53 protein-coding genes and 1 tRNA gene (1 of these 54 running past the window's edge) are annotated in these 56,135 nt (G+C 71.1%); 18 read left to right on the top strand and 36 right to left on the bottom strand.

What is annotated here, in order from left to right; translation table 11 throughout:
- The 6 genes from E9934_RS00865 to E9934_RS00840 form a co-directional block, all read left to right on the top strand.
- Nucleotides 1-946: the 3' portion of an MCE family protein gene (locus E9934_RS00865; protein ID WP_238694672.1), read on the top strand. Its footprint begins 50 nt before the window's first position; only the last 946 of its 996 coding nucleotides appear in the window; its start codon lies off the left edge, out of view; its stop codon occupies nt 944-946.
- Entirely contained in the window at nt 943-2,079 is a 1,137-nt protein-coding gene (locus E9934_RS00860) for an MCE family protein (protein WP_136560946.1), read from the top strand. The genes E9934_RS00865 and E9934_RS00860 overlap by 4 nt, the downstream gene beginning before the upstream one ends.
- Complete coding sequence (locus tag E9934_RS00855; protein ID WP_136560945.1) at nt 2,076-3,107, top strand: MCE family protein; 1,032 nt, start codon at nt 2,076-2,078, stop codon at nt 3,105-3,107. Before E9934_RS00860 ends, E9934_RS00855 begins: the two co-directional genes overlap by 4 nt.
- Nucleotides 3,104-4,288 carry an MlaD family protein gene (locus tag E9934_RS00850; RefSeq protein WP_136560944.1) on the top strand — a complete coding sequence of 395 codons (1,185 nt, stop codon included), beginning with the start codon at nt 3,104-3,106 and terminating at the stop codon, nt 4,286-4,288. The genes E9934_RS00855 and E9934_RS00850 overlap by 4 nt, the downstream gene beginning before the upstream one ends.
- A gap of 96 nt (nt 4,289-4,384) precedes the next feature.
- A complete protein-coding gene (locus E9934_RS00845; RefSeq protein WP_136560943.1) occupies nt 4,385-6,001 on the top strand; it encodes a succinic semialdehyde dehydrogenase in 1,617 nt (538 codons plus the stop codon).
- Nucleotides 6,002-6,148: 147 nt separating this feature from the next.
- A complete protein-coding gene (locus tag E9934_RS00840; RefSeq protein ID WP_136560942.1) occupies nt 6,149-7,135 on the top strand; it encodes a type IV toxin-antitoxin system AbiEi family antitoxin domain-containing protein in 987 nt (328 codons plus the stop codon).
- On the opposite strand, the gene E9934_RS00835 is transcribed toward E9934_RS00840, so the two are convergent.
- The 7 genes from E9934_RS00835 to mtrA form a co-directional block, all read right to left on the bottom strand.
- A complete protein-coding gene (locus tag E9934_RS00835) occupies nt 7,123-8,349 on the bottom strand; it encodes a winged helix-turn-helix domain-containing protein (RefSeq protein WP_136560941.1) in 1,227 nt (408 codons plus the stop codon). The two genes, E9934_RS00840 and E9934_RS00835, sit on opposite strands and share 13 nt — an antisense overlap.
- A 275-nt stretch (nt 8,350-8,624) precedes the next feature.
- Complete coding sequence (locus E9934_RS00830) at nt 8,625-9,326, bottom strand: response regulator (RefSeq protein WP_136560940.1); 702 nt, start codon at nt 9,324-9,326, stop codon at nt 8,625-8,627.
- Nucleotides 9,327-9,438: 112 nt separating this feature from the next.
- Nucleotides 9,439-10,068 (bottom strand): ribosome hibernation-promoting factor, HPF/YfiA family, encoded by a 630-nt coding sequence (hpf, locus tag E9934_RS00825; protein WP_136560939.1) that lies wholly within the window; start codon nt 10,066-10,068, stop codon nt 9,439-9,441.
- 615 nt (nt 10,069-10,683) lie between these two features.
- Nucleotides 10,684-11,463 (bottom strand): ComF family protein, encoded by a 780-nt coding sequence (locus E9934_RS00820; RefSeq protein WP_238694671.1) that lies wholly within the window; start codon nt 11,461-11,463, stop codon nt 10,684-10,686.
- Between the two features lie 44 nt (nt 11,464-11,507).
- On the bottom strand, nt 11,508-13,244 hold the full coding sequence (locus E9934_RS00815; RefSeq protein ID WP_136560938.1) for an LpqB family beta-propeller domain-containing protein: 1,737 nt from the start codon (nt 13,242-13,244) through the stop codon (nt 11,508-11,510).
- Nucleotides 13,241-14,890, bottom strand: a complete 1,650-nt coding sequence (mtrB, locus tag E9934_RS00810) for an MtrAB system histidine kinase MtrB (RefSeq protein ID WP_238694670.1) — start codon at nt 14,888-14,890, stop codon at nt 13,241-13,243. Before mtrB ends, E9934_RS00815 begins: the two co-directional genes overlap by 4 nt.
- 82 nt (nt 14,891-14,972) lie before the next feature.
- Nucleotides 14,973-15,671 (bottom strand): MtrAB system response regulator MtrA, encoded by a 699-nt coding sequence (gene mtrA / locus E9934_RS00805; protein ID WP_379190766.1) that lies wholly within the window; start codon nt 15,669-15,671, stop codon nt 14,973-14,975.
- Nucleotides 15,672-15,788: 117 nt separating this feature from the next.
- On the opposite strand from mtrA, the gene E9934_RS00800 reads away from it, so the two are divergent.
- Entirely contained in the window at nt 15,789-16,778 is a 990-nt protein-coding gene (locus E9934_RS00800) for an AurF N-oxygenase family protein (RefSeq protein ID WP_238694669.1), read from the top strand.
- Nucleotides 16,779-16,800: 22 nt separating this feature from the next.
- Nucleotides 16,801-17,469, top strand: a complete 669-nt coding sequence (locus E9934_RS00795; protein WP_158294878.1) for a TetR/AcrR family transcriptional regulator — start codon at nt 16,801-16,803, stop codon at nt 17,467-17,469.
- A gap of 390 nt (nt 17,470-17,859) precedes the next feature.
- On the opposite strand, the gene ahcY is transcribed toward E9934_RS00795, so the two are convergent.
- Nucleotides 17,860-19,326 (bottom strand): adenosylhomocysteinase, encoded by a 1,467-nt coding sequence (gene ahcY / locus E9934_RS00790; protein ID WP_136560934.1) that lies wholly within the window; start codon nt 19,324-19,326, stop codon nt 17,860-17,862.
- A gap of 143 nt (nt 19,327-19,469) precedes the next feature.
- Nucleotides 19,470-20,858, bottom strand: a complete 1,389-nt coding sequence (locus tag E9934_RS00785) for a cystathionine beta-synthase (RefSeq protein ID WP_136560933.1) — start codon at nt 20,856-20,858, stop codon at nt 19,470-19,472.
- A gap of 70 nt (nt 20,859-20,928) precedes the next feature.
- Between E9934_RS00785 and E9934_RS00780 the strand changes: the two genes are divergently transcribed.
- Complete coding sequence (locus E9934_RS00780) at nt 20,929-21,990, top strand: SGNH/GDSL hydrolase family protein (protein WP_136560932.1); 1,062 nt, start codon at nt 20,929-20,931, stop codon at nt 21,988-21,990.
- A 258-nt stretch (nt 21,991-22,248) separates the two neighbouring features.
- Here E9934_RS00780 and E9934_RS00775 read toward each other — a convergent pair whose 3' ends face one another.
- From E9934_RS00775 to E9934_RS00765, 3 genes are all read right to left on the bottom strand, one after another.
- Nucleotides 22,249-23,124, bottom strand: a complete 876-nt coding sequence (locus E9934_RS00775; protein WP_136560931.1) for a Bax inhibitor-1/YccA family protein — start codon at nt 23,122-23,124, stop codon at nt 22,249-22,251.
- A gap of 112 nt (nt 23,125-23,236) precedes the next feature.
- Nucleotides 23,237-24,742: a cellulase family glycosylhydrolase gene (locus E9934_RS00770; RefSeq protein ID WP_158294877.1), complete on the bottom strand. Its 1,506-nt coding sequence runs from the start codon at nt 24,740-24,742 to the stop codon at nt 23,237-23,239.
- Nucleotides 24,743-24,789: 47 nt separating this feature from the next.
- Nucleotides 24,790-25,503, bottom strand: coding sequence for a class I SAM-dependent methyltransferase (locus tag E9934_RS00765; protein ID WP_136560929.1), 714 nt, complete (start codon nt 25,501-25,503; stop codon nt 24,790-24,792).
- Between the two features lie 112 nt (nt 25,504-25,615).
- Between E9934_RS00765 and E9934_RS00760 the strand changes: the two genes are divergently transcribed.
- Nucleotides 25,616-26,245 carry a ClpP family protease gene (locus E9934_RS00760; RefSeq protein WP_136560928.1) on the top strand — a complete coding sequence of 210 codons (630 nt, stop codon included), beginning with the start codon at nt 25,616-25,618 and terminating at the stop codon, nt 26,243-26,245.
- Nucleotides 26,242-26,856, top strand: a complete 615-nt coding sequence (locus E9934_RS00755; RefSeq protein ID WP_136560927.1) for a ClpP family protease — start codon at nt 26,242-26,244, stop codon at nt 26,854-26,856. Before E9934_RS00760 ends, E9934_RS00755 begins: the two co-directional genes overlap by 4 nt.
- Here E9934_RS00755 and E9934_RS00750 read toward each other — a convergent pair.
- The 8 genes from E9934_RS00750 to eno all read right to left on the bottom strand — a co-directional run bounded on the left by E9934_RS00750 (nt 26,838) and on the right by eno (nt 31,821).
- Nucleotides 26,838-27,158, bottom strand: coding sequence for a helix-turn-helix domain-containing protein (locus E9934_RS00750; RefSeq protein WP_136560926.1), 321 nt, complete (start codon nt 27,156-27,158; stop codon nt 26,838-26,840). The genes E9934_RS00755 and E9934_RS00750 overlap by 19 nt on opposite strands.
- Nucleotides 27,159-27,225: 67 nt before the next feature.
- Nucleotides 27,226-27,300: transfer RNA gene (locus tag E9934_RS00745), tRNA-Leu, on the bottom strand.
- Nucleotides 27,301-27,314: 14 nt separating this feature from the next.
- Nucleotides 27,315-27,869 (bottom strand): peptide deformylase, encoded by a 555-nt coding sequence (locus E9934_RS00740; protein ID WP_136560925.1) that lies wholly within the window; start codon nt 27,867-27,869, stop codon nt 27,315-27,317.
- Nucleotides 27,866-28,399 (bottom strand): glycine cleavage system transcriptional repressor, encoded by a 534-nt coding sequence (locus tag E9934_RS00735; protein ID WP_136560924.1) that lies wholly within the window; start codon nt 28,397-28,399, stop codon nt 27,866-27,868. The genes E9934_RS00740 and E9934_RS00735 overlap by 4 nt, the downstream gene beginning before the upstream one ends.
- Nucleotides 28,400-28,432: 33 nt before the next feature.
- Nucleotides 28,433-29,365 (bottom strand): Ppx/GppA phosphatase family protein, encoded by a 933-nt coding sequence (locus E9934_RS00730; protein WP_202977141.1) that lies wholly within the window; start codon nt 29,363-29,365, stop codon nt 28,433-28,435.
- 11 nt (nt 29,366-29,376) lie between these two features.
- Nucleotides 29,377-29,922, bottom strand: a complete 546-nt coding sequence (locus E9934_RS00725) for a DUF501 domain-containing protein (protein WP_136560923.1) — start codon at nt 29,920-29,922, stop codon at nt 29,377-29,379.
- Nucleotides 29,919-30,518 (bottom strand): FtsB family cell division protein, encoded by a 600-nt coding sequence (locus E9934_RS00720; RefSeq protein ID WP_136560922.1) that lies wholly within the window; start codon nt 30,516-30,518, stop codon nt 29,919-29,921. The genes E9934_RS00725 and E9934_RS00720 overlap by 4 nt, the downstream gene beginning before the upstream one ends.
- Before the next feature lie 25 nt (nt 30,519-30,543).
- Nucleotides 30,544-31,821: a phosphopyruvate hydratase gene (gene eno / locus E9934_RS00715; RefSeq protein ID WP_136560921.1), complete on the bottom strand. Its 1,278-nt coding sequence runs from the start codon at nt 31,819-31,821 to the stop codon at nt 30,544-30,546.
- Nucleotides 31,822-32,004: 183 nt separating this feature from the next.
- On the opposite strand from eno, the gene E9934_RS00710 reads away from it, so the two are divergent.
- Entirely contained in the window at nt 32,005-32,937 is a 933-nt protein-coding gene (locus tag E9934_RS00710; RefSeq protein WP_238694668.1) for a sterol desaturase family protein, read from the top strand.
- Here the strand turns inward: E9934_RS00710 and E9934_RS00705 are convergent.
- Together E9934_RS00705 and E9934_RS00700 are read right to left on the bottom strand one after the other, a co-directional pair.
- The gene (locus E9934_RS00705) at nt 32,918-33,355 is read right to left on the bottom strand and encodes a nuclear transport factor 2 family protein (RefSeq protein ID WP_136560920.1); all 438 of its coding nucleotides are present in this window, start codon (nt 33,353-33,355) and stop codon (nt 32,918-32,920) included. The genes E9934_RS00710 and E9934_RS00705 overlap by 20 nt on opposite strands.
- 16 nt (nt 33,356-33,371) lie before the next feature.
- Entirely contained in the window at nt 33,372-34,073 is a 702-nt protein-coding gene (locus tag E9934_RS00700) for a ferritin-like fold-containing protein (RefSeq protein WP_136560919.1), read from the bottom strand.
- 290 nt (nt 34,074-34,363) lie between these two features.
- Here E9934_RS00700 and E9934_RS00695 point away from each other — a divergent pair, with 290 nt between their 5' ends.
- Nucleotides 34,364-35,872 carry a DEAD/DEAH box helicase gene (locus tag E9934_RS00695; protein ID WP_136560918.1) on the top strand — a complete coding sequence of 503 codons (1,509 nt, stop codon included), beginning with the start codon at nt 34,364-34,366 and terminating at the stop codon, nt 35,870-35,872.
- 39 nt (nt 35,873-35,911) lie between these two features.
- Here the strand turns inward: E9934_RS00695 and E9934_RS00690 are convergent, their stop codons facing one another.
- Together E9934_RS00690 and E9934_RS00685 are read right to left on the bottom strand one after the other, a co-directional pair.
- Nucleotides 35,912-36,685, bottom strand: coding sequence for a L,D-transpeptidase (locus tag E9934_RS00690; RefSeq protein ID WP_136560917.1), 774 nt, complete (start codon nt 36,683-36,685; stop codon nt 35,912-35,914).
- Nucleotides 36,686-36,688: 3 nt separating this feature from the next.
- Entirely contained in the window at nt 36,689-37,480 is a 792-nt protein-coding gene (locus tag E9934_RS00685; protein ID WP_136560916.1) for a ParA family protein, read from the bottom strand.
- Nucleotides 37,481-37,567: 87 nt separating this feature from the next.
- Here E9934_RS00685 and E9934_RS00680 point away from each other — a divergent pair, with 87 nt between their 5' ends.
- Nucleotides 37,568-38,329 carry an SDR family NAD(P)-dependent oxidoreductase gene (locus E9934_RS00680; RefSeq protein WP_136560915.1) on the top strand — a complete coding sequence of 254 codons (762 nt, stop codon included), beginning with the start codon at nt 37,568-37,570 and terminating at the stop codon, nt 38,327-38,329.
- 77 nt (nt 38,330-38,406) lie between these two features.
- On the opposite strand, the gene E9934_RS00675 is transcribed toward E9934_RS00680, so the two are convergent.
- From E9934_RS00675 to E9934_RS00665, 3 genes are all read right to left on the bottom strand, one after another.
- Complete coding sequence (locus E9934_RS00675; protein ID WP_238694667.1) at nt 38,407-39,015, bottom strand: MarC family protein; 609 nt, start codon at nt 39,013-39,015, stop codon at nt 38,407-38,409.
- A 1-nt stretch (nt 39,016) separates the two neighbouring features.
- Nucleotides 39,017-39,880, bottom strand: a complete 864-nt coding sequence (locus E9934_RS00670) for a PHP domain-containing protein (protein WP_136560914.1) — start codon at nt 39,878-39,880, stop codon at nt 39,017-39,019.
- Nucleotides 39,881-39,963: 83 nt separating this feature from the next.
- Nucleotides 39,964-40,644, bottom strand: coding sequence for a DUF6758 family protein (locus E9934_RS00665; RefSeq protein WP_136560913.1), 681 nt, complete (start codon nt 40,642-40,644; stop codon nt 39,964-39,966).
- Between the two features lie 78 nt (nt 40,645-40,722).
- On the opposite strand from E9934_RS00665, the gene E9934_RS00660 reads away from it, so the two are divergent.
- Nucleotides 40,723-41,889 (top strand): MFS transporter, encoded by a 1,167-nt coding sequence (locus E9934_RS00660; RefSeq protein ID WP_136560912.1) that lies wholly within the window; start codon nt 40,723-40,725, stop codon nt 41,887-41,889.
- On the opposite strand, the gene E9934_RS00655 is transcribed toward E9934_RS00660, so the two are convergent.
- The 7 genes from E9934_RS00655 to E9934_RS00625 all read right to left on the bottom strand — a co-directional run bounded on the left by E9934_RS00655 (nt 41,874) and on the right by E9934_RS00625 (nt 49,827).
- Complete coding sequence (locus E9934_RS00655; protein ID WP_136560911.1) at nt 41,874-42,515, bottom strand: TetR/AcrR family transcriptional regulator; 642 nt, start codon at nt 42,513-42,515, stop codon at nt 41,874-41,876. The genes E9934_RS00660 and E9934_RS00655 overlap by 16 nt on opposite strands.
- A 14-nt stretch (nt 42,516-42,529) precedes the next feature.
- Nucleotides 42,530-43,111, bottom strand: coding sequence for a hypothetical protein (locus E9934_RS00650; RefSeq protein WP_136560910.1), 582 nt, complete (start codon nt 43,109-43,111; stop codon nt 42,530-42,532).
- Nucleotides 43,112-43,126: 15 nt separating this feature from the next.
- Entirely contained in the window at nt 43,127-44,788 is a 1,662-nt protein-coding gene (locus tag E9934_RS00645; RefSeq protein WP_136560909.1) for a hypothetical protein, read from the bottom strand.
- The gene (locus E9934_RS00640) at nt 44,785-45,492 is read right to left on the bottom strand and encodes an ABC transporter ATP-binding protein (protein WP_136560908.1); all 708 of its coding nucleotides are present in this window, start codon (nt 45,490-45,492) and stop codon (nt 44,785-44,787) included. Before E9934_RS00640 ends, E9934_RS00645 begins: the two co-directional genes overlap by 4 nt.
- Nucleotides 45,493-45,559: 67 nt before the next feature.
- A complete protein-coding gene (locus E9934_RS00635) occupies nt 45,560-46,342 on the bottom strand; it encodes an ABC transporter ATP-binding protein (RefSeq protein ID WP_136560907.1) in 783 nt (260 codons plus the stop codon).
- Nucleotide 46,343: 1 nt separating this feature from the next.
- The gene (locus E9934_RS00630; protein WP_136560906.1) at nt 46,344-48,356 is read right to left on the bottom strand and encodes a branched-chain amino acid ABC transporter permease; all 2,013 of its coding nucleotides are present in this window, start codon (nt 48,354-48,356) and stop codon (nt 46,344-46,346) included.
- Nucleotide 48,357: 1 nt separating this feature from the next.
- Entirely contained in the window at nt 48,358-49,827 is a 1,470-nt protein-coding gene (locus tag E9934_RS00625; RefSeq protein ID WP_136560905.1) for an ABC transporter substrate-binding protein, read from the bottom strand.
- A 182-nt stretch (nt 49,828-50,009) separates the two neighbouring features.
- Between E9934_RS00625 and E9934_RS00620 the strand changes: the two genes are divergently transcribed.
- Entirely contained in the window at nt 50,010-50,492 is a 483-nt protein-coding gene (locus tag E9934_RS00620; protein ID WP_136560904.1) for a DUF6174 domain-containing protein, read from the top strand.
- Between the two features lie 13 nt (nt 50,493-50,505).
- On the opposite strand, the gene E9934_RS00615 is transcribed toward E9934_RS00620, so the two are convergent.
- Entirely contained in the window at nt 50,506-51,543 is a 1,038-nt protein-coding gene (locus E9934_RS00615; protein WP_136560903.1) for a MaoC family dehydratase, read from the bottom strand.
- Between the two features lie 81 nt (nt 51,544-51,624).
- On the opposite strand from E9934_RS00615, the gene E9934_RS00610 reads away from it, so the two are divergent.
- A complete protein-coding gene (locus tag E9934_RS00610) occupies nt 51,625-52,665 on the top strand; it encodes a glycosyltransferase family 2 protein (RefSeq protein WP_238694666.1) in 1,041 nt (346 codons plus the stop codon).
- Nucleotides 52,662-54,824, top strand: coding sequence for a hypothetical protein (locus E9934_RS00605; protein WP_136560902.1), 2,163 nt, complete (start codon nt 52,662-52,664; stop codon nt 54,822-54,824). Before E9934_RS00610 ends, E9934_RS00605 begins: the two co-directional genes overlap by 4 nt.
- 68 nt (nt 54,825-54,892) lie before the next feature.
- Here the strand turns inward: E9934_RS00605 and E9934_RS00600 are convergent, their stop codons facing one another.
- Complete coding sequence (locus tag E9934_RS00600; RefSeq protein WP_136560901.1) at nt 54,893-56,089, bottom strand: acyl-CoA dehydrogenase family protein; 1,197 nt, start codon at nt 56,087-56,089, stop codon at nt 54,893-54,895.
- Nucleotides 56,090-56,135 lie beyond the last annotated feature (46 nt).

The raw sequence follows: 56,135 nt of genomic DNA, 5'->3' as shown, positions 1-56,135 counted from the left end.
CATCGTCGGCCTGCTCGTCGTCGGCCTGCTCGTCATCGGCCTGCGTTCGCTCGGCGGGGACGCGGAGTACCACGCACGGCTGCGCCACGCTGCGGGCATCGAGCCCGGAGACGACGTACGGGTCGCCGGGCTCAAGGTCGGCAAGGTCACGGCTGTCGAGGCCACCAAGGACCAGGTCGACGTCGCCTTCACCCTCGACCAGTCGCCCGAGGAGCTGGGGCTCACCGGGGGCAGCTCCGTCGAGGTCAAGCTGCTCTCGATCCTCGGCCAGCGCTTCCTCGCTCTGGCCCCCGGCGCCGGAGATCCGCTCGCCGACGGCGACACGATCGCGGTGGAGCAGGCCCGCGACAGCTACACCATCGAGCGGTTCTGGCTGGAGACCACGCCCCAGGTCGAGGCCATCGACCTGGCGAAGGTCCAGCAGGCAGTCGACGTCCTGGCGACCGACCTCGCCGTGGCGCCGACCGAGCTGCGGGACGCGCTGGACGGCATCGCCGGAGTGTCGGCCATCGCCGTCGAGCGCGAGCAGCAGATCGACGACCTCCTCGCCTCCACCCGGGCGGTGACCGACCTCGTCATCGACCAGACCGACCAGCTCGACAAGGTCATGGCCAACGGTGCCACCGTGATGGCGATGGTCCGCGAGCGGCGCGACACCCTGCGCGCACTGCTCGTCGATGCCGAACGCTTCGTCACGGGCATGACGAGCCTCGTCCGCACGACCGCTCCGCCGCTGCAGCCCGCCCTGCGGGACCTGAGGAAGGTCGTGAAGGTCCTGCAGGACAACAAGGCAGACCTCGAGGAGACCATGCGCCTGGCCGGCCCGACGATGCGTGTCTTCACCAACGCGACCGGCGACGGACCGTGGCTCGGCGTCAACGCACCGTGGGCGATCTTCCCCGACGACCTCGTCTGCACCATCGTCGTCACGGAGGACTGCCGATGACGACGCGCAACAGAATCCTGGCCGGCGCCATCGGCCTGGTCGTCCTCGCCATGGCGGTCTCGGGCGTCCGCCTGCTCGGATGGCTCGGCGGCGACGACGAGGACGCCATGGTGGTCACCGCGGAGTTCGTCGACACCACCGGTGTCTACGTCGGCAACGACGTGACCTACCTCGGCGTGACCATCGGCGAGATCGTGGAGGTCGAGCCCCACGGCACCTCGATGCGGGTCGTCATGCATCTCGACGAGAGCACCCAGATCCCCGAGGAGGCCGCAGCGGAGATCCTCCAGGGCTCCCTCGTCACCGACCGCTTCATCGAGCTGGGCCCGGCCTACACCGACGGCCCCACCCTGGCCGACGGTGACCACATCGACGCCGACCACACCCGCTCCCCCGCGACCGTCGACGAGATCGCCAAGGCGATCGACGACCTCGTCGTGGCCCTCGACACGGGCGCCGAGGGCAGCGGGCGCAAGGGCATCGGCGATGCGCTCCAGAGCACTGCCCGGGCGCTCGAGGGCAACGGTCCGCATCTGCGGCGAGCCCTCGCCGAGAGCCAGGACGCACTGGCGATGATCAACACCAAGGACGCCGACCTCACCGCGGTCACCGACAACCTCCTCGAGCTCACCCAGGCACTGGCGCAACGGGACCGGACGATCCGCTCCTTCACCCGCGACGCCGCGGCGACGACCGCCGTGCTCGGCGACCAGCGCGACGAGCTCGTCGCGGCGCTCGAGGGCCTCGACGACCTGACCGCGCTGGCCGACGACTTCCTGCGCGACAACGCCGACGTCCTCACCGCCGACCTCAAGGGCCTCAACGACGTGGTGGGCGTCGTGCGTGCCCACCAGGACTCACTCGCCGAGGCGTTCGACGTGATGCCGACGATGGCCGAGAACTTCGCGCGGGCCTACGACTGGGACCTGGGCCGTCTGCGGGTCCAGTTCTCCTTCGCCGTCGGTCCCTTCGCCGCGGCCTTCCGCGACCACACCTGCCAGGTCTTCGCCCAGGCGCTGGCCGGCGAGGCCGGCAGCGCACTGTGCGGCCTGCTGTTCAACTCCTCCGGCACGGGCGCCCTCGACGGGATCCTCGACGGGCTCTACGACGCGATCCCGGGAGGCCTTCCGTGACCGGCATCCTCTCCGGGACCCTACGCCGGGCGACCGCCGCCATCGCCGGCGCGATCGGCGTCGCCGCGATGTCCACCGGCTGCGGGCTCAGCCTCGAGGACGTCCCGCTGCCGTCGCTCGTCGACGGTCCGACGTACTCCGTGACGATCGAGTTCGAGGACGCGCTGAACCTGCCGGTGGACGCTCCGGTGAAGCTGGACGGCGCCACGGTCGGGCAGGTCACGAGCGTGGACCCGGGCGACTACGTGGCCGAGGTCGAGCTGGCGCTGTCGACCTCCGTCGAGCTCCGCGACACCTCCCGGGCCGAGATCCGGCTGACCTCGCCGATGGGCACCGCGTTCGTGCAGCTCTTCCCCGGGGACAAGGGAGAAGTGCTCGCCGAGGGCGACATCCTGCCGGCGGCCGCGACCGGGTCGGCGCCCGACGTCACCGATCTCCTCAGCGCGCTGTCGACGGTCGTGACGGGCGGCAGCTTCGGCGACATCTCGACCATCATCAAGCAGCTCAACCTCGCCCTGACGGGCAACGCCGACGACGTCCGCCTGCTCCTGACCCGCCTCGACACCGCGGTGACCGACCTCAACGGGCAGTTCCCGCGGGTCGACCGACTGACGGCCGCGCTCGACCGCCTCACGACCCGGCTCGCCGGCGACCTGCCCGACATCACCCGCTCCTTGACGGACCTGACCGACCTCGTCACGAGCTTCGACGCCCAACGCGCCGACCTGGTGACGGCCATGGAGTCCCTGAGCCGGTTCGACGCCGTCGCGACCCCACTCACGAAGGCGGTCCGCGAGGATCTGATCGGACAGCTGAAGGACATGCGCCCGGTGCTGAAGACACTGCTCGACGAGCGCGCCAACATCGACGGCGTCATGCAGGGCCTGATCGCCTTCGCCGGCGGCAGTGACGAGGCCGCTCCGGGTGACTACGCCAACTTCGACCTGACCTTCCTCCTCGACCCCGAGGCCCTCGCGCACTTCGTCAACGACGAGACCGCCGCCATCCCGGACGGAGGCGGGCGATGAGCACGACACCGCACAGTGCAGAGGAGATCAGCCAGGTCCAGGCGGACGCTCGCGCGGCCGCCGGACAGGCACACGCCGGAGCCCGTGCAGTGCGACGGCGCATCCACACCGCCCAGGTGCTGATCCTGCTGATCCTGATCGGCGGCGTCCTCTACGTCACCGACACCGTGGTCGGCGGCTCCCTCTTCCGCGACCCCTACCGCCTCCAGGTGGAGCTGCCGCAGGCGGCGGGCCTGCACGAGGGCTCGGTCGTCACCTACCGGGGCCAGCGGATCGGCGAGGTCCTCGAGGTCCGGTTGAGCGACGAGCCCGGGGTCGGCGCGATCGCCGAGATCGAGATCGAGTCCGACATCGAGATCCCCGTCGACAGCGCGATGGAGGTGCGCAACCTCTCCGCCGTCGGCGAGCAGTACCTCGACGTCCGGCCACGCACCGACGAGGGCCCCTTCCTGACCGCTGGATCCACGGTGCCCGTCTCGGAGCTCAGCGTCCCGGTCAACGTGCCCGACGTGCTCGCACACGCCCAGTCCCTGATGGGCAGCCTCGACGTCGACGACATCCGCACGATCTCCGACGAGACGGCCGTGATCTTCGGCAACAACGACGAGGACGTCGACCTGCGGGCGCTGGCCATCGAGATGGAGACCGCCTTCGCGATGCTCCGCCGCCTCGAGCCGACGCTCACCGAGCTCGTCGAGACTGCAGCCGTCCCCCTGAGGACCGTCAGCGACCTCGGTCCGGAGATCCGCAACGCGGCCGCCGACCTCGAGGCGATCGCTGCCGCGCTGGCCGAGGCCACCCCGGACATCCGACGGACCGTCACCACCTCACTCGACCTGCTCCCCCGCCTCGACCGCTGGTGGCGGTCGCTGTCGCCGCAGGTTCGGCGCCTGCTGCGCGACGGCGTGCCGCTGACGGAGATGGCCGCCGGCCACCTCCGCGGCCTCCAGCACTGGCTCGACTGGGTGCCGATGCAGGCGGACGTCATGGCCGGCTCGACCCGAGACGGCAGCGGACGCGTCCTGCTGGTCCCGCGCGTCCTCAAGAACTGCGTCTACGACCGCTCGGTCCAGCGCGACATCCAGGACACCTCCTACCGCGAGCCGGTGACCGACGTCCACTGTGTCGACCCGCCCGCCGGCACGCAGGGGCGTGGCTCCGGCAACGTTCCTCGCCAGTGACCCCCTGACCACCGTCGGCGGTCCGCCTTCTGGGGGATCGCGCGCCGCCGGCGGTGCCTGCCCTTCCGCCCGATCACCCACCGCACGGAGACTTCGATGACGACCACTGCAGACAGCCCCGCCACGACCGCCACGGCCCGCCCGTCCTGGGTGAGCGAGGAGCGTCTCGCCTCATGGTGCCGCTGGGTGGCTCGCGAGGCAGGCGGGGCGGGCACGACGATCACCGCGACCGCGCCGTACGACGGCCAGCCGATCGCCGACGTACCGGTCTCCAGCGCCGACGACGTGGCCGCGGCGATCACCACGGCCCGTGGCGCGCAGGCGGCCTGGGCCCTGGTCCCCCACGGCGCCAAGGCCGACGTCATGCTCCGCTTCCACGACCTGCTGGTGGAGCGGCAGGACGAGGTCATCGACCTCATCCAGTGGGAGATGGGCAAGGCCCGCTTCAGCGCGTGGCAGGAGATCCTCCAGGTCGCGACGATCGCCCGGCACTACTCGCGCCACGGCCACCGCTACCTCGTCGACAACAAGGTCCGCGGCGCGATGCCCGGACTGACGAAGGTGCGCGAGGTGCGGGTCCCCAAGGGCGTCATCGGAATGATCTCGCCCTGGAACTACCCGCTCTACCTCGCGGTGGGCGACGTGATCCCCGCCCTGCTCGCCGGCAACGGCGTGGTCAGCAAGGCGGACTCACAGACCCCGCTCACGCTGCTGTGGGCCCGCGAGCTCATGGACGAGGCCGGGCTCCCGAAGGATCTGTGGCACATCGTCGTCGGCCCCGGGTCCGTGATCGGTGACGCGTTGATCGGATCGCCCGAGGGTGGTGTCGGCGTCGACCACATCTGCTTCACCGGCTCGACCGGCACGGGACGCACGGTGGGCCGGAAGGCCGGCGAGCGCCTCATCGCCGCGTCCCTGGAGCTCGGCGGCAAGAACCCGCTCATCGTCCGCGAGGACGCCGACGTCGCGAAGGCAGCGGCCGGCTGCGTGGCAGCAGCGTTCGCCAACACCGGTCAGATGTGCATCCACATCGAGCGCGTGATCGTCCACGAGGGTGTCTACGACGCCTTCAAGGAGGCGCTCGTCGCCGCGACCACGGCGCTCGGGCTGGGCCAGACCTACGACTACTCGGTCGAGGTCGGCTCGCTCGCCTCTCCCGCCCAGCTGGAGACGGTCTCGCAGCACGTCGCGAGCGCGGTCGCGGCGGGCGCCACGGTCCTCGCCGGCGGCAAGGCCCGGCCGGACCTCGGCCCCCTGATGTACGAGCCGACGATCCTGGAGGGCGTCACCGCCGACATGCCCGTGTGCCTGGAGGAGACCTTCGGTCCGGTCATCTCGCTCTACAAGGTGACCTCGGACAACGAGGCCGTCGCCAAGGCCAACGAGGGCAGCTACGGCCTCTCATCGAGCATCTGGTCGCGCAACACCGGCGAGGCCGAGCGGATGGCAGGCCAGGTCCGCGCCGGCTCGGTCAACATCAACGACGGGGCGGCCGCCGCGGCCGGCTCGATCGAGGCGGGCATGGGCGGCATGGGCGACAGCGGCCTGGGCCGTCGCCACGGAGCCGAGGGCATGCGGAAGTACACCGAGTCGCAGACGGTCGCCACGCAGCGACTGGTCCCGCTCGGTCCCCCGGCGTCGATGGCGCTCGACAAGTTCGTCGGCATCGGCAACGCCCAGCTCAAGCTGCTCCGCAAGCTCCGCGTCCGCTGATCCTCCCCGCGTCACATCGACCGGGATCCGTTCAAGCAGGTTGATCGGATCCCGGTCGATGTCGCGTCATGCACGCGCTCGACGCTCTCCTCCACAGGTCGAGAGGCGCGGGGTGTGGGGTTCGAGCACGCCGGAGACACCCGGCCCATGGATCCCCTCGTCGAGCTCCTCGAGCGGCAGAACGGCGTCATCGCTCGCCGACAGGTGCTGGACTGTGGACACTCGCCCACCTTCGTCGCCCGCAAGCTGCGGCGACGCGAGTGGGTCGCGGTGCATCCGGGCGTCTACATCAACCACACCGGTCCCCTCACCTGGCGCCAGCGGGCGTGGGCGGCCGTGCTGGTCTGCTGGCCGGCAGCCCTCGCCGGGTGGTCGGCTGTCAGGGCTCACGAAGGTCCCGGGCGCCACCGCCACGACGACGCACGGCCGATCGAGGTCGTCGTACGAAGGGGCCACGGTCCGGATCGTCGCGAGGGCGTCGAGTTCCGCGAGTCGCGCCGCTTCGACGAGACGGTGCAGGTCCACCTGAGCCCGCCGCGCCAGCGCTATGACAGTGCGATCGTCGAGCTCGCGGAGCGGGCCTCGCGCGAGCTCGACGCCATCGCGATCCTCGCAGACGCGTGCGGTAGCCGGCGGACGACAGCCGCTCGCCTGCTGCGCGCCCTGGAGTCGATGTCTCGGGTCCGCCGGCGAGCGCTGCTGGTCGGTGTGCTCACGGACGTCGCCGAGGGCACGTGCTCCGTCCTCGAGCACGGCTATCTCACCCGGGTCGAGCGGCCGCACGGTCTCCCCTCGGGGCTTCGTCAGGTGGCCGGCCGTGCCGGCGGACGTCGTCTCTTTCGGGATGTCGTCTACCGAGGCGCCGGGACGTCCTGGGAGCAGATCGTCGAGCTCGACGGACGACTCGGGCACGACACGACCCGCGATCGCGACCGGGACCTGGAGCGGGACCTCGACGCGGCCCTCGGCGGGGCAGACACCGTACGGCTCGGGTTCGGCCAGGTGTTCGACCGGAGCTGCTCGACCGCGGCGAAACTCGGGCGCCTGCTCCAGCAGCGTGGCTGGCAGGGCTCGCCGGTACTCTGCCCAAGCTGTCCACGGACGGATCGACCGGGATCCGTTCAAGCAGGTTGATCGGATCCCGGTCGTTGCGTCACCTCGACGGTGAGCGCCGACGCCAGGTCACCCTTGCCGCCCACCACGATCTGATCGAGACCGAGCCACCCCGCCAAGCGCCACAGCTCGGCGGCCAGCTGCTCCGCCGTGTCGGCGGGCGCGTGGGGCTCGGCGAAGGCACCGGGCACCAGCAGCGTCCCGGACCGCCGGTCGGCCTTGAGGTCGACCCGGGCGACGATCCGGTCGCCCAACAGGAAGGGCAGCACGTAGTAGCCGTGGATCCGCTGCGCGGCCGGCACGTAGATCTCGATCCGGTAGAAGAAGTCGAACAGCGCCTCGGCGCGATCGCGCTCCCACACCACCGGGTCGAAGGGGCTGAGCAGGGTGCGGGCGCCGACCCGCCGCGGCACGCGCGCGTCGCGGTGGAGGTACGCCGGGCGGCGCCAGCCCTCGACGCTGACCGGCTCGAGCTCGCCGGACTGCACCAGCTCCTCGATCGCCACCCGCGCCTCCCCGACCCGCAGACGGTAGTAGTCGGCGAGACACTGCGCGCTGGCCACGCCGTGCGAGCGGGCCGCCCGCCGGACCAGCTCGCGGTGCGCGTCGGGCACGGACAGGGCCGGCGCGTCGACGTACGCCCGCGGGAGGACGCGCTCAGGCAGGTCGTAGCAGATCTCGAACTGGCTGTTGCGCCCCGCGATGGCGAGGTCGCCGGCGGTGAAGAGGTAGTCGAGCATCCGGCGGGTGCGTGACCAGTTCCAGCCCCAGTGGTCCTTGGTGCGGGGCAGGCCGTCATCGAGCTCCCGCGCCGTGCTCGGTCCCCGCTCGGCGATCTCGGACAGCAACGCCTTCTCGAGCTCGTCGTCCTCGGCGACGAACGACCACTTGCCGCGCTGGGAGCGGTAGAGGTCCATCCGGTGCCTCATCGCCGGCCACAGGTCCACGGGCATGAAGGCCTGGACGTGCGCCCAGTACTCGACCACCCGCCGCTGCCGCCCGCTGGCTGCGCGGCGGAGCAGGTCGACGTCGTAGGGACCCATCCGGGAGTAGAGCGGCATGTAGTGCGCCCGCTGCAGCACGTTGACGCTGTCGACCTGCAGCACGCCCGTGCGCGCCAGCGTGCGGTCGAAGGTCCGCAGCGTCGGCGTGCTGTGCGGCGCGTCGAGGAAGCCCTGGGCCGCCAGCGCGATCCGGCGGGCCTGGGCGCGGGACAGGGACTGGGTGCTGCTCACGAGGTCAGGCTAGGCGCCGCGACCGACAGGGGGACGCGCTCGGCCCGAGCGCAGCGAGTGGCCGTGCGGCCGCGACCGACAGGGGGACGCGCTCGGCCCGTCTCCCCGAGCGCTGTCGTCTTGCCGCCAGACCAGGGCAGGACCTACGAGAAACGACCGCGAGGCCGGCAGCGTGGCGCCCCGCGACGAAGTCGCGTCGGGCGCGGCCCGCGGCCCGAGCGCAGCGAGTGGCCGTGCGGCCGCGACCGACAGGGCGACACGCTCGGCCAGACCAACTAGTCCAACTCGACGAGCTTGGCGCGCACGGCGTACATGACCGCTTCCATCCGCGAGTGCAGCTGGAGCTTCTCGAGGATGTTGCGGACGTGGTTCTTGACGGTGTTCTCGCTGATGGCGAGCTGCCCGGCGACGTCGCGGTTGGAGAGGCCCTTGGCCACGAGTCGGAGCACCTCGAGCTCGCGGTCGGTCAGCTTGAGGGCCGGGCCGGTGGCGCGCTCGGGGCGGGACATGGTCTTGAACTCGTCGATCAGCTTGGCGGCCATGGACGGGCTGATCAGGGACTGTCCGTCGGCGACGACGCGGATGCCCTGGGCGACCTCCTCGATGGAGGAGTCCTTGAGGAGGTAGCCGGAGGCGCCGCTCTTGACGGCCTCGTAGAGGTCGGCCTCGTCGTCGGACATGGTCAGCATGATGATCTTCGTCATGGGGACCTGCTCCTTGATGGCGACGCAGGCCTCGATGCCGGACTGCTTCGGCATCCGGACGTCGAGCAGCACGACGTCGGGGACGGTGGCGACGGCGACCGCGGCGCCCTCGGCGCCGTCACCGGCCTCGCCGACGACGTCGATGCCGTCCTCGCTGCCGAGAAGCATCGTCAGTCCACGCCGGAACAATTCCTGGTCGTCGACGACGACGACGCGCACCGGTTCGTTGGCGGAGCGTCCTGCTCCGCCGATGCCGGGATTCCCACTGGCCACGCCCGCATCATGTCACGACGGCACGGTCGGGTCGTGGCGACTTCCCGCGACGCGAGCACGGGCCGGCCGCTTCCGGCGGCCGGCCCGTGCTCGTGTCTGCACTGGGGTCGGGTCAGTCCTGCGCTCCCAGGTCCAGCGAGATCACGCCGTAGTCGTAGCCGCGGCGGCGGTAGACGACCGCCGGGCGCTCGCTCTCCTTGTCCACGTAGAGGTAGAAGTCGTGGCCGACGAGCTCCATCTCGTAGAGCGCCTGGTCGAGCGTCATCGGGCTGGCCGGGTGCGTCTTCTCGCGGACCACCAGCGGCCCGTCGCCGGTCACCGTGATCGGTCCGACCTGCCGCTCGATCGTTTCCTCCTCGTCGTCCTCGACGACGGCCGTGAGGTCGGTCGGGACGTCCGACAGTGCGCGACCCACCGAGACAGGAGTACGGCGGCCACGGTGCACGCGGCGGCGGTCGGCGGCGCGGCGCATCTGCGCGGCCATCTTGTCGAGCGCGAGGTCGAGCGCGGCCATCTTGTCCTCGGCGGCTGACTCGGCCCGGATCACGGGTCCCTTGGAGAAGGCCGTCAGCTCGACGTGGACGGCTTGGTCGTGCTGGCGCGGATTGGGCTCACAGTCGACCTCCACGTGCACCCGCATGATGCGGTGATCGTGCTTCTCGAGCTTGGTGAGCTTCTCGGCGGCGTGTTCACGGAAACGGTCCGTGATCTCGCAGTGCCGACCGGTGACCACAACATCCATCAGTTACCTCCAAGGGATTTCGGTGTGATGGGTTCTCCCGCCACGGGGCGGGACGTGTGAGGGGGTGCAGCGGTCTCGAGACGGCCGTGGCCGGCCTCCTCGACCACCTGCGGGGCCGGCAGCATGGCCACACGCTCGGCCCGCAACCATGCATGGTCGTGTTGCCGCCAGACCGGGGCAGGACCTACGAGAGCCAACCGCGAGGCCGGCAGCGTGGCGCCCCGCGGCGAAGCCGCGTCGACGGCAAGGGCGGGCCCGAAGGGTCCGTTCGCAGCCGTCGACAGGGCGACACGCTCGGCCCGAAAGAACAGAGGAGTCCGCCCGGCCGACCTGGTCTTCGACCCCACACCCGCCTGCTGAGGCTCTCGCAGCTTGCTGCCACTACTGACCTTCTCCCGGAGCCGGTCGTGTCTGACGACCGGTTCGAGGCAGGACTTACGACTAAGCCGCACCGTGATCGTCATCCCGGGGGACGACTTACGTGGACCGTTTCGCCTGCGACTGGCATCGGCTAGCCGCGTCAGGCCGGGTGTCGACCCGACAGCGGCGCAACCACGGACCCGGGCGGACTCCATGACAAGACGTTAGTCCGTCGCGGTGGCCCGCAAAAGGGGGTCATGGGAAGTCGGGACCGGCGCCCGTGGGGTGGGGTCGCCGACGACGTCGGGTGGCGGCGACGGTGGCGGCGGCGAGGACCCGGATGCCGACGTCCTCGAGGGCCCGTTGGGCCTCTCGGAGGCTGGCGCCGGTGGTGATGACGTCGTCGCAGAGCACGACGTGGGTGGGCCCGCGCCGGGCGTGTCGGCGCAGCTCACGGTCCCGGACGGCCAGGGCGTGGTCCAGGTTGGCGGAGCGCTGGCCGGCGTCGAGGCCGGCCTGGTCGGCGATGCCGGGGCGGACGCGCAGGAGCGGAGCGACGTACGCCGGCCGCCCGGTGGCGTCCAGCCGGCGGGCGGCGTGCCGGGCGATGTCGGCGGTGGCGTCGTGGCCGCGCTGGCGCACCACCGAGGGCCGGGAGGGGACGGGGACGAGGAGGAGCGGAGTGCGAGTGTCAGCGCCGACCGCATCGACAGCAGCCGTGATGGAGCAGGCCAACAGGCTGCCGAGCGGCGCACCGAGGGCGAGGATGCCGCGCTCCTTGTGGGCGATGACGAGGGCGCGGAGGACGTCGTCGTAGGCGCCGGTCGCGAACGGCGGGACGAGGCCGGGCGGGGTGGGGGTGGGCCAGGACTGCGTGGCCGTGTCGGGTAGGTCGGCGCGGCAGGCGGCGCACAGCGGACGTCCGGGTTGGCCGCAGCCGACGCAGGCACTGCCGAGGACGAGGTCGAGGAATCCGTCGAGGATCTCGCCGCCGGCCATGGCGCCACCCCACCACCGGGCGCGACCGGCGTCCACCGGCGTCGCCGGCCCTGTGGAGGACCGGGCCGCCCCGCCTCGGGTCAACCGACGTAGTCGAGCTGGGTGAGCGGCGTCGACTCGGCGTCGGTCTCGTCCTGCTGGACGAGGTCGACGTAGCGGTCGCGGTAGACGAGGAAGGTCCGGCCGCCATCGACGGGGGTGCCGGTGATGCCGAGGACGTGGCCCGACACGATGGTGGACAGCAGCTCGACCCCGACGGTGGCGCCGTCGGCGGCGACGATGTCGACCTCATAGAGACGTCCGGGATCGGTGGGCGCGAGGAGCGCGAGCCGCATGGGCCCCGCCCAGGCGAGGTCGGTGATCCGGCTGCGGTCGGTGAGCAGGATCCGGCTGCGGTCGAGGGCGCGGGCGACGCGACCACGGTCGTCGATCTGGACCCGCGCGCCGACGACCTCGTCGCCGCTGCCGATCGCCACGACGCCGACCAGCCGGGTTCCGTCGCGGGACACGATGAGCTGTCGGGCGGGGCGACCGGTGATGCCGGGGACGCGGACCTCGCGGACGACGTCGTCCTCGCGGAGCCACACCACGGCGCCGCCGGAGCGGCGCTCGAGGACCCAGAGCCGGCCGGCCACGTCCCAGGTGGGTCGTGCGTAGCTGCCACCACTGAGAATGGTCTCCGGCGCCTGGTCGCCGCTCGGCGGGCCGACCTGGACCCGGGTGCCCTCCTGGTCGACGACCGCGACGACGTCACCGTCAGGTCGGGCAGCGACCGCGTCGATCACGACGCCGTCGGCGTAGAAGGCTCCGGCGACCGGCTGGGGCCCTCCGGAGAGGGTGCGGACCAGCCGGCCGCGACTGATGCCGAAGAGCGAGGAGGCGACGTCGGCACCGTTGGGGTCGAAGTCGTCGGGGCCCTCGACGGGGTACTGCGACGCGCCGCCCGGGATGGGCAGCGGCTCGCCGTCGGCGGTGACGCGCAGGGCCGTGACGGCGGGGTCCTGGCGCAGCGTCCACGCGAGCTGGGACAGGATCAGCTCGGCCTCCTCGGCGGTGATGCGCGGCGCGTCGCCGACCAGGTTGATGTCGGCGACACCGTCGCCGTCCACCGGCACCGACAGGCCGACGGTGAGGCCGGGCGGCAGGAACGACCTGACGATCCCGCGCGCCGAGCTCGGCGGGCCCGCCAGCAGTGCGGACACGAGGTGGGTGGCCGACTGCTCCCCCGCCGGCACGAAGACCGGCTCGGGGACGAGGATCTGCGCCACGGGGTCGAAGTAGTAGAGCGAGACCTGCCGGAATCGCTGCTGGAACCACGTCGCCGGCACGACGAGCGCGTCGGCGGGGTTGGCGATGCGGAACTCGCCGTCCTCGACCGTGACCCGGAAGTCGTAGGTCAGGTCGTCCTTCGCCACTGCGCCCTCCCACGCGCCGACCTGGTCGAGTCGGTCGGCCGTGGTCAACTGGACCTCGACCGAGCCGCCGACCTCCCGCACCGGCAGGGCATCGCTGTAGACGACGGTGGCCTGCTCGGGGATCCACCGCTCGGCGGCCGCGTCGGTGAGGTACTCCTTGGCAACGCTGGTCTGGATGGGCCACGCCGCCATCGCATCGAGGAAGCCGGCGACAACCTCGGCTCGGGAGGCGCCGTCGGCCGGCGGCCGCGCGTCGATGTCGCTGGCGCTGGGAGCCTCCTTCTCACCGCGTGCCCCGCCCTCGACGACGGGCCCGTCGGTGGGCAGGGACACGCAGCCGGCGAGGAGGGAGGCGACCAGGACGGCGAGCGGGGCGAGCGCCCTCGTGCGACGCCGGCTCATGAGGGCAGCTCCTGGGTCGCGGACACCGCGGCCGTCGTGGCGCCGAGCGCCGCATCACTCGACACGGCGTCCTCCGGGATCAGGGGCAGCGGACTGTTGCGCAGCGTGGCGCCGGCGCGCCGCGGCACGGTGAGCCGGAACTGCGCGCCCTGCCCGGGGCGGCCCCAGGCCTGGAGCCAGCCGCCGTGGAGGTGGGCGTCCTCCTGGGCGATGGCGAGACCGAGTCCGGTGCCACCGCTGGTCCTCGTGCGCGCGGGGTCCGAGCGCCAGAAGCGGTTGAAGACCATCGCGGCCTCCCCCGGCGCCAGGCCGATGCCGTGGTCGCGCACGGTGATCGCCACGGCGTCCGTGTCGGAGGCGAGCCGGACGATGACGGTCTCCGTCGGGTCGTCGGCCAGCGCGTGGTCGATGGCGTTGGTGACGAGATTGCGGGCGATCCGCTCGATGCGTCGTACGTCGACCTCGGCGCGGGCCTCGGCGTCGACGTGCTCGACGAGGACGCGGACCCCGCGCTGGTCGGCCAGCGGCCGGGCGGCCGCGACGACACGGTTGACGAGCGCGACCAGGTCGACGTCCTCGGTGGCCAGCGCGGCGGCGCCGGCGTCGAAGCGGCTGATCTCCAGCAGGTCGACGAGCAGGGCCTCGAACCTGTCCAGCTCCTCCTGGAGCAGCTCGGCCGACCGGGCCGCGGCGGGGTCGAAGCGGTCCCGGGCATCGTGCAGGACCTCGGAGGCCATGCGCACGGTGGTGAGGGGCGTCCGCAGCTCGTGGGAGACGTCGGAGACGAAGCGCCGCTGGACCCAGCTCAGCTCCTCCAGCTGGCGGATCTGGCGTTGCAGGTTGGTCGCCATCTGGTTGAAGGAGTAGGCGAGGCGGGCGATGTCGTCCTCCCCCGCCACCTCGAGGCGTTCCTGGAGCCGTCCTGCGGCGAGGCGTTCGGCGACCCGTCGCGCCATCCGGATCGGGGTGACGACCTGTCGGGTGACCAGCCAGGTCACCCCGGCGACGAGCACGAGGAGAAGGGCCCCGGCAGTCGCGAGCGCGCGAGTGACCAGGCCGAGGGTCTCGTCCTCCTCCGTCAGGGGGAACAGGAAGTAGAGGGTGTAGGTCTTGCCGTCGGACGGCAGCACCACCTGAGAGCCGACGACGACGCCGGCCGTCGCACGGGTCGATGCAGAGTCGCGAAATCGGATCTCGGTGTAGGTCCACGCGGTCGGCCGGTTGGGCGCGTCGAAGTGGTCCTCCAGGGTCGACGGGATGCTGGCGAGGTCGAGGCCGCTGGTGTATTCGCCACCACCGGCGGCGAGCGGCACGTCCTCGCCCTCGGGCCCGGCGAGGACGACGCTGTAGCCGCGGCTGGCACCGCGCTCGATGATCGGGTCGACGAGGTCGCGCTGCTGGCGTCCCGAGTTGACCTCGGTGCCCGACGCGGCGGCGAGCCGGTCCGCGGCTTCGCCGACCTCGGCGTCCACCTCGCCGAGCACGACGTCGACGCGATGGTCGAGCAGACCCTGCTGGATCTGCTGGAGGGAGAGCCATCCGACGCCGGAGACGACGACCGCGGACAGGACGACGGTGCTGGCGACGACGCGTGCCTGGATGGAGCGCCGCCAGAACGTCAGGGCCCGGCGCCAGAAGGTGAGCACGCGTCGGACGGCCGGCAGCGCACGCGCGCGAGCCGTCCGTGTCGCGTCGAGAAGCCCTCCGCCCACGATCGGTCCCGGGCCGTCAGACGCCGGCCTTGTAGCCGACTCCCCGGACGGTGACCACGATCTCGGGGTGCTCGGGGTCGTGCTCGATCTTGGAGCGCAGCCGCTGCACGTGCACGTTGACCAGCCGGGTGTCCGCAGCGTGGTGGTAGCCCCAGACCTCCTCGAGCAGGACCTGCCGGGTGAAGACCTGGCCGGGCTTGCGGGCCAGGCAGTGCAGGAGGTCGAACTCCAGCGGCGTCAGGGAGATCTCCTGATCGCCGCGGGTCACGACGTGGCCCGAGACGTCGATCTCGACGTCGCGGATGCTGAGCGTCTCGGTCGCCGTGGCGTCGGTGCGCCGGACGCGGGCCCGGATGCGGGCGACCAGCTCCTTGGGCTTGAACGGCTTGACGACGTAGTCGTCGGCGCCTGACTCCAACCCGACGACGACGTCGACCGTGTCGCCCTTGGCCGTCAGCATCACGATCGGGACGCCGGACTCGGCGCGGATCTCCTTGCAGACGTCGATGCCGTCCTTGCCCGGCAGCATGAGGTCGAGCAGGACCAGGTCGGGTCGGTAGTCGCGGAACGCGGCCAGCGCGGCATCGCCGCGGGAGACGACCCGGCTCTCGAACCCCTCCTGGCCGAGCACGATGCCCAGCATCTCGGCCAGCGGGGCGTCGTCGTCGACGACGAGCACCCGGCCCTTGGTGGGGTACGACGCCTGCTGACTCACGCCGCCCATCGTAGGCCGGTCCGGGCCCTCGGCCCTTCACCCCGGCCCTTCGGCACGGGTACAGTAAGTATCGCGGACATGGTGTCCTTGATAGATCCCACTCCTCGGAGGCTGCACATGACGACTTCGATCGACAGGCCCATCGACGGGTCCCTCGACAGGCTCGACTACGCCGAGGCTCTGCAGCACCTCTCCGAGGCCTCCACGGACCACCACTTCGAGGCCTTCAAGGACATCGACTGGGATGCGCCGGAGATGCAGTTCCCGCCCGACGACGAGCGGTGGATCCTGCCCGCCTCCGACCCGCTCTCGCGCCACCCCTGGTACGTCTCCCTGCCTCGCGAGCGGCAGATCGCGGTCGGCCGACACCGCCTGACCGCGCTCACCAAGACCGGATCGCAGTTCGAGCAGCTTCTCCTCCTCGGCGGCACCCAGTTCCTCATGGGCCTGGACAACCGCAACCCCGAGTTCCGCTACTTCATGCACGAGCTCACCGAGGAGACCCACCACATCCAGATGTTCCAGGAGTTCACCAACCGGGCCTGCCCGGAGGTGAGCGGCTGCCCCCGGTGGCTGTTGCGGCTGTTCCCCGTGGTCGGCCACCTCGGCGGGCTCACCCCCGCCCTCTTCTTCGCGATCATCCTCGCCGGTGAGGAGCCGATCGACCACGTGCAGAAGAACCAGCTGCGCGGCGGCGGGGTTCACCCCCTCCTCGACCGGATCTGCGCGATCCACATGGCCGAGGAGGCGCGTCACATCGGATTCGCCCACGCCTGGCTCCGGGAGCACGCACCACAGCTGGGACCGGTCAGCCGTTCGATGATCGGCGTGCTGACCCCGGTCGTGATGCGGATCGGGGCCGACGCCATCCTGGTCCCCTCCCGCGCAGACCGGAAGATGATGGGCATGCCGCGGAAGGTCGTTCGCGAGACCTTCCACCGCGGACCGGAGGCGGCCAAGTTTCGCCGCGACCTGTTCGCCGACGTGCGCGCCTGCTTCGACGACATCGGACTCCGCACCCGCGGCACCCGGTGGGCCTGGCGGGCGATGGGGGTCGACGGTCGGTCCTCCCGCTTCCGCGCCGAGCCCGCCGCGGCGTCGCACTGACGTCCGGCGTAGCCTGCGCGACGTGACGGCGGACGGACGGCACGCACGCTGGGAGCAGCACCGCGAGGCGCAGCACCGGCGCATCGTCGACGCCGCCATCGAGATCATCGAGGACGGTGACACCTCCCCGAGCCTCGCGGAGGTCGGCCGGCGTGCGGGGCTCGCGCGCTCGGTGGTCTATCGCCACTTCAGCGACAAGGCATCCCTCGACAAGGCCGTCGCCGACCACATCATCGGCGAGGTGCGGCAGGAGATCTCGGCCGCGCTGCAGCTGCGCAGCTCGCTGCGCGAGACGATCCGCGACGCCTTCGCGGCGTACGTCGCCTGGGCCACGCTCCACCCGGCCCTGCACGCCCTGCAGGACGACGCCGCCGCTGCCGACCTCGTGCGTGGCGCGCTCGACGGGCTGGCGGCCCAGGTCGCCGACCTCTACGTGGCCGGCTTCACCGCCGCCGGCGCGGACGTCACCGAGGCCGATCGGCTGACGACCACTCCCCTGGCCCACGGCCTGGTCAGCGGCGTCTTCGCCATGGTCGGCAAGTGGGTGCGCCAAGGCGCCAAGGTGCCGTCGCCGGACAACCTCGTCGCCATCACCGTCGAGCTGGTCGTCGCCATGACGACGACCCGCCTCGCGGCCTACGGCGTAACCCTCGACCCGGACGCCCCGCTGTTCGACCTGTCGGCAGACTGAAGCGGGCGCGGTCGCCGACCGTCGCCGCGAGGGGCAGCGAGAGCAGGGTGGTCCTCAGGAGGAGGGCACGGGGCATGGGGGTCTCCAGGTGGTGGTCCGGCCCGTCTGGGCCGGGGTCCCGGAGACCGTAGGTCGCGCTCCCCCGCCCGGTCCGTCGAACAGCCCCAACAAAACGAAGTCCCGCCCGGTCGAACCGGACGGGACTTCGATGGTCGGAGGACCTGCAGAGTCGGCTTGCCGCCAGACCAAGGCAGGACCTACGCGAGACAACCGCGGCGTGGCAGCGTGTCGCCCCGCGGGCGAAGCCCGCGTCGAGGCGCATCCGCGGGCCGAGCGCAGCGAGCGCCCGTGCGGTGCGCCTCGACCGGCGACACGCTCACGCCATCGAACTCAGTAGCGGTAGTGCTCCGACTTGTAGGGGCCCTCGACGGGGACGCCGAGGTAGTCGGCCTGCGCCTGGTTGAGCTCGGTCAGCTCGACGCCGATGGCGTCGAGGTGCAGCCGGGCGACCTCCTCGTCGAGGTGCTTGGGCAGCACGTAGACGCCGATCGGGTACTCGTCGAGCTTGGTGAAGATCTCGATCTGGGCAAGCACCTGGTTGGTGAAGGAGTTGGACATCACGAACGACGGGTGGCCGGTCGCGTTGCCGAGGTTGAGCAGGCGGCCCTCGCTCAGGACGATGATCTTCTTGCCCTGCCCACCATCAGACGCCGGGAAGATCCACTGGTGGACCTGCGGCTTGATCTCGTCCTTGACGATGCCCGGGATCTTGGCCAGGCCGGCCATGTCGATCTCGTTGTCGAAGTGACCGATGTTGCCGACGATCGCCTGGTGCTTCATCTTCTCGAAGTGCTCGACCCGGATGATGTCGAAGTTGCCGGTCGTGGTGATGAAGATGTCGGCGAACTCGACGACCGACTCGAGGCGCTTGACCTCGTAGCCGTCCATCGCCGCCTGCAGCGCGCAGATCGGGTCGATCTCGGTGACGATGACACGGGCACCCTGGCCGCGCAGCGACTCCGCGGAGCCCTTGCCGACGTCGCCGTAGCCGCAGATGACCGCGGTCTTGCCGGCGATCATCACGTCGGTGCCGCGGTTGATGCCGTCGATGAGCGAGTGGCGGCAGCCGTACTTGTTGTCGAACTTCGACTTGGTGACCGAGTCGTTGACGTTGATCGCCGGGAAGAGCAGCGAGCCCTCCTTGAAGCGGTCGTAGAGCCGCAGGACGCCGGTGGTGGTCTCCTCGGTCACGCCCTTGATGCCGGCGCCGATGTTGGTCCAGTACGTCGGGTCGTTGTCGAGCGAGCGCGCGAGGACCCGGAGGACCTCCTTGTACTCCTCGTTGTCGGTGGAGTCCTGGCCCGGGACCGCGCCGGCCTTCTCGAACTCGGTGCCCTTGTGGACGAGCAGCGTGATGTCGCCGCCGTCGTCGAGGATCATGTTGGGGCCGATGGCGTTGCCGTCGGCGTCCTTGAACTGGAAGACCTTCTCGGCCTCGTCCCAGTACTCCGCGAGGGTCTCGCCCTTCCACGCGAAGACGGGCGTGCCCTGAGGATTATCGACGGTGCCGCCGGCGCTCTTGGGGCCGACGACGACCGCGGCGGCGGCGTGGTCCTGGGTGGAGAAGATGTTGCAGGTCGCCCAGCGGACGTCGGCGCCGAGGGCGGTGAGCGTCTCGATGAGGACGGCGGTCTGGATGGTCATGTGGAGCGAGCCGGCGATCCGGGCGCCCTGGAGCGGCTGGTCGGCGCCGTAGCGGGCGCGCATCGCCATCAGGCCGGGCATCTCGTGCTCGGCGAGCTCGATCTCCTTGCGGCCGAAGTCGGCCAGCGTCAGGTCAGCAACCTTGTAGTCCATGAAAAATGATCCTCGAGGTTCGAGTGTCGTGGTGACAGTCAGGGTGCCTGCGGCGCATCTGCGCATCGTCGGGATCTCCCGCGCATGACGTAGGACACCCTACAAGCGGGCCACGGGGCCCGCTCAATCATCGAGGAAGTGGGTCAGCCGCGAGCGAGGAAGAGCAGCAGGTCGTGGCGCGTGAGTACGCCGACCGGCTTGCCGTCCTCGTGGACGAGCACCGCGTCCGCCGACTCGAGCAGCGGCACCGCGTCGGTCGCGTCCTCCGTGGAGCCGATGGTCGGCAGGGCCGGTGACATGTGCTGCTCGACGGAGTCGGTGAGGCGCGCCTTGCCCGTGAAGAGGGCGTCGAGCAGCGCGCGCTCGGAGACGGAGCCGGCGACCTCGGCCGCCACGATCGGCGGCTCGGCCCGCACGACGGGCATCTGTGAGACGCCGTACTCCTGGAGGATGGCGACGGCCTCGGCGATCGTCTCGTTGGGGTGGGTGTGCACGAGGGCGGGCAGGCCCGCGGACTTGCCGTGCAGGACCTCGCCGATGGTCCGGGCCGGAGCGGGCTGGCCCGTGCTGAAGCCGTATTGGGCAAGCCAGTCGTCGTTGAAGACCTTGCTGAGGTAGCCGCGACCGGAGTCGGGCAGCAGGACGACGATGATCGCGTCGTGCTGGCCGGCCTCGGCGAGCTCGTGGGCGAGCTGGCGGGCGGCGAAGGCGGCCATCCCGGAGGAGCCGCCGACCAGCAGTGCCTCCTCGCGGGCCAGGCGGCGGGTGAAGGCGAAGGAGTCGGCGTCGGAGACCTCGATGACGCGGTCGGCGACGTCGCGGTCGTAGGTCTCGGGCCAGAAGTCCTCGCCGACACCCTCGACCAGGTAGGGGCGTCCGGTGCCACCGGAATAGACCGAGCCGGCCGGGTCTGACCCGACGACGACCACGGAGGGGTTCCGCTCCTTGAGGAAGCGACCGACGCCGCTGATCGTGCCACCGGTGCCCATGCCGGTGACGAAGTGCGTGATCCGTCCCTCGGTCTGGCGCCAGATCTCGGGGCCGGTCTCCTCGTAGTGGGAACGCGGGTTGTGCGGGTTGGAGTACTGGTCGGGCTTCCAGGCGCCGGGCTGGCTGGCGAGCCGGTCGGAGACGTTGTAGTAGGAGTCGGGGTGCTCGGGAGCCACGGCGGTCGGACACACGACGACCTCGGCCCCGTAGGCCTTGAGGACGTTGCGCTTGTCCTCGCTGACCTTGTCGGGGCACACGAAGATGCAGTGATAGCCCTTCTGCTGGGCGACCATCGCCAGGCCGACCCCGGTGTTGCCGGAGGTCGGCTCCACGATCGTGCCGCCCGGCTGGAGCGCCCCGGATGCCTCCGCGGCCTCGATCATGCGGGACGCGATGCGGTCCTTCACCGAGCCGCCGGGGTTGAGGTACTCGACCTTCGCGAGCACCAGCGGTCCGCCGGTCTCGGGCAGGTCGAGCGAACGGTTGAGCCGCACCAGCGGGGTGTTGCCGATGAGGTCGAGCAGCGAGTCGACGTACTCCATGCGCCCACCCTAAGGCTCGGTTGCTGAGGTGCGAGCGCAGCGAGCCTCGAAGCATCCGTAGTCTTGCGCCGTGAGCAAAGCCGGAGCCGCCCGCAAGCTCGCCGCCGCCGCGCTCTACGGCGGGGGCGGACTGTCCGCGCTCGGGGCCGGCCTCTACGGCGTCCTGACGGCCGAGGCGCGCCTGGCACGCAAGACCATCGGTCCCGCGCGCGACGAGCCGCCGCCGGACGCGACGGGCTGGTACGGCCGCGGCCGCCCGGGTCCGGCGATCAAGGTGGCGCTGCTCGGCGACTCCTCCGCCGCGGGCTACGGCTGCGAGCGGGTCGAGGACACGCCCGGCTCACTCATCGCGACGGCGCTGGCCGAGCACGCCGACCGCCGCGTCTATCTGCGTGAGTTCTGCGTCGTGGGCGCGAAGTCCTCGGACCTCGCCGCCCAGGTCGACCGGGCGCTGCTCGTCGAGCCCGAGGTGACGGTCATCCTCATCGGCGGCAACGACGTCACCCACACCGTGCGGCCGTCGCAGTCGGTGCGCGCGCTGTCCGAGGGCGTACGACGCCTGATCGCGACCGGCAGCACCGTGGTCGTCGGCACCTGCCCCGACCTCGGCACCGTCCAGCCGATCGCTCCCCCGCTCAAGCAGATCGCCCGCGCCTGGTCGCGCCGCTTGGCCGCCGCCCAGACCATCGCGGTCATCGAGGAGGGCGGCCGGACCGTGTCGCTGGGCGACGTCCTCGGCCCCGAGTTCGCCGCGGCGCCCGCGCTCCTCTTCGGCCCCGACCAGTTCCACCCCTCCGAGCAGGGCTACCGGGCGCTCGCCGGCGTCCTCATCCCCTCGGTGCTGGCGTCCCTCGAGCAGACGCCGGCGGAGGAGTCCGTGCTCGCCGCTGTCCGTGGCGAGGGCGTCCTGCCCATCACCCGTGCGGCCGTGCAGGCGGTCAACGAGCCGGGCACCGAGCTGGGCGGCACCGAGATCGGCGGCCGCCGTGCCGGCGTACGCGGCCTGTGGGTCGAGCTGCGCCACCGTCTGCCCCAACGCTTCGTCCCCGGCCAGGCCCCGGAGGAGTCCGAGAGCGCGGAGGCAGCGGAGACGGCCGCGCGGGCCGACTCACCCGAGACCGACGCCGACTGACCCGCTCGAGCCCCAACCACTACGTGTCGGCCGCGTCGTTGAGCAGGGCTGTAACACGTTGTTGGCCGATGTTCACGACCCGTGTCGGCGAATTCGCCGGCCGTACGGGTCGTCTACATCCGACACGGGCACCCCAGGCAGGCAGACAACGTGTTACAGCGCGACCGACCCGCCCCACCCCGCCGAGCGAACGACCTGCCACACGCAGAAGCGCCGCCCGGGTCGTCCCGGGCGGCGCTTCGCGCAGTCGTCAGACCATCAGTCGCTCTGGAGGATCGCGAGGATCCGGAGCAGGTTGGTGTAGATCCAGACCAGGCTGACGAGCAGGCCGAAGGAGGCCCGCCACGACTCGCGCTCGGGCAGTCCGGCCTGGATGCCCCTCTCGACGAAGTCGAAGTCGAGGATCAGCATGAAGACGCCGAGCACCAGACCGGCGATGGAGAACAGCAGGCCCACCGCGCCGAGCTCGAACAGTCCGAGGCCCGAGGTGAAGAGGCCGAGGACGACCTCCAGCAGGCTGAGGGCGACCATGCCGAACATGGCGGCGATGACGAACGTGCGGAACTTGTTGCCGACCTGGATGTTGAAGAACTTGTAGGCCGCGAGCGTCCCGCCGAAGGCCGCGAAGGTGCCCAGGACCGCCTGGATCACGATGCCGCCACCGAAGGCCATGTCGAACGACTTGCTCAGCGCACCGAGCGCCAGGCCCTCGGCGGCCGCGAAGGCGAGCACGAGGGCGGGCGAGATGTTGCGCTTGAACGAGTTGACCAGCGACAGCACGAACGCCAGGCCGCTGCCGATGAGGGCGCAGGCATAGAGGGCGCCGAGGCTCTGGTTGGCCTCGACCTCGTCCAGCCCGGGAGTGAGGACCCACGTCGCCGCGGCGACGGCGAAGACGACGGCGAGGGTGATGCCCGTCGACTGCACGACCGAGTCGATCGTCATCCGGCCGAGCGGCTGCGCGGGGGCGGGCGGCTGTCCGCCGGGCTGACCGTAGCCGGGGAGGCCGAAGCCGGGCTCGCCGAAGCCACGCTGCGCGGGCTGGCCGTAGGGCTGGTAGTTGCCACCGCCCTGGTGGGCGTGGGAGCCGTTGAACTCCTCCGAGCGCCGGAACACCGGGTTGTTGCTCTGCATGATCTCCTCCGCGGGCTGCGAGTCGGTCGGGGCGCCCAGTCTAGGCGCCTGATGCTGAGGTAACGCGTGGCGCTCCCCGATCGTTCCCGTGCGGTACCCGCACCCCCCGACTTCAGCGGGCGGTGATCCGGACGGTCACCTCGTCCCCCGGGGAGGCGGGCCGCACCCACAGGTGGGAGCCGTGGGGCGTCCAGGTCCCGCCGGTCACCTCGACGTCGTAGCCGTCGGGGTAGTGCAGCGGGCTGACGAAGATCTCGGTGGGCGCGTCGATGGCATTGGAGCGGTAGCGGTAGGTGAAGGCACCACTCTGGGCGTCGAAGTCGAGGGCGAGCGGCTGGCCGGCGGTCGCCTGCGGATAGGTCCGCACGAGCAGCCGGAGCTTGCCCTCCTTGACGGAGGAGAAGTCGGTGTCGTCGTGGAACATGCCCTGCGCATCGTCGGCGGTGGTCGGGTCCTGCCACTGCTTGTAGGCCCAGTGGCTCCAGCCCATCAGGTTGCGATCCGCGACGGCGGCGTCGATCTCGACGGCGCGCAGGTTGTCGGTGGCGCCCCACTCGCTCATCATCGGCGCGGCATTCATCGTCGCCGCCTGGGCGAGGGCGGTGTCGGTGCGCTCCTGGCTGAACTTCCAGCAGTTCTCGACGTTGCCGAAGGGCAGGCCCTGCGACTCCAGGAACACGTCCTGGCAGTAGTTGTGCCAGGAGTAGCCGAGCTGGTCCTCACCGGCCATCGCCTTGAGGTAGGTCGGCACCTGGCGCCCGGCGGCGAGCTGTTGCGGCTCCCACCAGATCAGGTTGTCGCCGTCGATCTGCCGGATCGCGCGGGTCACCTTCTCATAGGCCGGCTGCAGCTCCCTGGCATAGGAGCTCTGGCAGCCGCCGAGGAAGCAGGTCAGCCACTCCAGGCCCATCCACGGCTCGTTGATGAGGTCGTAGCCCATCAGGTAGGGCTGGTCCTTCCACCAGCCGGCTGCGACCTGCCACGCCTGCGCCCAGTGGTCGATCCCCCGGTGCTTGTTGGCCCAGAACTCGTCGAACACCAGCGAGTTCTCCGGCGTCCAGTAGCCCATCGGGAAGGGCAGGTTGATCGGCGGGAGCAGGTTGAGCAGCGCGGGGCGTCGCAGCGCCCAGTCGGGGACCCCCTCCCCGCCGTAGGTCTCGTGCCACTGGTCCTGGTGCATGTCGAGCTGCATCCAGATCCCGCGGTCGGCCAGCAGGTCCATGACCCGCTGCCAGCCGGCGCGGTAGGCCGGATCGCCGACGCCGGGCGCCTCGGGCGTGAGGCCGGCCCACAGCGTGCCGAGCCGCACCCCGTTGAAGCCGTGCTCCGCCAGCCACTCGGCGTCGGCCTCGGTGAAGCCCTCCGCCGTGTCCGGCGGGACGTAGGGGTCGAGCTTCCACACGAGGTTGAAGCCGTGGACGATCACGACCCGCCCCTGTTCGTCGACGAGCCAGCGGCCGTCCCGCCGCAGCTGCGGTACGTCGGACGCGGCCGCCGCAGGGCCGGGCTCGTCGGCGCGGGCGGTCGGCGCCGAGGTCAGTCCGAGCGCGGCGAGCAGCAGCGCGAGCACCAGGAGGAGCAGACGACGCGCGGAACTAGAACCTGTTGCAGGGAGCACGTGCGGCACCGTACCCCCCGCACGTGACCCACGTCACCCCGTGCAGCTCATCCCAGGCGTCGCCGCAGTCGCACGACGGTGTCGCGCACCGCCAGTGGACCGTCGGGGGTCTCCTGGACGCGGTCGGGGGTCTCCGCGACCGCGACCTCCCACGGGGAGTCCGCCGAGTCGGTGGAGTCGCCGGGGTCGACACCGAGCGCGGCGAGGACCCGGTCGGGCTCGAACAGCCGGCCCGCGCCGTGGTCGTGACGGGCGCCGGTCGCGACGTCCTCGGGGTGGTGTGCGGTCACGAGCAGCCGTCCGCCCGGGGCGACGGCTTCGGCGATGCCGCGGTAGACCTCGGCGAAGTCGGGCTCAGCCGGGTGCAGGAAGCTCACCGTGACGAGGTCGAAGGTGTGGCCGTGGGCCGGTCGGGGGTCGGCCATGGCGTCATAGAACCCGACCTTGATGTGGTCGTCGACCCCGGCGTCCAGCGCGTGCCTGGTGACGCGCTCCAGCGCCACCTCGGAGACGTCGACGGCGGTGACCTTCCAGCCCTGCCGGGCCAGCCAGATCGCGTCGCCACCCTCCCCGCAGGCCACGTCGAGGACGGTCCCCGGGGCGAGCTCGCTCGCCTGCTCGACCAGGCGCTGGTTGGGGCGACCGCTCCACACGCGGTCGCTGCCGCCGTACCGCTCGTCCCAGGAGGCGGCGGTCATCTCCTCGCGCTGCGCCTCGAGGGAGTGGTCGTGGTGGTGGCCGTGGCGGGTGTGTGCGGTCATGGGACAAGGGTGACAGTTCAGGTTGACCTGAAGTCAACTGCTCCCAGCAGCAGTCCTCTGCCCTCAGCAGGGCGGGCCGTCATCGCGGGCCGGACCGACGCACGCTGGCGTCATGACCGAAGCATCCGTGCGGCACTTCAGCGACCGCGTCCGCCATGACCTCCTCCAGCAGCGCGTCGTCGTCCTCGACGGCGAGCTCACCGACGACAACGGCCTCCTGCTGACCACCCAGCTGATCGGCCTCGCCCGGGAGAGTCCGACCACCGACATCGCGCTGTGGATCCACTCCCCCGGCGGCTCGGTCCCGTCGATGCTGGCCATCCGCGACGTGATGCGCCTGGTGCCCTGTGACGTCTCCACGCTCGCGATCGGCCTCGCCTGCAGCGCCGGGCAGTTCCTGCTCTCGGCCGGGACGCCGGGCAAGCGCCGAGCCCTGCCCCACGCCAAGATCCTGATGCACCAGGGGTCGGCAGGGATCGGCGGCACGGCCGTCGACATCGAGCTGCAGGCCGCCGACCTGCGCGACATGCGCGACACCGTGATCGGGCTGGTCGCCGAGGACACCGGGCAACCGGTCGAGCGGATCTTCGAGGACTCCCTGCACGACCGGTGGTTCACCGCCGAGCAGGCGCGCGACTACGGCTTCATCGACGAGGTCGTGTCGTCGTACGACGAGATCGCGCCGCTGCCCCCACGCGCGCTCGGCCTCGGCGGCTTCGCCGTGGCAGGAGGCGCGCGATGAGCAGCTACACGATCCCGCACGTCATCGCCCAGCACCCGCGGGGCGAGCGGGTCATGGACGTCTACTCCCACCTGCTGACCGAGCGCGTCGTCTATCTCGGCACGGCGATCGATGCCGGCGTCGCCAATGCGCTGGTGGCACAGCTGCTGTTCCTCGAGGCGGACAACCCGGACCGCGACATCCAGCTCTACGTCAATTGCGAGGGCGGCGACCCCAGCGCGATGCTCGCCATCCACGACACCATGCAGTACGTCCGCCCGCAGGTCGCGACCACCTGCGTGGGCCAGGCGATCGCGGTCGGTGCCGTGCTCCTGGCCGCGGGCGCACCGGGCAAGCGCGCGGCGCTGCCGCACGCCCGGGTGGTGCTGCACCAGCCGGCGGCGCAGGGCCGGGGCACGATCCCCGACCTGATCCTGCAGGCCGACGAGGTGGTGCGGGTGCGTGCCGACATCGAGGCGATCCTGTCGCGGCACACCGGCCAGTCGACGGCGACCCTGCGCGCGGACACCGACCACGACCGGGTCTTCACGGCGTCGGGCGCCCTGGACTACGGCCTGATCGACCAGGTCCTCGAGGAGCGGGAGCGGTCCGCTCAGGCCGCCATCGCGTAGGCCTGGCGCCCCTCGCGTCGCAGGTCACCGACCGGACGGAGCGTCACGAGGTCACGCGCGACACGGGTCGTGAGGTCGAGGAGGGTGATGCCGAGGGCACCGGCGACGGCCGCGATCATCTCGCTCGACGGCTCCTTGCGGCCCCGCTCGATCTCGGAGAGGTACTGCGGAGAGATGCCGGCACGCTCGGCGATCTCGGTCAGCGTCGCCCCTCGCTCCCGGCGGCGGCGGCGCAGCTCGTCCCCGACGAGCTCACGCCACAGGGGCTCCGTCGAGGGTGCGGGGTCCGGGGTCGCGGCCATGACTCATCGTAGGTCGGCCAGGACGGCGCCGGGCGCGGGCGACGGCGGGTTCTGCTGACAGCAGAAGTGCCCCCGGTGGGACTCGAACCCACACTGTGCCGCTTTTAAGGCGGCTTCCTCTGACCGGTTGGGATACGGGGGCGCGAAGGACGGGACCTACAAGTAGGTCTGGCGAGGATAGATCGCGTGCGCGCCGGCGGCTCGGTCCAGGAAGAGGAGCCCGTCGGTGTGGTCGATCTCGTGCTGCAGGGCGCGGGCCTCGAAGGCGTCGGTCGCGAACACGACCTCCTCCCCCGTGCCGGGGATCTGACCCCGCACGGTCAGGCGCGAGGCGCGCTTCACGTCGCCGGTGAAGTCGGGGACGCTCATGCAGCCCTCGCGTGCCTTCTCGTTGCGGCTGGACTCGACGATCTCGGCGTTGCAGAGGACGAAGGTGCCGTGCAGGGTCCGGGACTTGGGGTGCTCGGTGACGTCGACGCAGAACATCCTCAGCCCCACTCCGACCTGGTTGGCCGCCAGGCCGACACAGCCGGGGCTGACCCGCATGGTCGCCACCAGGTCGGCGGCGAGCTGCACGGTCTCCGGCGCGGTGGGGTCGACGTCGTCGCCGCGGGTGGACAACACGCCGGCCGGCGCGCGGACGACGTCGAGGACCCGGCCCTCGACGCCGAGCTCGGCCTCGGTCCAGGCCTGGACCCGCTCGCTGCTCACAGCTCGTCGGTGTCGACGGGGCGCAGCGTGGCCGTGACGCCGAGGCGCTCGGCGGCGGCGCGGATGCCAGCCGCGACCGCGTCGGCGTCGGCGTCGACCGGCAGGTCGAGCTCGGCGACCAGCAGGTAGAGCTCGCCCGCCAGGCGGGTCGTGAGGTCGGTGATGTTGCCGCCCGCCGATGCCACCTGGGCCACGACCTCCGACACGATGCCGGGGCGGTCGCCTCCGTGGACGGTGAGCACCCACGACGTACCGCCCGCTCCGGGCGTCGGCTCGTCGGACACGGGACGGACGGCGACGTCGAGATCGCCCCCGGAGCCGAGCCCGTCGAGGGACCGCTCGATGGCGCTGGCGTCGACGGCGCCGCGGCACAGCAGCATCATCGCGAAGTGACCGCGCAGCAGGGTCATCGTCGAGTCCTCGATGTTGAGGCCCAGTCCGGCCAGGCCGGCGGTGGTCTCGGCGATGATGCCGGGGCGGTCGTGCCCCAGCACGGTGACGGCGTAGAGGTCGGTGCTGTCGGTGCTCACCCCGCCATCATCCCAGCCCGGCGGGGCAGCCGATCAGCCGACCAGCGACCAGGCGATGCCGTCGAGGATGTCGGTCTCCGCGACGAGGACCTCGGGCACCGCGAGCCGGCCGAGGACGCCCGAGACGATGAGGGAGCCGGCGTCGATCACGTCGGCCCGGCCGGGATGCATCCAGCCGAGGGCCCGCCGCTCGGCGACGGTCATGCCGAGGAGCCTCCCGACAAGGCGCTGCACGTCGGCGACGGCGAGCCGGCGGCCGTGGATCAGCTCGCGGTCATAGGCCTCCAGTCCGAGGACGCCCGCGGCCATCGTGGTGTTGGTGCCGGCAACCGCGACCACCGTCATGGCCGCGGCCGGGTCGACCGGACACGAGGCGAGCGCGGCATCGATGTCGTTGACGATCGCCGCGATCTCCGGTTCGGTGACGGGGTCGTGCCGGACGTGGCGCTCGTGGAGCCGGACCGAGCCGATGTCCATCGAGTGGGCGAGCGAGGGGCCGGTGGTGGGGTCACCGAGGATGAGCTCGGTCGAGCCACCGCCGATGTCGACCACCAGCACCGGTCCGTCGACGGGGCCGACACCCGGCAGGCCGGCCACGCCCCGGATCGCGCCGTCGAAGGCCAGCCGCGCCTCCTCCTCGCCCGACAGCACCTCGGGGTCCACTCCCAGCCGCGTCCGTACGCCGGCCGCGAAGACCGCGGCGTTGGACGCATCGCGGGTGGCGGACGTCGCGCAGAAGCGGATCCGCTCGACCCCGGCGCGCCCGATCAGCGCGGCGTACTCGTCGAGCGCGACCCAGGCACGCTCCAGCGCCTCGTCGGCGAGACGGCCGGTGGCGTCGACACCCTGGCCGAGGCGGATCATCCTGCTCTCGCGGCGTACGCCCGCGGGATCGCCGACAGGGTCGCCGAGCAGGAGCTTGATGGTGTTGGTGCCGCAGTCGATGGCGGCGATCGGTGCGCTCACCGCCGACCGGGTCACTCGAGCCCCAGCTCGCGCGAACCCTCGGGCCAGGGCCACGGACCCTCACACACGCAGACGGCGCGATCGAAGCCGAGCAGCGCGAGCGTCTCGTCGCCGAGCGGGTTGACGCCGGGACCGGCGGCCAGCGCATGCCCGGCCAGCACGTGCAGGCACTTGACCCGGTCGGGCATGCCGCCCGCCGAGATGCCCTCGATCTCGGGGACGTCGAAGCCACCCTCAGCGGCGATGGCGGCGCGGTCGGCGAGGTAGGCATCGTGGGCGGCGCGGTAGTCGCTCGCCAGCTGGGGGTCCGTGCCCAGACGGTCCTGCATCAGGCGCATGACGCCGTTGCCCTCGAGCGTGCCGATGCGGGAGCTGATCCGCGGCGCCGTGAGGTAGTAGGTCGTCGGGAACGGCGTGCCGTTGGGCAGGCGCGGCTCGGTGGTGATGACGAGCGGCTTGCCACACACGCAGCGGTAGCCGACGGCGTGCACACCGCGCGCGGGTCGGCCCAGCTGGGCGGTGACGACCGCAGCGTCGGCGTCGGAGAAGTTGCTCACTCCTCGAGGTCCTCCTTCGGTGCGCGGATCTCGTCGGCCGGCACCGTGATCTCGGTCGGCGGGTCGCCGGCCACCTTCATCGACGTCCACGCGTCCTCGTACCAGACCGTGGCGTCGGGGTCGTCCAGGGTGTCCGGGTCCCCCAGCTCGGCGGAGGCGTCCAGCGGGTTGCCTTCGGCGTCGAGGACGACGTACGGCGTCTCGCCCCGGGCGACGTAGCCGAAGCGGGCGCGGGCCTGCTGGGCGACGTAGGCCGGGTCCTGCCAGCGCTCCTTCTCCTTCTTCAGCTCCGCGATGTCGCGCTGCCGGTCGTCGATCGTCTGCTCGAGCGACTCGATGCTCTCGCGCTGCTGCAGGTAGGCCCGCAGCGACGACGCATAGGACACGGCGAGGACAGCGAGGACCAGCACCAGGATCGCGGCCCGACTGGTCAGTCGTGACTTCTGCTGGTGCTCCGCGCGGGCCCGGGCCAGTGCGGCCTCCCGGTCACGGGCGGCCTGCTTGCGCTCGGCCTTGAGCCGCTCGGCGTACCGCGGCCCGGACCGCCCCTGATGGGGCTGCCCGGGCTTGCGGGACGACCGTCGCTGCGGGGCCATGGCGCCTTCCTGTGACCGTTCCGGATCAGCCCTGGTAGCGCGGGAAGGCGGAGGCGCCGGCGTAGCGGGCGGCGTCGCCGAGCTCGTCCTCGATGCGCAGGAGCTGGTTGTACTTCGCGACCCGGTCCGAGCGGGCCGGGGCACCGGTCTTGATCTGGCCGCAGTTGGTCGCCACGGCGAGGTCGGCGATCGTGGTGTCCTCGGTCTCGCCCGAGCGGTGGGACATCATGTTGCGATAGCCGGCCCGGTGGGCGAGGTCGACGGCGTCGAGGGTCTCGGAGAGCGAGCCGATCTGGTTGACCTTGACCAGCATCGCGTTGGCCTGGCCGCCGGAGATGCCGCGCTGCAGCCGCTCGACGTTGGTGACGAACAGGTCGTCGCCGACGAGCTGGGTCTTCGAGCCGAGCTCGTCGGTGATGGTCCTCCAGCCGTCCCAGTCCTCCTCGTCGAGCGGGTCCTCGATCGAGACGATCGGGTAGTTCGCGACGAGGTCGGCGTAATAGGCGGTCATCTCGGCAGCCGACTTGGGCTGGCCCTCGAAGGTGTAGACGCCGTCGGAGCAGAACTCGGTCGCGGCGACGTCGAGCGCGAGCACGACGTCCTTGCCGAGCTCGTAGCCGGCCCTGGTGACCGCCTCGGCGATCAGGTCGAGCGCGGCGCGGTTGGACTCCAGGCTGGGGGCGAAGCCGCCCTCGTCGCCGAGACCGGTCGAGAGCCCCTTCTCCTTCAGCACCGACTTGAGCGCGTGATAGACCTCCGAGCCGACGCGCAGCGCCTCGCGGAAGGTCGGGGCGCCGATCGGCGCGACCATGAACTCCTGGATGTCCACGTTGGAGTCGGCGTGGGCGCCGCCGTTGAGGATGTTCATCATCGGCACGGGAAGGACGTGCGCGTTGGGTCCGCCGACGTAGCGGTAGAGCGGCAGGTTGGCCGAGTCGGCCGCCGCGCGCGCCACGGCGAGCGAGACGCCGAGGATGGCGTTGGCACCGACCTTCGCCTTGTTGGGCGTGCCGTCGACGGCGAGCATGGTCTGGTCGATCAGGCGCTGGTCGTCGGCGTCGAGACCCTCGATCGCGGGGCCCAGCGTCTGGATGACGGCGTCGACGGCCTGCTGGACGCCCTTGCCGACGTAGCGCTCGCCGCCGTCACGCAGCTCGACGGCCTCGAAGGCTCCGGTGGAGGCGCCGCTGGGCACGGCGGCCCGGGCGAAGGACCCGTCATCGAGGAGGACCTCGACCTCGACGGTGGGGTTGCCGCGCGAGTCGAGGATCTCGCGGGCTCCGACGGCTTCGATCGCTGCCACGTGCTCTGCTCCTGGAAGTGCTGGGGATGGCCCGCCGGCAGGTTCGACCGCACTGTCGTACGTCGCCTGCGCGCCCGTGTCGTCCCGTCAGCCTAGACCGCGACGCGGGCTGTTCCCGGCAGCACCCACCGGCCGGTCATCGGCGACGGCCCGGGCCCAGGGGCACGGGCGAGTAACTTACCGATGAGTCCATTCAAGGAGCCCGCCATGCAGGACCTGCTCGACCCGATGAAGAACCCGGTGACCTACGCGATCCCGTTCTTCCTGCTGACGATCCTCATCGAGCTCGCGGCGCTCAGGTGGCTCGACCACGACGACGATCCCGTCACCGGTCGCCCGCCCACCGGCTACCTCGGCCGCGACACCCGCACCAGCCTGAGCATGGGTCTGGTCTCGCTGGTCTTCACGCTCGCCTTCAAGGTCGGCTCGTTCCTCGTCTACACGCTGGTCTTCGTGCACCTCGCGCCCTTCCAGCTCCCCACGGACGCGTGGTGGTACTGGCCGCTGGTGGTCGTCGCGGTCGACCTCGGCTTCTACGGCTCGCACCGGTTCGTGCACCGGGTCAACGTCGGTTGGGCCGCCCATCAGGCGCATCACTCCAGCGAGTACATGAACTTCGGCACCGCGCTGCGGCAGAAGTGGAACCCGTGGTTCGAGTTCTTCTTCTGGCTCCCGCTGCCCTTCCTCGGCTTCTCCCCCTGGACGATCTACGTCGCGTTCGGCGTCAACCTCATCTTCCAGTTCTTCGTGCACACCGAGACGATCGGCAGGCTCCCCCGCCCGATCGAGCTGGTCTTCAACACCCCGTCGCACCACCGCGTCCACCACGGCTCCGACCCGGAGTACCTCGACAAGAACTACGCCGGGATCCTCATCGTCTGGGACCGCATGTTCGGCACCTTCCAACCCGAGTTGCACCGACCGACCTATGGCCTGACCAAGAAGGTCGAGACCCACAATCTCCTCAAGCTGCAGTACGGCGATTACGCCCAGATCACCCGCAACGTCCGCAACGCCACCAGCTGGCGGGACAAGGCCGGCTACCTCTTCGGGCCGCCGGGGTGGGAGCCAGCCGCACCACCGTCGGCGGCACCACTCACAGCAGGTGCTGACTGAGATCGCCGGTGAGGTCGGCGCGCATCGTCCGGCTCTCGAAGCACCACTCCTCCTCGACCCGGCGGAAGGTGTCGCGATAGCGGCCCACGATGATCGCCTGCAGCGCCAGACCCTCCGTCGCCTGGAAGACGGTGTAGGACGACCGCGCCGTCGCGGACCCCGCCTCCGGGCCGGTCTCGACCGTCACGTTGGTGGTGACGTGCCGCGTCCGGGGCGTGCCGTCGTCGTACAGGCGGACGATGGAGCGATAGAAGGCCTCCACCGCCGCGGCCCCCTCGGCCAGCGTGACCGGACCGTCAGGGGTCTCGCCGCAGACCCGCCCGTGGCGGAAGAGGTGGCCCACGGCGGCGAGGTCGCCTGCATCCACCGCGTCGGCGTAGGCGTAGAGGAGGTGCTCGATCCGGCGGGCGTCGTCCACGGCTCCCAGGGCTCCGTCAGGCCTCGAGGCCCAGCTCGGTCATCCGCTCCATGTGACGCTCGGTCAGCCGCGTGAACATCCGCCCCAGCGCCGCGAGGTCGAGTCCGGGCCGGTCGACGCCGCCAGCGAGCAGTGCGCTGAGCTCGTCGCGGTCGGCGGCCACGCGCTGCGCCTGCGTGAGCGCCTCCCCCATCAGCCGGCGTCCCCACAGGGCCAGGCGCCCGCCGAGCCGGTGGTCCTCGGCGATCCCGGCGCGGACCCGCTCGACGACGAACGCCGAGTGCGTGCCCGCCTCCATCGACGCCACGACGAGCTCCCGGGTGTCGGCATCGAGATAGGCCGCGATCTCGCGGTAGAAGTCGTTGGCGAGCCCGTCGCCGACGTAGGCCTTGACGAGACCCTCGTACCAGTCCGCCGGAGCCGTGTGCCCGTGGAACTCGTCGATCGGCGCGCGGAAGGGGGCCATCGCCTCGAAGGGGTCGACGCCGAAGGCCCGCAGCCGCTCGTGCAGCCGCTCGACCTTGGCGATCTCGATGCTCGCCATCTGCGCCAGGTCGAGCTTGTCGGCCAGGCTCGGCGCCAGCTTCGCGTCCTCGGCGAGCCGCTCGAAGGCCGTGATCTCGCCGTAGGCGATGACCGCCAGCAGGTCGACCACGGCCGCCCGGTAGTCGGGGTCGGCGTCGGCGGTCGGGGCTGTCGCGTCGGCGGATTCAACCATGCGCGCAGGCTACAAGTAAGGTGGGACCCAGCGAGAGCCTGTCCGCGCCCACCCGGGAGCGTGACGGATCCGCTCGGGCACCCGCCCACGTATGTGCGCGGCTGAGTGTGAGACAGCCGCATCTGATTCTGGCGCCATGCCAATCCGGCTGACTCCACTCACGAAAGCGAAAGATCCTGACTTCCATCGAGAACACCACGCCCGAGACCGCGTCCGAGACGACGCCCGAGACCACGGAGGCCACCGAGGCCGCCGCGAAGCCGGGCCCGACCTTCCGCGACCTGGGCGTCATGCCGCAGATCTGCGACGCGCTCGACCGCGCCGGCATCACCCACCCGTTCGCCATCCAGGAGATGACGCTCTCGGTCGCCCTGATGGGCACCGACCTCATCGGCCAGGCCCGCACCGGCACGGGCAAGACCCTCGCCTTCGGCATCCCGGTCATCCAGCGCAGCGTCGCACCCAGCGACCCCGACTACGCCGAGATCCCGCAGGGCAAGCCGCAGGCCCTGATCGTCGCCCCGACCCGCGAGCTCGCGCTCCAGGTCTCCAGTGACATCGAGATCGCCAGCCGCGACCGCGGGCTGCGGGTCCTCACGATCTATGGCGGTGTCGGCTACGAGCCGCAGATCGAGACCCTCGAGACCGGCGTCGACATCGTCATCGGCACCCCCGGTCGCCTCATCGACCTCGCCAACCGCAAGGTGCTCGACCTCTCCCACGTGCACGCGCTCGTGCTCGACGAGGCCGACGAGATGCTCGACCTCGGCTTCCTGCCCGACGTCGAGAAGCTGCTGCGCCTGACCCCCGAGACGCGCCAGACGATGCTGTTCTCGGCCACGATGCCGTCGGCGATCGTGTCGCTGGCCCGCATCCACATGCGCCACCCGATGAACATCCGCGCCGAGTCCTCCTACGAGAACGCGACGGTCCCGGCCACCGCACAGTTCATCTACCTCGCCCACGACCTCGACAAGCCCGAGATCATCGGCCGCGTGCTGCAGGCCGAGGATGCCGACAAGGTCGTCGTCTTCACCCGCACCAAGCGACAGGCCCAGCGCGTTGCCGACGACCTCGTCGAGCGCGGCTTCAAGGCCAGCCCGCTCCACGGCGACATGGCCCAGGTCGCCCGCGAGAAGGCGATGACGAAGTTCCGTGAGGACAAGATCCGGGTGCTCGTCGCCACCGATGTCGCCGCTCGCGGCATCGACGTCTCCGGCGTCAGCCACGTCATCAACTACACCTGTCCCGAGGACGACAAGACCTACGTCCACCGCATCGGCCGCACCGGTCGCGCCGGCGCCTCGGGCATCGCGATCACGCTGGTCGACGCGACCGACGTGCACCGCTGGAAGATGATCAACAAGGCGCTCGACCTGCCGTTCGACGAGCCGATCGAGACCTACTCGACCTCCGAGCACCTCTTCCACGACCAGGGCATCGTGCCCGGCACCAAGGGCCGGATCGCGCCGCCCGCGCCGCCGAAGCCCCGCGCCGACCGCGAGGGCGGCCGCGACGGTGGACGCGACCGAGACCGCGACCGCGACCGTCGCCAGGGCGGGGAGCGCACCCGCACCCGGACCCGCACCCGCGGCGGCCAGCCGGTCGAGGGCGGGGAGCAGCCGTCCACCAGCGCGGCAACCGCCGAGGGCTCGACCGAGCGTCCGGCCGGCGCGAGCCGCAACCGGCGCCGTCGCCGCCGTTCCGGCGGCCAGGGTGGTCAGGCTGGTCAGGGTGGTCAGGCTCAGGGCGGCCAGAGCACCGCGGGCAGCGACGGCAACGAGACGCAGAGCGCCTGAGAGGCACCCGCCTGATCCGCCCGCCTGGTCCGGGTCGGGTCAGGCGGTGACGACGACCGTCGTACCGATCGGGGCGAAGTCCCACAGCTCGATCGCGTCCTGGAGCCGCTGGCGGATGCATCCGTGCGACAGGGGCGTGCCGAGCTGGTCGAGGGTCTGCACCGGCTCGCCGTCGGCGACGGGGATCGAGTGGAAGCCGATCGCGGCGCCCTCGTTGCCGTAGGTGAAGCGGACGAAGTACTCCATCGTCCCGGAGTCGTCGATGCCGACGGCGTGCCGGCTGCGCGAGAAGACCTCGTAGGTGCCCGGGTCGAGGTTGTCGTAGATGCTGCCCGAGGCGAGGTAGGTGCGGACCACCTCATCGCCGTCGTCGTCGCCCGCGTCGTCCTCGACGAGCCAGACCCGCTGGGCGCTCTCACTGAAGACGACGCGGCGTCCGGATCCCGAGCGGGCCGGCAGCTGCGTCGAGCCGGAGGTGGCCGACACCCTGCCGCCGGCATCGGTGATCGGCGAGGTGGCCGCGGTGCGCGGCGTCGTACGGCCCGCGGGAGCGCGCTCCGTCCGGGTCGGCGAGGCGGCATCAACCGAGTCGGACGGAGCGGACGCCATCCCCGAGGTGCTCGCCGCAGCATCGGAGCCCGGCGACGTCGAGGGGAAGATCCCGAGACCGCCGGCGACCGAGATCGTCGTGACGATCACTGCGGACACCAGGATCGCGATCCGTCCGTAGCGCGGTCGGACCGGACCGGTCGTCGCACGACGCGCACCGCCGCGGGGGCGGCGGCGTGAGCGCTCGAGCGCGTGCTTGCCCATGGGTCAGCGCGCCGCCCGCTCGACCAGCGCGCCCGCGACCTCACGGTAGGCCTGGGCGCCCTTGCTGGTGCGCGACGTCGCGAGGATCGAGCGACCGGCCGCGGGAGCCTCGGCGAACTTGATGGTCTTGGGGATCGGCGGCTCGACGACCTCGAGGTCGTAGGTCTCCGAGATCGTGTCGAGCACCGTGCGCGCGTGGTTGGTCCGGCCGTCATAGAGCGTCGGCAGCACACCCCAGACCGCGAGGTCCCGGTTGGTGAAGCGGCGGACGTCGTGCACGGTGTCGAGCAGCTGGCCCACGCCGCGGTGCGACAGCGTCTCGCACTGCAGCGGGACCAGGACACCGGTGGCGGCGGTCAACGCGGCGACGGTCAGGACGCCGAGGGACGGCGGGCAGTCCAGCAGCACCCAGTCGTAGTGGGTCCCGCTGGCCCGCAGGTCCTCGATGACGCCGCGCAGGACGTGCTCACGACCGGTGCGGGTCAGCAGGTCGGCCTCCGCACGGGCGAGCTCGATCGTCGCCGGCAGGAGGTCGACGCCGTCCTCGGTCGCGATGATCACCTCGGAGACGTCGGTCCCCTTGGTGAGCACGTGGTGGACCGACAGCTCGAGGTCCTCCGGGTCGATGCCCAGGGAGAACGTGAGGCAGGCCTGCGGGTCGAGATCGACCAGCAACACGGACTGCCCGAGCTCGGCCAGTGCCGCACCGATCGAGGCCACGCTGGTCGTCTTCGCGACGCCGCCCTTCTGGTTGGCGACGGCGAGGACGGTGCTGGGGGCCTGGACACTGTTCATCGGGGTCCATCATGCCCGACGACGCCCGTCGCCGGTGCACGACCGCGCCCCTCCTCCACAACTCACCGGAACTGGTTGACTGCACCCATGCCCATCGCTCTCGTCACCGGCGCCACCGCCGGCATCGGACTCGAGTTCGCCCGCCAGCTCGCCGCGCGCGGCGACGACCTGGTCCTGGTCGCTCGCGACGTCGCCCGACTCGACCAGGTCGCGGCCGACCTGCGGTCGTCGTACGGCGTGGAGGCGGAGGTCCTGGCCGCCGATCTCACCGACGACGCCGCGCTCGCCCGGGTCGAGGCCCGGTTGAAGGACGCCGGCCGGCCGGTCGACCTGCTGGTCAACAACGCGGGCTTCGGGCTCAAGGACGGCTTCCTCGACAACCCCATCGAGGTCGAGCAGGCGCAACAGGACGTCCTCGTGCGCGCCGTGCTGCGGCTGACCCATGCCGCTCTGGGGCCGATGGCCGAGCGGCGCCGGGGCGGCGTGATCAACGTGTCGAGCGTGGCGGCGTTCCTGCCGCGCGGGACCTACAGTGCGGCGAAGGCGTGGGTGAACTCGTTCAGCGCCTGGGCCCACCAGGAGTACGCCGAGCGCGGGGTGCACGTGATGGCCTTATGCCCGGGCTTCGTGAAGACCGAGTTCCACCAGCGGCTCGGCGTCGACCGGGACTCGTCGGCGCCGAAGGTCCTGTGGCTCGAGCCCGACCGCCTGGTGCGGGACGCGCTCGCCGACTTCGACCGTGGCCGCGCGATGTCGATCCCGTCGAAGCGCTACAAGGTGATCGTCACGGCGAGCCGCATGGTGCCCCGCTCAGCGCTGCAACGACTGCAGTCGCTCGGCCGCAAGTAGCGCCTCGGGCGAGAAACCTCCACACCTCGGGCGAGAAACCTCCACACCTCGGGTGAGAAACCCCCCTACTTCGGCGGCTATCCCTGGCCGGCGATGAAGGCGCGGACGGCGTCGGCGACCAGCTGGACCGCGATGGCCGAGAGCAGGAGCCCGGCGATGCGGGTGACGAGCAGCACGCCACCCTCGCGGATCAGGCGGAGGATCGGCAGCGAGTAGCGCATCGCGAGCCACAGGGCGATGTGGACGGCGACGATGCCGACCGCGACGGCGAGGCCGCTGCCCCAGCTGTCGATGTCCTTGACGAAGAGCATCGTGGCGACGATGGCACCCGGGCCGGCGAGCAGCGGGGTGCCGAGCGGGACGAGCGCGACGTTGGCGTCGGCCTGCGCGGTCATCTCCTTCTCGTTGCCGGTCAGCAGCTCGAGTGCGACGAGCAGGAGCAGCAGGCCGCCGGCGCACTGGAGTGCGGGCAGGGAGATGTGCAGGTTGGTGAGGATCTGCTGGCCGAAGAACGCGAAGATCGTGATGACGAGGAAGGACACCGCGACGGCCTGCCAGGCGGCCTTGCGGGCCGAGGCGGCCGACCTGCCGGCCGTGAGCGACAGGAAGATCGGGACGGTGCCGACCGGGTCCATGATCACGAAGAGCGTCACGAACACCTCGACCATGAGGGCGGTCTCGAGCACCTCAGCCTCCCACCACGGTCGTCGGGGAGCCGAGGGCCGACGCGGCGGCGACGATCCGGTCGAGCTGCGCGGGCGCCGTCGTCTCGCAACCGAGGTCGTGGCCGATCTTGCCGGCGCCATGGTGGTCGCTGGAGCCGGTGACGACGAGGTCGAGACGGTCGGCGATCTGGCGCAGGGCTCGGCGCGCGTGGGCGTCGTGGTCGAGGTGGTCGACCTCGACGCCTGCCAGCCCGGCCTCCTTGAGCGTCACGAACGCCGCCTCGTCGAGGACTCCGGCGGAGCCGCGTCCCCACGGGTGGGCGAGCACGCTCACTCCGCCGGCGGTGCGGGCGAGGTCGAGCATGTCGACGAGGTCGGCGGCATAGCGGTCGACGAACGCCGGACCGCCGGGCGAGAGATAGCTGGCGAAGGCCTCGTCGCGGTTGGCGACGACACCGAGGCGCACCAGGAGGTCGGCGACGTGGGGGCGACCGGTCACGAGGCTGTCCCCCGACACATCGGCGAGCGCCTCCGCCGTCGCGGGGATCCCGAGGTCCTGCAGCCGGGCCAGCATGGCGGGGACCCGGTCGCCGCGACCGGAGACGATCCGGTCGAGCTCCGCCTGCAGTGCGACGTTGTCGGGGTCGGGCAGATAGACGAGCAGGTGCACGGCGTTGCCACGGAAGCGGGTGCTGACCTCGATCCCGCGCACGAGTGCGATGCCGGCGTCCGCGGCGGCGACCGCCGCCTCGTCCCAGCCAGCCGTCGTGTCGTGGTCGGTGAGTGCGACGACCTCCAGTCCGCCGGCAGCGGCGGCGCGGACCAGGTCGGTCGGCGTGTCCGTCCCGTCGCTGACCCGGGAGTGGGTGTGGAGGTCGATCGTCACCACAGAATGCTACGGCGCTGGATTGTCTGACAACGACTCGTCGACGCTGTCGGTCCCGTCACATCGCCAGCCATCACCAGCCGTCACCAGCGCGGTGCGTGACCTCCGAACGGCAGCTCCACGAGCTGCGGACCGGTCGCCGAGACGTCGCGCAGGATCCAGTCGTCACGCAGCAGCAGGAAGGCGGACGCGGGCCGCAGCACGATCCACAACCAGCGACCGCCGGCCTCGCCGGCGAGGACCGAGCGGTCCCACTCCCCCGGGGACCCACTCACCGACACCGGCCACATGCCCACGGGGTGCTGGGAGACCCGGACGCGCACGGGCGGCGGGCCGTCCCCGACCTCCTCGCCGGGGTCGAGGCGCTCCGAGCCGTCAGGGCCGACCAGTCCCGCGACCCGGGCGCCGAGGCCGGTGCCCGGCTCCTCGCTGATCACCAGCACCTCGACGGCTCCGTCGAGCTGACTCGTGCCGGCGACACAGGTGAGGGTGGCCCGCGCCCCCGAGGGGGCGACCACGGCGGCGAAGTCGCTCACCGACCAGCCAGGCCCCAGCGGCCACGGCAGGTAGGTCGGGAAGGCGCCCACACCCTGCAGGTGGACCCCGAAGGCGTCGTACGACGTGACCAGCGGGCGTCGCAGCGGGACCACGACGCCGTGCTCCGGGCACGACCACTTGCCGTCACCCACCTCCGCGACGGGCACGGGGCAACGCGGGCACTCGACGCGGAAGCCCGGGGCAGCCTCCCACCGGTCGGTCGACATACCGCACACCGTGCTGCGCACGGCCCGCGTTCGTCAAGCGTTCCGCGGTCGTCGTGACAGCCGCACTACTGTCCTCCCATGGTCACGCTCGCCCGACACCGCCGGGCCGTCGCCATGGCCTTCGCGACCCAGGGCTTCGCCTTCATCAGCCTCACGACGCGTCTCCCCGACCTCAAGGACCGCTGGGACCTGAGCGACCTCGAGGTCTCCGGGGTCCTGCTCGCGATCGTCCTGCTGGCCGGCGCCGGCTCGGTCCTCGCCGAGCAGGCATCGGCCCGCCGGTCGAGCGCCGGACTGCTGCGAGCCGGACTGGTCCTCGTCGCGGTCGGCGCCGGACTGATGCTGGCCGCTCCCGCCGGGGCAGCGTTCCTCGGCGGGATCGGCGTCTATGGCGTCGGTCTGGGCATCGTCGACGCGGCCAGCAACATGCAGGCGGTCGCGATCGAGCGCCACCACGGGCGCATCATCCTGCCGAGCTTCCACGGCGCGTGGACTTTCGGCGGCATCGTCGGCGCCGCCGTCACGCTCGCCACGGCCGACGTGCCGCTGCGCTGGACGGGCCTCGTGGCCGTCGTACCGCTCGCGGTGGCGGCGGCCGCGTTCCTGCCGCGCTCCGCGCCTCCGTGCGATGCTGGGGACGACGGGGCCAGCGCGGCCCTCGCCGTGCCGTGGCGGCCGATCGTGCTGGTCGGCCTGGGCATGGTGGTCTTCTACATGGTCGACACGGCGTCGCAGACCTGGGGCGCGGTGTTCCTCGACGACGTCGTCGACGCCCCCGAGCGGCTCGTGGCGCTCGCCACCCTCCCCTACCTGGTGGCCAGCCTCGTCGTCCGGCTGGCCGGGGATCACCTCGTCCAGCGGTACGGCGCCGTCCCGGTCCTGCAGTGCGGCGCGCTGGTCGCCTGCGTCGGGCTGGGTGTGGTGACGCTGGCCCCGAGCTGGCCGGTCGCCGTCGTCGGGTTCACCGTGGTCGGCGCCGGTATCTCGGTGGTGGCCCCCCTGAGCTTCTCCGCCGCCGCCCGGATCGCGGGCGGGTCGGTGGAGCGCACTGACGCGGTCATCGCCCGCTTCAACCAGTTCAACTACGTGGGCGGGTTGCTGGGCGCCGTCCTCACCGGGGTGGTCGGCCAGGACCACCTGCGCTACGGCTTCGTCGTCCCGGCCGTGCTGGTGCTGGCCCTGCTCCCGCTGGCGCGGTGGTTCGGCGACCGCGGGCCGGTCGGCGCCGCTCAGCTCGACAGATAGGCGCTGAGCGCATCCATCAGGCCGCGTCGCGCCTCATGGGAGTCGGTGTAGGTGCTGAGGTTGCGCTCGTTGTAGAGACCGCGCAGGGCCCCGGGGAGGAAGTGCCGAACGCGCATCAGGCGGTCGGCGGGCAGGCCGAGTCCGCGGAAGCACCGCTCGCACAGGTCGGTCCACTCGACGTCCCAGTGCGCGATGGCGCGCGCCGTCTGCGGATAGGACTCCTCCAGCTGCGCGGCCTGGTGCGGCAGCGATAACCGGAGCTGATAGATCGCCGCGGCGCCGGGGAGGTCCAGGAAGCCCCACAGCATGTCGATGACCGCCTCGACGCGGTCCGCGATGTCGGGATGGTCCGGCGTCGCGATGGTCCGCAGGTCGGCGTGCCCCGCGACGAAGTCGAGCAGGGCTGCCCAGAGGCCGTCCACATCACCGAACTGGTGCTGGATCGTCCCCCAGGTCACGCCCGCGCGCTGGGCGATGGCATTGGCGCTGACCGACTCCGGCGTGCCCTCCGACAGGCAGAGCACGGCCTCACGCAGCACCTGGCGACGGGTCTCCCGCCCCTTCTTGTTGAGGCGCGTGCCCCGTGCGCTGAGCACGGCACCGGCCGCGCCGCTCCCCCCTGGCATCAGGAATCAGCGGCTCAGGCGTGCTGGCCCGGGCGGCACACTCGGCACGTCGACAGGTGGCCGGTGTTCTCGCCGACGGGGGTGAGGTCGTCGCGGTGCGCGATGAGCGAGCAGTCGCGGCGATGGATCGTGGTGCCGTTGCCGGCGACGACGGGGATCGCCCCGAGGTCGCGTCCGCCGTCGTCGGTGGTGACGTTGGCGGCGGTGACCTCCGCGAGGAGCAGGAGGGTGTCGGCGAGCCGCTTCGAGGACTCCCGCTCGTCGGCGGCGATCCGCGCGAGCCACGCACCGAAGTAGAGGAAGCCGCCGACGAACGTCAGCCCGAGACCGAGCATGCCGCCGGAGATGACGTAGGACATCTGGTCGAACTCGTAGGGCGTGTTCGCGGCGCCGTACCAGCCCAGGATGATGATGACGATCCCGAGCGGGAGCATGATCGCGCCCGCCCAGAAGAGCACGACCTGGAGCAGGGCGGCGTTGTTGTTGCGCAGCGGCGCGATGCCGCTGCGGTTGCCCTCACCCGCGCGGGGCAGGTGGGAGCTGCCCGCGCCCATGCGGCTGCCGCTGGCGCGACCGTTCTCGGAAACTGCGGTCATGATCAGCCCTTTCGTTCAGGCTTTGCGGAGGTCGGGGAGGCCGCTGTCGAGGCCGTGGGTGCAGGGAGCGCCGGCGCCGAGCGCGGCGACGCCGATACGGCGCATCCAGCCACCGGCGACGGCCGCGGCCGCGAAGGCGGCGATGAGCAGCATGCCGGGGATGGAGAAGAGCGCGGGCAGACCGGCGCTGACCGGGGCGGCGTCGACGAGGTCGGCGACCGGGGCCTCGGCCGCCGGAGGCGCCGCTCCCGTCGGGGCCGGCGCACCGTCGACGGCGGTGGGCACGCCCACCGTGCCCTCGGCCGGGGCGGGCGGCGGCTGCTGCGACGTCGAGCCGCCCGTCGAGGGCGGCGGTGGGAACTCGACCGGAGGCACGGTGTCGGCGGTCGCCTTCGCGTAGCCGAGCGTGAGCACGATCTTGGGCGCCAGTGCGTTGAGGCCGGCGACGACGCCCTTGACCGGGCCGGCCTCGGCCGGGATGAGCTCGGCGAGGACGCCGGTCGGGAGTGCCTTGAGCAGCGGCGTGAGGATCTTGGTGTCGATCGTGATCTTCAGACCGGCGAACTCGGCCGTGGCCTGGTCGCCCTCGACAGTCTTGACCGGCTCGGGAGCCGAGAAGGTGATGCCGAGCTGCTCGAGGGCATCGGCCGGCAGGTCCTTGAGACCCGGGATCGGCAGTGTCTGGCCCGTGGCGGTGATGCCGTCGGGGCCCATCGCGAACTCCTGGCCGGCGATCGCCATCTTGCCCCACACGGCCTTGCCGTTGGCGGTCCCCTTGGCGCCGTCGGTGGTGACCTTGGCGACCGTCTCGAGGCCGCCGATGGTGACCAGGCCTCCGAGGAGCCGGATCTCGCCGAGCAGGGAGCGGGAGGCTCCGACGACGGGGCCGTCGACGGCGTTCATCTTGCTGACCGACACGTAGCCGTCGATGTCGACGAGTGCGGCGAGCGGGTTCACCGGCGTCGACTCGGCCGCCTTCGCGATCCCGCCGAGACCGCCGAGCAGACCCTGGAGCTGGTCGGTGAGAGCGGACAGCGGATTGTCGGCCCCACCGCCGGCGCCGTCTCCCTCGGCGGCGTCCGGTCCGAGGACGGCACCGTCGGGACTGAAGCCGACCTCGGCGATCGCTGTCTTGTCGCCCGAGGTCGTCTGCTGGATCGAGCCCGGGATCATGCTGTCCTTCTGCGTGGGCGTGTCGCCCGGGAACTGCGAGTTGACCTGCACCGGGTAGCCGTTGGCCGTCAGGGGTGTCGCCGGCAGCCCCAGCTGCTCGGCGAAGGTCTTGAGTCCCTCGCCGACGGGGTCGCCGGGCCAGAAGAGGCTGGCGCGGCCCGCGGACTGGCCCGAGTCCGCGCGGACCTTGCTGTAGCCGAGGTTGAACTCGAGCTGCGCGATGCCGGCGTCGACAGGGATCGGCAGGCTGGGCTCGAAGATCTCGATCCGGACCGGCGTCGACAACGACGAGACGGTGAAGCCGCCGTAGGCGGGCTCACCTCCCTCAGCACTGGCCGCCGTGGCCGTGGTCGCGCCGTTGAGCGGGGACGTCATCGGCATCAGCGTGGCGAGCAGGCCACCTGTCAGCAGCAGGCGCGCCCGACGCCGGCCGACAGAGCGGGACGGGTTGGTCCCGCGGCACGCATCGGTGCAGTGCTGCTGGTCGAGGTGCTGGGTGGTCATGCTGCTCCTCCGAGGATGACGTCGGCCATGGTGTCGAGGATCTCGCCGGGCTCCCCGGTGGCGACGATCCGGCCACCGGACATGACGGCGGCGTAGTCGGAGACCTTCAGGGCGGTCCGGGCGAACTGCTCGATGCAGAGGATGGAGACGCCCGACTCCGCGATCCGGGCGACGGTCTCATAGAGCTCCTCGACGATGAGGGGCGCCAGGCCCATCGAGAGCTCGTCGAGCAGGAGCAGAGCGGGATCCGAGGCGAGGGCCCGTGACATCGCGAGCATCTGCTGCTCGCCGCCGGACATGGTGCCGGCGAGCTGGTTGCGCCGCTCGTGCAGGCGCGGGAAGTAGGAGTAGGCGGTGTCCAGGATGGCGCCGCGAGACACCCCGGCATACGACATCAGGACGAGGTTCTCCTCCACCGTGAGGTTGGGGAAGACCGACCGTCCCTCGGGGATCGTGCACAACCCGACCCGCGCCAGGTCGTCGGATCCGGCACCCTTGAGGTGCACGCCGGCGAGGTGGATGTCGCCGGATGTGGCGGCCTTCTGGCCGCAGATGACCTTGACGAGGGTGGACTTGCCCGCGCCGTTGGGCCCGAGCAGCGCCATCACAGCGCCCTTGGGGACGGCGAGGTCGACGCCGCGCAGGACCTCGATGCGGCCGTAGGCGGCGTGGAGGTCGACGACCTCGAGGATCGGGACACTCATTCCGGGGTCCCCGATCGATCGTTCGCGGAGGAGCGAAGCGGAGGAGCGAAGGATCGAGTGGGGTGGTTCATGAAATGGCCTCCATCACGCTCGTGTCGTCCTCGACCTCCGCATAGCCGAGGTAGGCGCGCTGGACGGCGGGATCGTTGCGGATCTCGGCCGGGTCGCCGGAGGCGATGATCGTGCCGAAGTCGAGGACGTGGATCTCGTCGCAGACGGCCATGACCAGGTCCATGTCGTGCTCGACCATCAGGATCGCGCACCCCTCGGAGGCGAGGTCCTTGAGCAGGTCGCCGAAGGCGTCGGTCTCGGTCTCGTCGAGGCCGGACGAGGGCTCGTCGAGCAGCAGCAGCTTGGGGTCACAGGCCAGGGCCCGGGCGAGCTCCAGCAGTCGTGCGGTGCCGGTCGGGATCGAGTCGGCGCGCTCGTCGGCGTACTCCGCGATCCCGACCCGGTCCAGGAGCGCCTCGATCGCGAGCCGGCCCGAACGGCCGGAGCCGAGGTCCGGACGCAACCAGGCGAGCGGGCCGCCCTGGATGTCGGCGGCCACCCGCACGTTGTCACGCACGGTGAGCGAGCCGAAGGCCTCGAGCCGCTGGAACGTGCGGCCGACGCCGTGCTTCGCGCGCCGGTGGACGGGCCAACGGGTGACGGACCGGCCGGTGAATCGCACCCGGCCACTGGTCGGGCGCTGCAGTCCGGAGATGACGTTGAAGCACGTCGTCTTGCCGGCACCGTTGGGCCCGATCAGACCGGTGATCACACCGCTGTCGGCCGTGAAGGTGGCGTGGTTGACGGCGGTCACGCCGCCGAACTTCACGACGACGTCGTCGACCTCGAGCAGCGCCATCTCAGACCACCTTTCCGGCGAGCGGGGCATCGAGCTCGTCCGCCGCGATCTCGTCGTCGACCGATCGCGCCGGCGAGGGGCTCCCTGGCCGCATCAGGTTGCCGGACAGGCCCCGGGTGATCGCCGCCAGGCGGCCACCGACCCGCTCGTCCAGATCACCGAGAACGTCACCACCCCAGCGACCCCACCCCCAGCGCCCCAGCTTGAACACGTTGTTGGCGATGCCGTTGGGGTCGCGGCCCAGCAGGACCGCGCCGAAGCCGAGGAGTGCGAACAGAAGACCGGCGAGCTCCGGCGACGAGGACTGCCAGACCGGCAGCAGCATGAGCGCCGTGCCACCCAGCAGCGCGCCCGTCACCGAGGTGACGCCGAAGACCACGGCCAGCAGCAGCACCAGCAGCGACTGGAAGTAGAGGAAGTCGGCCGCACCCACGGTCCCGCGCAGACCGGCGAAGAGGGCGCCGGCGGCGCCGGCCATGCCGGCCGAGGCGGAGAACAGCCCGACCCGGAACCAGCGCAGGTCCAGGCCCAGGGTCCCGCACGCCGAGGGGCTGTCGCGCATCGCGATCAGCAGCCGGCCCAGTGCGCCGCGACGCAGGGTCAGCAGCGCGACGGCCATGACCACGAAGCACAGCACCATGAACCAGACGTACGACGTGTCGGACTCGATCTTGATGCCGGCGATCGAGAGCCGCTCGGTGGCGAGCACGCCGTTGAACTTGAAGGCGTAGTCGGCCTGGAAGATCATCTTGTCCATCAGCACGGCGAACGCCATCGTGGACAGGGCGAGGTAGAGCCCGGTCAGCCTCAGCACCGGCAGCGCCACCAGGGCGCCGACGCCCGCGGCGATCACGGCGGACAGCACGAGGCCGGTCAGGTTCGGCTCCTCGAGCTTCGCGTAGGCCAGCGCACCGACGCCCGCGAAGGTGAACTGCGCCAGCGAGACGTGGCCGCCGTAGCCGGTCAGCAGCACCAGCGACAGCATCACCATCGCGTAGGTCGCGGCGACACCGATCAACAGCACGTCCGCGCGGGAGACCGCACCGATCAGGACGTAGCCGAACACCAGGAGCACGACACCCCAGCCCATCGACTTGCGCAGGTTGGGCACCGGCGCCGACACGATCCCCTTGACCTGGCCGATGCGCAGTTGCGCCTGCGGCATCACGACCACGATGGCGAAGAGGAAGAGGGCGGGGATGACGGGACGGATCGTGGACCAGAAGCCCTCGGTCGGGAGGTAGGCCACCGCCCACGACTCCAGGATGCCCAGGCCCATCGCCCCGGCGAAGGTCAGCGGCAGGCTCTTGAGCCGGCCCAGCATGGCCGCCGCATAGGCGTTGATGACCAGCAGCGTCAGCGCGTAGTAGTCCAGGCCCACCACCGGCGTGAGCAGGATGCCGCCCAGCGCCGCCAGTGACATGCCGATCGCCCACGCCAGCGACGCCGCCGTGTCCGGGCGACCACCGAAGAGCTTGAGCAGCTCGGGGTTGTCGACCGAGGCCCGCATCGCCGTACCGATCCGGGTGCGGTTGAGCAGGACGTAGAGACCGACCGCGACCACGATCGAGCAGATGATCGTGATCAGCTGGTGCGCGGTGATGTAGGTCTCCCCGACCTGCCAACCCGTCTCCGGGTGGAAGGGCAGGAGGATCCGCGGCTCCGGCGGCCAGATGTACTGCGCCAGGCCGATGAGGCCGACGAGCAGGCCGACCGTGACGACCAGGGCCACGGACACGGGCCCCTCGCCCAGCCCCTTGGTCACGAACCGCTGGATGAACCAGCCGATCGCCGGCGCCACGACGCCGAGCACGAGAAAGAGCGACAGCAGCGTCGGCATGCCCTGGCGCTGGGTGAAGTCCCAGAAGGTGAACGCCAGCACCATGCCGAAGGCGCCGTGCGCGATGTTGAACACCCGCGTCGTCGCATAGGTCAGCACCAGTCCGGACGCGACGATCGCGTAGGCCGCGCCCGTGAAGAGGCCGAGCAGGGTGAAGGCGAACAACGAGCTCATGTCAGCTGACCCCTGAGCTCACGACCCGACCGCACATGTAGTTGCCTGGCGACTGCTGCTGCCACTTGCCGCTCTTGTACTGCACTGCCTTGAGGCAGGGCGGAGTGGAGTTGGTCGCGAGGTTCATGGCCGTGTGGGCGCCGTTGCCGGTCCAGGCCGTGGTCTTGTTGAGTGCGTCGACGAGCGAGGCCCGGGTGAGCTTTCCACCCAGCGCGATCGCCTTCTCCACGAACAGGCGGGTCGCCGACCACGAGTAGAGGCCGTAGTAGTTGGGGATGGCGCCCGGCTTCACCTGCTGCAGCCAGGAGAGGTAGAGCTGCACCTCGGCGTTGCCCCTGTCCTCGAAGAGGGCGTTGGCGGAGTAGATCCAGCTGCCGTCGGCCGCACTGCCGGCCTGCTGCAGGTAGCGCTGGTCGTAGATCGTGGGGTCCTGCCAGAAGAAGTCCGGCTTGAAGCCCTGCTGCTGCATCGCCTGCTGCAGCTTCACCGTGTTCTGGTAGGGCCCCTGGTAGCCGACTGCCTTGATGCCCTTGGACTTCATCTGCTGGACATAGGGCGCGAAGTTGAACTCTGCGACGTCGATGCCCTGGACGTAGTTGACCTTCCAACCGGCGCCCTTCTCGTAGCCGGCGGCCATGCTCTTGGCGTTGGGAACCGCGGCGCCAGCGTTGATGTAGAGCACCGCGGCGTTCTTGACCGCGTCGGGGTACTTCTGTGCCATGAACTTCGCGAAGGAGTCCGGGATCAGCCCGGTGCTGATGGCATAGGTGGCGAAGCACGACTTGCAGCCCTGACGCTCGGGGCTGGTCGCCACCGCGCGGATGTCGGGGATGCCGCAGTCGTTGGCCGTGCCGGCACCGCCCGCGTCGAAGGCGCCCATCGACCCGACCGCGGCGAACGCCTCGTCACAGGCCTTCACGTAGGCCTGCTGGTCGGCGCCGGCATCCGCCCGGCTGTCGAGCAGGTTGACGGCCAGCTTGCGGCCGCAGATGTCGCCCTGGGAGTTGAAGTACTCGATGTAGGCGCGGGTCGCCTGCTGCGACGACTCGAAGATGCCGGGCACCGGCCCGGAGATGTCCGCGACGTTCGCCAGCGTGATGGTCTTGTCGGTGATGCCGGTCTGGTTCTTGAAGCCGGCACACGAGGCCGCCTTGACGCCGCCGGTCGACGACCCCTTGCCCGTGGTCGGCGATCCGGCGGTCCCGCCCGTGCCGCCGGTGCCACCCGTGCTTCCGGTGCCACCCGTGCCACCGGTGCTGCCCGTGCCACCCGTGCCACCGGTGCCGCCCGTGCCGCCGGTGTCACCACCGCTGCCGTCGCCCGCGACGACGCCGGTGCCGTCACCGACGACGCCCTGCTGACCGGGGCCGCCTGCCTGGGCGACCTCGTTGGGATCGAGCCGGGAGCCACAGGCTGCCAGCGCGAGTACGAGAAGTGAGGCGCCGACGAGGCGCACGGAACGCTGGTACAACGTCATTTCCTCCAGGAGCGACGACAGAGCTGCCCCGAACTCACGACGAGGGCTCTATCAGAGAGAACGGCTCACTGTGGCATGAGTCACGCTCGCCGTCCACGAAAACTGGAACGTGTTTCATTTTCTGGGCACCACGGAACCGACAGCACCACTTCCGCGTCACAGGCATCATGAGTCCCATGCGCTGTTTCCACGCCGCCCTGCTGGCTCCGGTGACCCTCCTCGCGCTGGCCGCCTGCTCCTCCGGCGACGACAGCGCCAGCGACGCCACGACGCCGAGCGCGGACCCGACCGGCTCGACGTCGACGACCGGTGCGTCGAGCGCCTTCACGGAGTTCGCGCCGACCGACTACACCTACCGGCTCCGGGTGCTCTGCTACTGCCCCCAGACGGGCCCGGTGGACGTCACCGTGGTCGACGGAGCCGTCAGCACGGCCGTCATCGCCGGCGGCCCGACGAAGGGCAAGGACGCCCCCGACTTCGCCCGCCTCACGATCAACGACATCCTCGACGCCGCCGACGAGGCGGAGGCGGGTGACGGATCGGCCGACGTGACGTGGCCCAGCGGTTCCGACCACCCCACGTCGGTGGCGATCGACCGGATCGCGGGTGCAATCGACGACGAGGTCACCTACACGATCCGGGCCGTGCAAGTGTCGTGAGGCCGCCTCGGGGTCAGCGCGGGACGAGCGCCCAGTAGTCGAGGTCGAGCAGCACGCCGGCCGCGTACTTGCCGGTCTCCGGGTCCTTCAGCGTCATCGACTCGTCGCGGCCCTTGGTGGCGACCAGGCGCAGGCGCAGCGCACCGACACCAGGTGCCGGCGTCTCAGCCTTGTCGAGCACCTCGGACCACGCATAGACCGTGTCGCCACCGAACGCGGGCGCCGTGTGAGCACCGGCGTTGATCGCCGCGATCAGCTGTGCGTTGGCCAGGCCGTTGTAGGACAGCGCGCGCGCCAGCGAGATCACGTGCCCGCCATAGACGAGGCGGTTGCCGTCGGGCCGAGCCTCGACGTTGAAGTGCACCTTGGCGGTGTTCTGCCACAGTCGCGTGGCCTGCTGGTGCTCGGAGTCGGTGAGCGTGACGCCGTCGACGTGGTCGATCCGCTCGCCGATCTCGTAGTCGCTCCAGCGATGAGGCTCGCCGGCCGCCGTCTCGTCGTACGACGAGAAGTCGAGCCCGGCAGGGATCAGCAGGTCCTCGGCCGCGACGGCCGGAGCGAGGTCGGGGACGACCGGCTCGGGGGCCGGTGCGTCGACGTCGCGCTTGTGGACCATCACCCAGCGCGCCCAGTCGAGCGCGACCTCACCGCGCTGGTTGGTCGCGGTGGAGCGGACGTAGACGACGCCGGACCTGCCGTTGGAGTTCTGCTTGAGGCCGATCACCTCGGAGGTGGTGGAGAGCGTGTCGCCCGGCACCACGGGCTGGTGGAAGCGGCACTCGGCGTAGCCGAGGTTGGCGACGGCGTTGAGCGAGACGTCCGGGACGGTCTTGCCGAAGGCGATGTGGAAGGCGATGAGCTCCTCCACCGGGTGCGGGTCGAGGCCGACGGATGCCGCGAACTCGGCCGACGAGGGCACGGCGAAGCGGGTGGGATAGAGGGAGCCGTAGACGGCCCGGTCGCCCTCGGTGACGGTGCGCGGCGTCGCGTGCCGGATCACCTGGCCGACGGTGAAGTCCTCGAAGAAGTTGCCCGGGTTGGTCTTGCTCATGACCCGCATCATTCCGCACGCGGCTCCCGGCCCCGGCCGGGGATCCCGCGTCGACGCACCGGCGCCGTTAGGGTTGGCGCCGTGCGTGAGGTGGCGATGGAGTCGAACGAGCCGACGGCGCGGTTCTCCGTCGTCGTCCCCTGTTACAACGAGGAGGCCGTGGTCGACCATCTCGTCGAGGTGCTGACCGCGGTGCTGCCACAGGTCGACGAGTCCTTCGAGGTCCTCCTCGTCGACGACGGCAGCTCCGACGGCACCCTCGCCGCGCTGCGGCGCATCAACGAGGCCGACCCGCGCTTCCGCTACTTCGCACTCAGTCGCAACTTCGGCAAGGAGGCGGCGATGCTCGCCGGCCTCAGCCAGGCCCGCGGCGACGCGGTCGCGATCATCGACGCCGACCTCCAGCACCCTCCGACGCTGCTCACCGAGATGGTCCCGCTGCTGGAGCAGGGCTTCGACCAGGTCGTCGCACGCCGTACCCGCACCGGCGACGCGCCCGTCCGCACCGCCTTCTCGCGGCTCTACTACAAGATGTTCAACCGCCTCGTCGACGTCACGCTGCAGGACGGCGAGGGCGACTTCCGCGTCCTGACCCGGCGCGCGGTCCGGGCACTGCTGGCGGTGGGTGAATACAACCGCTTCTCCAAGGGACTCTTCTCCTGGATCGGCTTCGACACCGCGGTGGTCGACTACGAGAACGTCGCCCGCGCCGGGGGCGAGACCAAGTGGAGCATGCGCAGCCTCCTCAACTACGGCATCGACGGAGTCGTCTCCTTCAACTCCCGGCCGCTGCGGCTGGCGATCTGGTTCGGCACCTTCATCTCGGTCATCGCCTTCCTCTACGCGTTCTGGGTGTTGGGCGACGCGATCATCAACGGCAACGACGCCGCCGGTTACGTGACCACGATCTGCACCGTCGTGGGCTTCGGCGGCGTGCAGATGATCCTGCTGGGCGTCATCGGCGAGTACCTCGGCCGCATCTACCTCGAGTCCAAGAAGCGACCGCACTTCCTGCTGAAGGAGAGCAGCGACGGACCGTCCGCCACGCCGGTCGCCGTCCTGCTCGGGCCGGAGCACGAGCAGTTCCTCCTCCCCCGGCCCAGCGACGAGCACCGCGCATGAGCACGGGCCTGTTCGCTCGGCTGAAGTGGCCGGGCCTCGTCGTCCTCGTCACGGGCTGCTACGGCCTGCTCCCACTCCTGGGCAGCAAGGAGATCTATCTGCGCGGCGACTCGGCGGCGCAGTTCGCGCCGACCTGGTGGCACTTCGGCGAGCAGCTGCGTGACAGCGGCTGGCCCGTGGTCCTCGATCCGTCCTCCTTCGCTGGCGGCAACTACAGCGCCGAGGCCCTCTTCGGCATCTGGAACCCGATCAACGCGCTGATCTGGCTCTTCGTCCACGCCTGTCCGGACCTGCTCGTGGCCGTCACCGTGGTCAAGGTCGCCGTCCTCGTCGCACTGGCACTGGGGACCTATCTCGTCTGCCGGGAGTACGACGCCGAGCCGTGGGCCGCCGCGGCGATCGCGACCGCGCTGCCCTTCAGCGGCTTCACGCTGTGGTGGGACGCCGGCTCGTGGCCGGCCGGACTCATCGCGTTCGCCTACGCGCCGTGGGTGTGGCTCGCGTTCCGCCGGACCCTGCAGGGGCGGCTCAACCCGTTGGTGGCCTTCGCCGTCGGCGCGCTCGCGGTCACGCAGGGCAACCCCTACGGGACGCTCGCCGTGGTCATCATCGGCGCCGCCCTGATCATCGAGGGGCTCGTCGAGCGCAACCGCGCTGGCGCCGTGCGCCTGCTCCTCACCGGAGGTTGCGTGGCGGCCCTCCTGCCGCTCGTCTACCTCCCGCTCGTGCGGGTCTCGGAGTTCACCGCCCGGTCCTCCGGACCGCTGTTCGGCAACAACGGGAAGCTGCGCCCCGAGCTCGGCGACCTGCTCGGCATGAGCAGCCCGACCTTCGTGCCCGGCATCATCTCCATCACCGGGCCCAACCAGGTGCCCGTCACCTACTTCTGCTGGTTCATCCTGCCGCTTCTCCCCTGGCTGAGGTACGGCGTCCTCCGCCACCGCGCGCGGGCTCTCACCGGGCTCGGGCTGATCGGCCTGGGCTACCTGTTGCTGACGCTCGGCCCGTCGAACCTCTGGCTCTTCCGGTGGCCGCTGCGGCTGATCGAGTACTTCTTCCTCGCCCTCGGTGTGGCGCTCGCCGTCGTCCTCAGCAAGGGCCTGCGGTCCGACCACTGGCGGGCCCGGGCGGCGGGCAGCGGAGCCATCGTCGCGGCGCTCGGCTTCCAGGCGTGGGCCCAGCACCCGACCTGGCTCGCCTCGACCGCGGCCGGCGTGCTCCTGCTCGCGGCCCTGGTCGCCGCGGTGCTCGTGGTGCACCGGCGCGGGGTCGGTCCCGTGGCCGTGGCCGCCGTCCTCATCGCCGGCACCGGCCTGGTGCTGACGACCCAGGCGCTGGTCTTCGAGGAGAACGAGGGAGCCCGGGTCTACCGCATCCCGACCGACGTCGACGCCCTGCAGGAGCACTACGCCGACCTGGACGGCCGGGTGCTGCAGTTCGCCGACCTGCGCCCCGTGCAGCGCTCCGGGACAGAGGCCGAGCTGCGAGCGGCGTGGGACGACTTCCTGCCCGGCAGCATGTATCACGTGGCCGGGGTCGATGCCGTCAACAACTACACCGGCATGGGCTTCCAGCCCTTCGAGAATCGGCTGTGCCTGCACTACGAGGGCTTCAGCCGCCCCTGCGGCTACGCGAACGTCTGGAAGCCCGTCGCCCGGGGCGGACCGCCGCTGGTCGACCTGCTGAAGATTGACACCATCGTCGCGCAGGGTGAGCAGACCGTCGGCGTGACGCCGTTGCCCGGCTGGGACTATGCCGAGACGGGCGAGCACACCGTCCTGGTCCGCACCGAGCCCCTGCCGTGGCCCGAGAGCCGGCTCAGCCGGGCCAGCGACGGGGTCGAGGTGGGCGAGGCGGTCAGCGTCGGTCACGGCGAGCGGGTCGAGGTCGACGCCTCGAAGGAGAGCAAGCTGACCTTCGCGATGATCCCGTGGCCGGGCTACAGCGCCACCGTGGACGGCAAGGAGGTCGACGTCGACCACAACAAGGCCGGTCTGATGGTCGTGACGCTGCCGAAGGGCACCTCCGGCACGCTCGAGATCGCCTACGACCGTCCCGGCAAGGCGGTCGGCAACCTCGGCCTTGCCGCCGGCCTGCTCGGCGCCCTCGTACTCGGTGCGGTCGACTTCGCGGCCCGCCGCCGTCGTCGTACGACCTGAAACGACTGAGGCCGGCCCGCTCCCCGAGGGGAACGCGCCGGCCTCCGTGTGAGCCGTGGGACGTCAGCTCACTTGAGCTTGTAGTCCTTCAACAGGGCGCGGCCGATGATCATCTTCTGGATGTCGGAGGTGCCCTCACCGATGAGCATGAACTTGACCTCGCGCATGAGGCGCTCGATCTCGTACTCCTTGGAGTAGCCGTAGCCGCCGTGGATCCGGAAGGAGTCCTCGACGACCTCGTTGGCGTACTCGGAGGCGACCATCTTGGCCATGCCGGCCTCGACGTCCATCCGCTTGCCGGTGTCCTTGAGGCGGGCGGCGCGGACCATCATGTTGTGCGCGGTCTCGACCTTGGTCGCCATCTCCGCGAGGCGGAACAGGACCGCCTGGTGGTCGGCGATGACCTTCCCGAAGGTCTTGCGCTGCTGGGCGTAGGCGATGCCGAGCTCGAAACCACGCCAGGCCAGGCCGCACGCGCGGGCGGCGACGTTGACGCGGCCGACCTCGACGCCGTCCATCATCTGGAAGAAGCCCTTGCCGGGCTCGCCGCCGAGGATCTGGTCGGCGGCGATCTGGTGGCCCTCGAGGATGAGCTCGGTCGTCTCGACGCCCTTGTAGCCCATCTTGTCGATCTTGCCGGGCACGGTGACGCCCTGGGCGGTCTCACCGAAGCCGGCCTCCTTCTCGACGAGGAAGGTGGTCATGTTCTTGTAGACCGACTCGGCGCCCTCGTCGGTCTTGGTCAGCAGCGCGACCAGGGTGGAGGTCGACCCGTTGGTCAGCCACATCTTCTGGCCGGTGATCGAGTAGGAGCCGTCGTCCTGCTTGGTCGCCTTGGTCGACACGGCCGAGACGTCGGAGCCCAGGCCGGGCTCGGACATCGAGAACGCACCCCGGACCTCGCCGGTCGCCATCCGCGGCAGGTACTTCTGCTTCTGCTCGTCGGTGCCGTGCTGCATCAGCAGGTAGGCGACGATGAAGTGGGTGTTGATGACACCCGAGACGCTCATCCAGCCGCGGGCGATCTCCTCGACGACGAGCGCGTAGGTCAGCAGCGACTCGCCCAGACCACCGAACTCCTCGGGGATCGTGAGTCCGAAGACACCGAGCTCCTTGAGGCCCTCGATGATGTCGGTCGGGTACTCGTCCGCGTGCTCGAGCTCCTGCGCGACCGGGATGATCTGCTCGTCGACGAACTGTCGTACGGCCTTGAGGATCTCGGTCTGGTCCTCGTTGAGTCCGTCGGTCTGACACAGGCGCGCCATCGGTTGCCTTTCCCTGGGTGCTGGAACAGCCGCAGCCTACCCGTCG

The sequence above is a fragment of the Nocardioides caeni genome, from assembly GCF_004912195.1.
Classification (GTDB): Bacteria; Actinomycetota; Actinomycetes; order Propionibacteriales; family Nocardioidaceae; genus Nocardioides; species Nocardioides caeni.
Note: the sequence above shows the minus strand (reverse complement) of the source record. Positions and strands in the feature narration are given on the sequence as shown.

What these genes read in the sequence shown, in the direction of transcription:
- E9934_RS00655 (WP_136560911.1), bottom strand. Translation starts at nt 42,515, where the DNA reads ATGCCAGGGGGGAGCGGCGCGGCCGGTGCCGTGCTCAGCGCACGGGGC.
- E9934_RS00690 (WP_136560917.1), bottom strand. Translation starts at nt 36,685, where the DNA reads ATGGGCAAGCACGCGCTCGAGCGCTCACGCCGCCGCCCCCGCGGCGGT.
- E9934_RS00765 (WP_136560929.1), bottom strand. Translation starts at nt 25,503, where the DNA reads ATGACCGCACACACCCGCCACGGCCACCACCACGACCACTCCCTCGAG.
- E9934_RS00750 (WP_136560926.1), bottom strand. Translation starts at nt 27,158, where the DNA reads ATGGCCGCGACCCCGGACCCCGCACCCTCGACGGAGCCCCTGTGGCGT.
- E9934_RS00800 (WP_238694669.1), top strand. Translation starts at nt 15,789, where the DNA reads ATGACGACTTCGATCGACAGGCCCATCGACGGGTCCCTCGACAGGCTC.
- E9934_RS00620 (WP_136560904.1), top strand. Translation starts at nt 50,010, where the DNA reads ATGCGCTGTTTCCACGCCGCCCTGCTGGCTCCGGTGACCCTCCTCGCG.
- E9934_RS00600 (WP_136560901.1), bottom strand. Translation starts at nt 56,089, where the DNA reads ATGGCGCGCCTGTGTCAGACCGACGGACTCAACGAGGACCAGACCGAG.
- E9934_RS00665 (WP_136560913.1), bottom strand. Translation starts at nt 40,644, where the DNA reads ATGTCGACCGACCGGTGGGAGGCTGCCCCGGGCTTCCGCGTCGAGTGC.
- E9934_RS00700 (WP_136560919.1), bottom strand. Translation starts at nt 34,073, where the DNA reads ATGGTTGAATCCGCCGACGCGACAGCCCCGACCGCCGACGCCGACCCC.
- E9934_RS00775 (WP_136560931.1), bottom strand. Translation starts at nt 23,124, where the DNA reads ATGCAGAGCAACAACCCGGTGTTCCGGCGCTCGGAGGAGTTCAACGGC.
- E9934_RS00850 (WP_136560944.1), top strand. Translation starts at nt 3,104, where the DNA reads ATGAGCACGACACCGCACAGTGCAGAGGAGATCAGCCAGGTCCAGGCG.
- ahcY (WP_136560934.1), bottom strand. Translation starts at nt 19,326, where the DNA reads ATGGACTACAAGGTTGCTGACCTGACGCTGGCCGACTTCGGCCGCAAG.
- E9934_RS00685 (WP_136560916.1), bottom strand. Translation starts at nt 37,480, where the DNA reads ATGAACAGTGTCCAGGCCCCCAGCACCGTCCTCGCCGTCGCCAACCAG.
- E9934_RS00755 (WP_136560927.1), top strand. Translation starts at nt 26,242, where the DNA reads ATGAGCAGCTACACGATCCCGCACGTCATCGCCCAGCACCCGCGGGGC.
- E9934_RS00860 (WP_136560946.1), top strand. Translation starts at nt 943, where the DNA reads ATGACGACGCGCAACAGAATCCTGGCCGGCGCCATCGGCCTGGTCGTC.
- E9934_RS00640 (WP_136560908.1), bottom strand. Translation starts at nt 45,492, where the DNA reads ATGAGTGTCCCGATCCTCGAGGTCGTCGACCTCCACGCCGCCTACGGC.
- E9934_RS00615 (WP_136560903.1), bottom strand. Translation starts at nt 51,543, where the DNA reads ATGAGCAAGACCAACCCGGGCAACTTCTTCGAGGACTTCACCGTCGGC.
- E9934_RS00660 (WP_136560912.1), top strand. Translation starts at nt 40,723, where the DNA reads ATGGTCACGCTCGCCCGACACCGCCGGGCCGTCGCCATGGCCTTCGCG.
- E9934_RS00710 (WP_238694668.1), top strand. Translation starts at nt 32,005, where the DNA reads ATGAGTCCATTCAAGGAGCCCGCCATGCAGGACCTGCTCGACCCGATG.
- E9934_RS00650 (WP_136560910.1), bottom strand. Translation starts at nt 43,111, where the DNA reads ATGACCGCAGTTTCCGAGAACGGTCGCGCCAGCGGCAGCCGCATGGGC.
- E9934_RS00845 (WP_136560943.1), top strand. Translation starts at nt 4,385, where the DNA reads ATGACGACCACTGCAGACAGCCCCGCCACGACCGCCACGGCCCGCCCG.
- E9934_RS00635 (WP_136560907.1), bottom strand. Translation starts at nt 46,342, where the DNA reads ATGGCGCTGCTCGAGGTCGACGACGTCGTCGTGAAGTTCGGCGGCGTG.
- E9934_RS00630 (WP_136560906.1), bottom strand. Translation starts at nt 48,356, where the DNA reads ATGAGCTCGTTGTTCGCCTTCACCCTGCTCGGCCTCTTCACGGGCGCG.
- E9934_RS00605 (WP_136560902.1), top strand. Translation starts at nt 52,662, where the DNA reads ATGAGCACGGGCCTGTTCGCTCGGCTGAAGTGGCCGGGCCTCGTCGTC.
- hpf (WP_136560939.1), bottom strand. Translation starts at nt 10,068, where the DNA reads ATGGATGTTGTGGTCACCGGTCGGCACTGCGAGATCACGGACCGTTTC.
- E9934_RS00760 (WP_136560928.1), top strand. Translation starts at nt 25,616, where the DNA reads ATGACCGAAGCATCCGTGCGGCACTTCAGCGACCGCGTCCGCCATGAC.
- E9934_RS00815 (WP_136560938.1), bottom strand. Translation starts at nt 13,244, where the DNA reads ATGAGCCGGCGTCGCACGAGGGCGCTCGCCCCGCTCGCCGTCCTGGTC.
- E9934_RS00785 (WP_136560933.1), bottom strand. Translation starts at nt 20,858, where the DNA reads ATGGAGTACGTCGACTCGCTGCTCGACCTCATCGGCAACACCCCGCTG.
- E9934_RS00840 (WP_136560942.1), top strand. Translation starts at nt 6,149, where the DNA reads ATGGATCCCCTCGTCGAGCTCCTCGAGCGGCAGAACGGCGTCATCGCT.
- E9934_RS00680 (WP_136560915.1), top strand. Translation starts at nt 37,568, where the DNA reads ATGCCCATCGCTCTCGTCACCGGCGCCACCGCCGGCATCGGACTCGAG.
- E9934_RS00720 (WP_136560922.1), bottom strand. Translation starts at nt 30,518, where the DNA reads ATGGCCCCGCAGCGACGGTCGTCCCGCAAGCCCGGGCAGCCCCATCAG.
- E9934_RS00695 (WP_136560918.1), top strand. Translation starts at nt 34,364, where the DNA reads ATGCCGCAGATCTGCGACGCGCTCGACCGCGCCGGCATCACCCACCCG.
- E9934_RS00645 (WP_136560909.1), bottom strand. Translation starts at nt 44,788, where the DNA reads ATGACCACCCAGCACCTCGACCAGCAGCACTGCACCGATGCGTGCCGC.